The following is a 55,231-nucleotide window of genomic DNA, read 5'->3' on the forward strand; positions in this document are numbered from 1 at the left end:
CTCGCCGCCGTCCTCGCGCACGGCGTCACCCTCGCCACCGACCTGTGGGTCTCGCAGGCCGCCCCCGACACCATCCAGGACGCCCTGACCCGCCCCGCGGCCGGTGGCACCCTCACCGACCCGGTGCACGGCTACCTCGCGCCCGTCATCGCGTACATGACCGCGGTCGGGATGACCCGCAGACCCCACTGGCGCGTCGCCCTGTGGATGGTCCTGCTGCTCAACGCCTTCGCCATGCTGGTCAACGGCTACACCACCCCCTTCTCGATCATCCTCACGGTGCTGATCGGCTGGAGCGTCGCCTACGGCACCCTGTACGCCGTCGGCTCGCCCAACGTCCGCCCCACCGGGCAGCACCTCCTCGCCGGACTGCGCCGGGTCGGCTTCCAGCCGGTCAGCGCGATGCGCGCGGAGATGCCCGAGGGCCCCGAGCCCTCCGAGGCCAACGACCGGGGGCGCCGCTACCACGTGATCCTGGAGGACGGGCCGCCGCTGGACGTCACGATCGTCGACCGCGAGCAGCAGGCCCACGGCTTCTTCTACCGGGTCTGGCGCCGGCTCACCCTGCGCGGCATCACCACCGGGCGCAGCCTCCAGTCGCTGCGCCAGGCGCTGGAGCAGGAGGCGCTCCTCGCCTACGCGGCCATCGCGGCCGGGGCGAACGCGCCGAAGCTGATCGCCACCTCCGAGCTCGGTCCGGACGCGGTGATGCTCGTGTACGAGCACCTGGACGTCCGGGCCCTCGACGCGCTCGCCGACGAGGAGATCACCGACGAGCTGATCCACCACACGTGGGAGCAGGTACGGGCCCTGCAGTCGCGGCGGATCGCGCACCGGCGGCTGACCGGGGACGCCCTTGTGGTGGATCGTTCCGGCAATGTCATCCTCACCGACCTGCGCGGCGGCGAGATCGCCGCGGGCGACCTGGTCCTGCGCATGGACATCGCCCAGCTGCTGACCACGATCGGCCTGCGGGTCGGCGCCGAGCGCGCGGTGGCCTCGGCCGTGTCGGTGCTCGGCCCGGACGCGGTGGCGGACTGTCTGCCGCTGCTCCAGCCGATCGCGCTGAGCCGTTCCACCCGGGCGACGCTGCGCAAGCTGGCCCGGGAGCGGGCCGACCGGCAGCGGGAAGCCGTACTGGAGTCGTCGCGGGCGGCGAAGGCGGCGCGCGAGGCGGAGTCCGCGGCCTCCGCGACCCCGGTCTCCGCCTCGGCCGCCGCCGACCGCAAGGCCGAGAAGAAGGCCCTGGAGGATGCGCTGGACGGGGCCCGCGAGGAGGATCTGCTGACCCAGATCCGCCACCAGGTACTGCTGATCCGCCCGCAGGCGCCGGTGGAGCCGGCCCGGCTGGAGCGGATCCGGCCGCGGACGCTGGTCTCGTTCATCGCGGGCGCCTTCGGTTTGTACTTCCTGCTCACGCAGCTCGCCCACGTGGACTTCGCGACGATCATCGCCGAGGCGGAGTGGGGCTGGGTCGGGGCGGCGCTCGCCTTCTCGGCACTGACCTACTTCGCGGCGGCGATGAGCCTGCTGGGCTTCGTTCCGGAGCGGGTGTCGTTCCTGCGGACCGTGGTCGCGCAGGTGGCCGGGTCGTTCGTGAAGCTGGTGGCCCCGGCGGCCGTCGGCGGTGTCGCGCTGAACACGCGGTTCCTGCAGCGGGCGGGGGTCCGACCGGGGCTGGCGGTCGCGAGCGTGGGCGCCTCCCAATTGTTCGGGCTGGCCAGCCACATCGTGCTGCTGCTGTCCTTCGGCTATCTGACCGGGACCGAGAAGACCCCGGAGATGACCCCGTCCCGGGCGGTCATCGCGGGTCTGCTGACGGTGGCCGTACTGGTGCTGGTGGTGACGGCCGTCCCGTTCCTGCGGAAGTTCGTGGTGACCCGGGTACGGGCGCTGTTCGCGGGTGTGGTGCCGCGCATGCTGGACGTGCTCCAGCGGCCGAAGAAGCTGCTGACCGGCATCGGCGGGATGCTGCTGCTGACGGGCTGCTTCGTGATGTGCCTGGACGCGTCGATCCGCGCGTTCGGCGGCGGCGAGGCCATCAGCTACGCGAGCATCGCCGTGGTGTTCCTGGCGGGCAACGCGCTGGGCTCGGCGGCCCCGACGCCGGGCGGTATGGGCGCCGTGGAGACCACCTTGACCCTCGGTCTGATCGCGGCGGGGCTGGAGAAGGAGGTCGCCTTCTCGGCGGTCCTGCTGTTCCGCCTGATGACGTTCTGGCTGCCGGTCCTGCCGGGGTGGATCTCCTTCAACTTCCTGACCCGCAAGGAAGCCATCTGACCTCCGGCCCGGTCGGCGGATTCGGCTCCGGTCGGCGGATGCGGCACCGGGTCGCTCCCGTACCCGCTACGGCGCTTCGCGCCCGCGCCGGGCGCGGGAGGTCGTGGGCCGGGGAGGGGCCCGCCCCCCGTTCGGGTCAGCGCGCGGGCGGGCTCGCCACGGGGCGCACAGGATGGGAACATGCCGACACACGCCTGGCGGGTCACCGCCGCCGCCACGCTAGCCGCCGGGATGCTCGCCACGGCCGCCTGCTCCGGCGACGGCGACGGGAAGAAGACGAGCGCCGACGGCACCCCGGAGGTCAAGCCCCTGAAATGGGGTGACTGCGAGGCACCGACCGCCGCGCAGGGCGGTGGTCAGGCCCCGCCCAAGGACTGGCAGTGCGCCACCCTCGACGTCCCGCTCGACTACGCGAAGCCCGAGGGCGAGACGATCCCGATCGCCCTGATCCGGGCCAAGGCACGGGACCAGAAGAATCGGCTGGGCTCGTTGGTCTTCAACTTCGGCGGCCCCGGCGGCTCCGGGATCAGTACGCTGCCGGGCGCCGCGAAGGAGTACGAGGCCCTGCGCGCCCGGTACGACCTGGTCAGCTTCGACCCGCGCGGGGTGGGCGGCAGTGATCCGGTCCTGTGCGAGAACGACAAGCAGTTGGACCAGTACTTCAGCGAGGACTCCTCCCCCGAGACGCCGGAGGAGGAGAAGGCCTTCGTCGAGAACATCCGCAAGTACCAGGAGGCCTGCGAGAAGAACTCCGCCAAGCTGCTCCCCCACGTCGGAACCGAGAACGCCGCCCGCGACCTGGACCGCATCCGGCAGGCCCTCGGTGACGAGAAGCTGAACTACTTCGGCATCTCCTACGGCACCGAGTTGGGCGGGGTCTACGCCCACCTCTTCCCCAAGAACGTGGGCCGGGCCGTCTTCGACGCCGTCGTGGACCCGACCAAGACCGCCGAGGAGAGCGCCCTGGGCCAGGCCAAGGGCTTCCAGCTCGCGCTCGGCAACTTCGCCCAGGACTGCGTGGACCGGGGTGACGAGTGCCGGCTCCAGGGCAGCACGCCCAAGGAGATCGAGGCCAACATCATCAAGCTGCAGAAGGCGTTGGCCGCCAAGCCGATCCCCGGCATCGGGGACCGGATGCTCACCGAGACCCAGGCGACCAACGGCATCGCGCAGGCCCTGTACTCCCAGGAGTTGTGGCCGCTGCTGGAACAAGGCCTCGACGAGGCTGAGGGCGGTCAGGGGCAGCTGCTGATGGCTCTGTCGGACGCGCTCAACGGCCGTGACCAGCAGGGGCGTTACAGCAACATCGGCGCGGCCAACACCGCCATCAACTGCGTGGACGACAAGGAGCGTTACACCTTGGAGCAGACGAAGGCCAAGCTGGCGGAGTTCCGCGCCGCCTCGCCGGTCTTCGGGGACCTCCTCGGCTGGGCCATGATGTCGTGCACCGGCTGGCCGGTCGCCGGCACCTGGGAGACCCCCGACGTCTCGGCTCCGGGCTCCGAGCCGATCCTGGTGATCGGCAACACCGGCGACCCGGCCACCCCGTACGAGGGCGCGCACAAGATGGTGGAGCGGCTGGGGCCCGGCGTGGGCGTGGAGCTCACCTACAAGGGCGAGGGGCACGGCGCGTACAACAGCGGCGACCCGTGCGTGCAGAAGGCGGTCAACACCTATCTGCTGGACGGCGAGCCGCCGGCCGACGGCACCGTCTGCACCGCGGCCCCGGATCCGACGGCGCCGCCCGGGACACCGGAGCAGCCGACGCCCGCCTGATCCGGGCCGCGTGCGCGTCCGGGTCCGGGAACGCCGGAGGGGCCGTACCTCGATCACGAGGTACGGCCCCTCCGGTCACCACAGGTGGGCCCGGGGCGTCGTCCTAGTAGACCGGCTTCTCGGGTTCGATCTGGTGGACCCAGCCGATCACGCCGCCGCCGACGTGCACCGCGTCCGCGAAGCCCGCGGACTTCAGCACCGCGAGGACTTCCGCACTGCGGACACCCGTCTTGCAGTGCAGGACGATGCGCTTGTCCTGCGGCAGGTCCTGGAGGGCGGTGCCCATCAGGAACTCGCCCTTGGGGATCAGCTTCGCGCCGGGGATCGAGACGATCTCGTACTCGTTGACCTCACGGACGTCGATGATCTCGATGGGCTCGTCGGTGTCGATCCACTCCTTGAGCTGCTTGGGAGTGATCGTCGAACCGGCGGCCGCCTCCTGGGCCTCCTCCGACACGACGCCGCAGAAGGCCTCGTAGTCGATGAGCTCGGTGACGGTCGCGTTCGGACCGCAGACCGCGCAGTCGGGGTCCTTGCGGACCTTGACCTGGCGGTACTGCATCTCCAGGGCGTCGTAGATCATCAGGCGGCCGACCAGCGGCTCACCGACACCCGTGAGGACCTTGATGGCCTCGGTGACCTGGATGGACCCGATGGACGCGCAGAGCACGCCCAGCACGCCGCCCTCGGCGCAGCTCGGGACCATGCCCGGCGGCGGGGGCTCCGGGTAGAGGCAGCGGTAGCACGGGCCGTGCTCGGACCAGAAGACCGAGGCCTGGCCGTCGAAGCGGTAGATCGAGCCCCACACGTACGGCTTGTTCAGCAGCACGCAGGCGTCGTTCACCAGGTAGCGCGTGGCGAAGTTGTCCGTGCCGTCGACGATGAGGTCGTACTGACTGAAGATCTCCATCACGTTCTCGGCTTCGAGCCGCTCTTCGTGAAGGACCACGTTCACGTACGGGTTGATGCCCAGCACGCTGTCGCGGGCCGACTCGGCCTTGGAACGGCCGATGTCCGCCTGGCTGTGGATGATCTGGCGCTGCAGGTTCGACTCGTCGACCTCGTCGAACTCCACGATGCCCAACGTGCCGACACCGGCCGCGGCGAGGTACATGAGGGCGGGCGAACCGAGACCGCCGGCACCCACGGCCAGCACCTTGGCGTTCTTGAGGCGCTTCTGGCCGTCCATCCCGACGTCCGGGATGATCAGGTGCCGCGAATACCGGCGGACCTCGTCAACGGTGAGCTCAGCTGCTGGCTCGACCAGCGGTGGCAGCGACACGGGCACTCCGGAGGTGGGAGCATCCCCGCAGGTGCAGGGAGCGAACTGAATGGTTGTTCTCTCCGTAACACTGCCACGGCCGTCTTCATTCCAAGACACCTGTCCCGATGCGTGAGACGATTTCGTCCCAGTACGCGGGCATGGAGGCCCACGGGTCGCTGCCGCGCGCCCCGAGCCGGTCGGTGAACCAGATCGTGCCCGCCCCCTGCCAGCGGGCGATGCGCATCGCCTCCTCCAGATGCGCGCGCGGCACCCCGTGGACGAGATGGCAGAACCGCTCCGCCGGATGGTCCGCGGTCCACTCGGCCACCTGCGACCAGCGGTAGTCGGACCAGGCCCCGGAGAAGGTGACCAGTTGGTCCGCGGCCTCCGCGTAGCCCTCGTACGGGTGCGTGCCGTGCCCGAGCACGATCCGCAGGTCCTCGCCGAGGCCCCGCAGGGAGTCCACGACCCGGCACACCGAGGCGAGGTCCGCCTTGTCGGCGGGGGTCCCGGCGAGGTAGAAGCCGCCGACCCCGTACCAGTCGCGGAAGCGGTGGGCGTCGGAGACCAGCTCCCCGAAGGACCGCGATCCGTCTCGCATCGCGAGATGGCCGAGGATCATGCCGCCCGCGCGACGCAGCTTGGCGGCCGCCTCCGTGCAGTGCGGGTCGGGCCGCCCTCCCGGGCCGTCGGCCACGTTGAGCACGGCCCAGTGCAGCGGGGTGCCGGGGCGGGTCAACTCGGCCCACTCGACGGGGGCGAGCAACGGGTGCGCGTAACCGGGGATGCCGAGACCGAGGCGGCCGGCCTCGGTCGCGGCGGCGGTCATGGCCCCCGGCGGCGTCGTCAGATGCGGCACGCCGCCTCCATCCAGATGTCCGCGAGGGACTCCTCCAGGTTGATCCGGGGCCGCCAACCGAGCCGGTCCCGGGCGGTACGGACGTCCGCCTGCTGCCAGGCTCCGCAGCCGTCCGGGTACGGGTACGGCTGGGGCGCCGCGGCGGCCATCTGTTCGGCGGTGGCCTCGGAGCGCGGGGAGCCGATGGTGGCGAGTCCGGCCGGACGGCCGGGGTGCCCGTGCGCCTGCTGGGGCCCGCCGTGCGGGACGTCCAGCTCGTGCAGGGCTCCTCCGTACCCGGCGACCCGGGCGAGGACCGCGGCCGCGTCGCGCAGCCGGACCGCGCGGCCCGTGCCGATGTTGACCACGCCCTGCGCGGCGGACAGCGAGGCGGCGTGCACGGCCCGCGCCACGTCCCGTACGTCGACGAAGTCGCGCTGCACACCGAGCCCGCTGAGCTTCAGCTCGCCGTCGCCGGCCTGCATCGCGCGGCGCATGGCCTCGGCGAGCCGGCCGAGCGGGGATCCGGCGGGGGTGCCGGGGCCGACGGGCGAGAAGATCCGCAGGACGACGGCGTCCAGCCCGGAGCCCAGGACCAGCTCGGTGGCCGCCAGTTTGCTCACGCCGTACGGCCCACCCGGTCTCGGCACGGCGTCCTCGGCCGTGGACGATCCGGGCTGACTGGGCCCGTACTCGGCGGCGCAGCCGAGCTGCACCAGCCGGGCGCCGCAGCCGCTGCGGCGCAGCGACTCGCAGATCGTCGCGACGGCGACGGTGTTGTGCCGGGTGAGCTCCCGGGCCCCGCCCCGGGTGGCGCCGGCGCAGTTGATGACGACCCCCGGATGGACGGCGTCGAGGAAACGGGTGAGCGCGCCGGGGCTGCCGGTGGCGAGGTCGAACCGGACGTCGGCGTCGTCGCCGCGGCCGAGCGCGGTGAGCTGGACGGCGGGGTCGGCGAGCAGCCGGTCGGCGACGTAGCGGCCGAGGTATCCGTTGGCTCCGATCAGCAGCACCCTCATCGCGAGACCCCTTGGTCGGTTGGCTGGCCGGTCATGTCTGTTTCTCCTTGTGGACGGATGGTCGAACGGTTGGGGCGGGGTACGGGTAAAGCGCCTCGGCGTCGACTCCGAAGGTCTGGGGACGTCCGAGGACGTCAGGGCCGCGCATGCGCGGAGGCGCGGGCCAGGGCGAGTACGGCGTGTACGAGGAGTCCTGCCGCGGCGGCGAGGGCCGCCGCGGGGACGGGGACCAGGGCGAGGACCAACCCCGCGCAGGCAGGCGCGCGGTGGGCTCCGTGCCGCAGCAGGAGCCGGGTCAGGAACAACAGCGACGCGAGGGGAACCGCCACGGGAAGCGGCGTGCCCGCGAGCACGGCGGCCGCGGTGGCCGCCCCGGTGAACAGGACGACGGCCGCCAAGAGCAGCGGACGGGTCCGATCCGCGAAGTCCTCCAGTGCGCGGCTCCCGTCGAGCCGGGCCCGCGCCCCGGCGGCGAAGCCGACGGCGGCCAGATGCCCGGGGACGACGGCCAGCGCGAGGCCGACCGCGAGGGCGGTGCCGTGCCGGTAGGTGGCCCAGCCGGCGACGGCAGCGGCCAACAGGTGCGCCACGTAGGGGAACCGGCCCCCGGCGGCCCGCCCGGGCCACACCAGGGCGGCGGCGACGGCCGCCACGGCCGCGGCCCCGGCCCACGCCTGCCCGGCGGCGGCCGCGGCGCAGGCGAGGGCGCCGGGCAGCAGCGCGTAGCCGAAGCCGCGGAACGCGGCGGGGCCGGCCGGGACCAGGGTGGGCGCGGCGGCGGCGACCGCCTCGTGGGGGCTGCGCGCGTACAGCTCCTCGGCGAGCGAGAAGACGTCCCGGTGCCGGAACCGGGCCGCGGTGCGGTCGGTGATGCCGTGGGCCTCCAGCCCGGCGGCGATCTCCAACGGGTCCACGGCGCGCTCGCACAGCTCCCGGTGCCGATGCAGCAGGGCCTTGACGGGATCCCCACCGCCCCGCCGCCGTGACGGCCGCACGGCCGGTTCGGCGGCGTGCAGGGCCCCTTCGGGGACCATTCCAGCCTCGCCGGCGTTTGAGGCGCGGGGGTCCGGGGGCAGCGCCCCTGGCAACGGCGCCGCGCCGGACCGTACACCGGAGGTCGACATCACCTCTGCGGCGCCGCTGCCGGGGCTCCGCCCCGGACCCCGCGCCTCAAACGCCGGCGAGGCTGAGAATGCAGCCGCCGAAACTGATGTGGGCGGGGGGACTCGGGGGTCGGCGGGGGTCATACGGCGGCCTCCGGGGACGGCTCCGCGGGGGCCCAGGTCGGGCTGGTCCAGTGGCCCGGCACCCGGGCCTCCGGGGGGCTGGCGAAGGGGATCTCGCCGTCCGGCCGTACGGAGCCCTTGGCCAGCAGCCGCAGGTAGATCTCCTGGAAGGCGGCCACGTTCTGCTCGACGGTGAAGAGCTCCAGGGCCCGCGCCCGGGCGGCGGCGCCGAGCCGCTGCGCCCGCTCGGGGTCCCGCATCAGGGACAGGCAGGCTTCGGCGAGCGCCCGGGGGTTGCGCGGTGGGACGACGAGTCCGGTGCCCCCGATGACCTCGCAGACCGCGCCCACGTCGGTGGAGACGGTGGCGCGCCCGCAGAGCATCGCCTCGACGAGGGTGTTCGGGAAGCCCTCGATGACGGAGGACAGGACGACGACGCGCCCGGCGCCGTACGCCTCGGCCGTGGTGGGGGCGTCGGGTCCGCCGATCTCCTCGAAGGTGACCGGGTTCTCCCCGACGGTGACCGAGTCGGCGGCCTCGTCGGGGAAGAGCTGGGCGGCCAGGGCACTGCAGCCGGCGAGGTAGTCGGGGACCACGGCCGTGGCGAAGATCCGCAGCCGGGTGCCGGGCGCGGCCCGGCGGACCTCGGCGAAGGCGTGCAGCAGGGCGATGAGGTCCTTGGCGGGCTCTGCCCGGCCGACCCACACCAGGGTGTCGGGGTCCCCGCAGTCCGCGGCCTCGCCGACGGTGGCGAATCGGTCCGCCTCCATCCCGGGGTGGACGGTCCGCAGTCGTTCGCGGGTGGCCCCGCACCGCTCCTGCCAGCGCCGGGCGTGCGCGTTCCCGGGGGTCAGGAAGTCGGCGCGGGCGTAGATCTCGGTGGCCAGCCGCAGGTGGAGGGCGGCGAGCAGGGCCCGGACGGCGGGGCGGGTGCCCGGTTCGCCGTGGGTGTCGAGCTGGGTCAGGTAGTGGGCCCGGAGCTGGACCCCGTACTCGGTCACCAGCAGCGGCACTCCGAAGAAGCGTTTGGCCAGGAGTCCGGGGAGGGCCCCGACGCCGCCGGCGGTCGCGTGGCAGATGTCGGCCTCGCCGAGACCGCCCCCGGCCCGGGCGTTCTCCTCGTACCAGTCGAGGGACAACGGCCGGAGCACGACCTCCAGTTCGTCCACGAACTCCAGCAGGTCGGCGACCTGCGCGGTCTGTACGGTGCGGGCCGCGCCCGGCGCCCGGCAGGCGGACTCCAGGGCGCGGACCGCGGACTCGGAGCGCAGGGCCGCGTACATCCCGCCCTGTTCGCGGGCGAGTCCCGCGAGCCCGTACAGCCCGGCCGCGAAGGGCTGCGCCTCACCGGCGCAGATCCCCCGGACCAGTTCCTTGAAGCAGTCCACGAACCGTCGGCGCTCCCGGCGGGAGTAGGTCCGCCCGTCGTCGGCGGGGGCCCACAGGGGGGCCGTCCGGACGCGGGTGACGTGCTCGGGCAGGGGCACCCGGGCGCGTTCCTGCTCGGCGCTGCGGCTCAGTGCGTAGATCTCGAACTCGTGCTGCGGGAGACCGCGCACGAGCCGGTCGCACCACAGCCTCGCCTCTCCCGTCGCATACGGATAACCACCTTCCGTGAGCAGTCCGATCCGCACGAGTGGCACCCCCGATCTCCCGTTCAGGCGGTCGCCGTTCGGTCAGGCGACCCGCCGCGGGAGAACTCAAGCGGATATGCCGAAGGCGCGACGGACGGTTGTCCGTCGCGCCACCGGAAGGGGTGAAGAGTCGTAACTTTCCCGTACGGTTCACGTTCGAGCACGCTAGAAGTACAGCCTCCGGGCAGCCCGGGGCTCCGGCGTCCCGTTACGCGAAGACCTCCTGCCGCGTCCTGCGGCGACCGGCCGCCAGCGCGGGATCCAGGGCGGGTACGGCGGCCAGCAGCTGCCGGGTGTACGGGTGGGTCGGGCGGTCGTAGACCTCGTCCACCGGCCCCTCCTCGACGATCTCCCCGGCCCGCATGACGGCCACCCGGTCGCTGACCTGCCGGACCACTGCCAGGTCGTGCGCGATGAAGACGAGCGCGATGCCCAGCTCCCGTTGGAGCTCCGCCAGCAGGGCGGTGACCTGCGCCTGGGTGGTCACGTCGAGGGCGGAGACCGGCTCGTCGCAGACGATCAGTCGGGGCCTGGGCGCGAGCGCCCGCGCGATGCCCACCCGCTGGCGCTGGCCGCCGCTGAACTCGTGCGGGTAGCGGTCGTGGTGCCCGGGCTCCAGACCGACGCGCCGGAGCAGTTCCTCCACCCGGGCCCGGACGGCCGCCTCGTCCCGCTCCCCGGCCGCGCGCAGCGGGTCGGCGATGGATTCGCCGATCGAGCGGCGCGGGTTGAGGGAGGACACCGGGTCCTGGAAGACCATCTGCACGCCGTTCGCGATGCCGGTGACGGGGGCGCCGTCGCGGCGCACCTGCCCGGAGTCGGGCTCCAACAGTCCGACGAGCATCCGTCCGAGCGTGCTCTTGCCGGAGCCGCTCTCGCCGACGATCCCGAGGGTCTCGCCGGCGTGCACGGCGAGGGAGACGCCGGCGACGGCGGCGACCTTCCGCCGTCCCCGCCCGAACTCCCGCCGCAGGCCGAAGGCTTCGACGACAGGGGGCACTTCCTGCTTCCCGTCCGGCCCCGCCGGGGACGCGTCCGGCCCCGCCGGCGTGCGGGGCGCGGGGTCCGGGGCGGTGCCCGGGGAACGGCGCTGCGCCCGCTCACCCGCGCTCCGGCGCTCGTGGCGCGGCCCGTCCAGTCTCGGTACGGCGGCCAGCAGGGCCTGGGTGTAGGCCTCGGCCGGCGCGGCCAGGACGGAGGCCACCGGTCCCCGTTCCACCGTGGCTCCGTCCCTCATCACCAGCACCTCGTCCACGCTCTCCGCCGCCACCCCCACGTCGTGGGTGACCAGCAGCAACCCGAGCCCGCGCTCCTCGCGCAGCCCGTGCAGCAGGTCGAGGATCTGGGCCTGCACGGTGACGTCCAGCGCGGTGGTCGGCTCGTCGGCGATCAGCAGCCGCGGCTCGCACACGAGCGCCATCGCGATGAGGGCCCGTTGCCGCATGCCGCCGCTGAACTCGTGCGGGCGGGCGCGGGAGCGGCGTACCGCGTCCGGGATGCCCACCCGGTCGAGGACCTCGACGGCACGGGCCCGGGCGGCCCGCCGGGAGACGTCCGCGTGGACGCGGTGGACCTCGGCGATCTGGTCGCCGATGGCGTAGTACGGGTCCAGGGAGCTCAGCGGGTCCTGGAAGACCATGGCGGCGGTCCCGCCGCGCAGTCGGCGCAGTTCGGCCGTCGAGGCCGCGGCCACGTCCGTGCCGCCGACCCGGACGGTGCCGCCGAGGCGGGCGCCCGTGCCGCGGTGCAGGCCCAGCAGGGCGGCGGCCACGGTGGACTTGCCGCTGCCGGACTCGCCCACGACGCCGAGGGCCCGGCCGGCCTCCAGGGTGAAGGAGACCCCGTCCACCGCCCGTACGTGCTCCCCCGCCCCGCCGACGGGGAAGTCGACGACGAGGTCGGTGACCTCGACCAGTGCGTACGTCATGCGAGGGTCACCCTTCGGTCCGCGGCGGCGTACAGCAGGTCGGCGATCGCGCCCGCGAGGACCACGGCCGTGCCGATCGCGAGGACGACGCCGACCACGACGGGCAGGTCCACGACCCGTACCCCGTCGATGAGGGTCTTGCCGAGGCCGGGGATCCCGAACAGGGACTCCGTCAGCACGGCGCCGCCGATCATCGTGCCGAAGTCCACGGCGCTGAGCGCGATCACGGGGGCCACGGCGCCGCGCACCGCGTGCCGGGTGACGACGGCCCGCTCCCCCACCCCGTAGGCACGGAAGGTGCGGATGTGGTCCTCGGCGAGCGTCTCCAGAGTCGAACTGCGGGTGAGGCGGGCGTACTTGGCGCTCTCGAAGAAGCCGAGGGTCACCCAGGGCAGGAGCAGGTTCCAGGCCCATTGCTCGGGGTCCTCGGTGAGCGGCACGTACGTCGGGAACGGCAGCCACTGCAGGTAGGCGCACACCGTCATGAGCAGCAGCAGCCCGAGGATGAAGACGGGCGTGCCGGTCCCGGCGAGGGTCAGGACGGTCAGGGCCCGCTCGGTGATCCCGCCGCGGCGCAGCGCGGACAGCAGTCCGGTGCCGACGCCGACCACCAGCCAGATCACCAGCGCGCCCAGCGCCAGTGACAGGGTGGCGGGCAGCCGGTCCAGGATCAGTCCGGTGACCTGCTGGTCGTTCTGGTACGAGAATCCCAGGCAGGGCGCGTCGCAGTGCAGGACGAGGCCGGCGCCGCCGGAGTGGTCCCGGCCGGTGAGCAGCCCTTGGAGGAAGTGCAGGTACTGGGTGAGGGCGGACTCGTTCAGCCCGAGCTGTTCGCGGACCTGGGCGATCTGCGCCGGGTTGCAGCGCTCTCCGCAGGCCAGGCGCGCCGGGTCGCCGGGTGCCAGGTAGAAGAGGGAGTAGACGACGACGGACAGGGTGAGCAGCACGAGGAGTGCGCCGCCGGTCCGTTTGAGCACGAAGCGGGTCACGCCCTGCGCTCCTTTCTGGTGCCGACCCGCAGGCGGGAGCCTTCGCGCGGGTCGAGGGCCGTGCGGACGGCGTCGCCCAGCACGGTGGAGGCGAGCACGGTGACGAAGAGCAGTCCGGCGGGGAGCAGGACGTAGGTCGGGTCGGCGCGGAACCAGGTCTGGGCGCTGGAGAGCATCTGTCCCCAGGAGGGCGTGGGCGGCTTCACGCCGACGCCGAGGAAGGACAGCGAGGCCTCGGCCACGATGGCGGTGGGCACCTTGATCGCGGCGTAGGTGATGACGGGCGCGGCGAGTGAGGGCAGCAGTTCGCGGCGGGCGATGCCGAGCGTGCCGCGGCCCGAGAGGCGGGCGGCGTCGACGAAGTCGAGACCGCGCAGGGCGAGGGCCTGGGCGCGCACCATCCGGGCGGTGCCGCCCCAGTCGAGCAGGCCGATGATGAGGATCAGGAGCAGCGGCCGCGGGAAGTCGGGCGGGACGACCGCGGTGAGGGCGATACCGATCACCAGCATCGGCAGCGCGATCATCACGTCGGTGAACCGGCCGATGAGCCCGCCCGCGAACCGGCCGCCGAGGGCGGCGGCGAGTCCGACGCCCACGCCGACGAGGGTCTGTACGACGACGGCGCCCAGGGCGACGAGCAGGGAGATCCGCGCCCCGTACGCCAGCCGGGTGAGCAGGTCACGTCCGGTGCCCGGCTCGACGCCGAGCAGGTGGTCGGCGGAGATCCCGCCGAAGGAGCCGAGCGGTACCCCGCCGCGCGCGGAGTCCACGAGGTCGTCGTGGTACGCGTTCGGGTCCTGCCCGGTGAGGTGGGCGAGCAGGGGCGCGGCGAGGGCGAGGAGGACGAGCAGGGCCAGCACCCCGGCGGCGGTGAGGGCCGCGGGCCGGCGGCGCAGGCGCCGCAGGACCTGGCGCGCGGTGCCCGCGCCCGGGGCGGGAGCCCCGGGCGCGGGCACCGGCTGCCGCGCCGGCTGGTTCAGGGCGACGCTCACTTGACGGAGACCTGCGAGATGTCGAGGACGCCGGTCCAGTCGCTGATGACGACGTTCTTGACGTCCTTGCCGACGAGTCGCTTGTAGACGGGGTGGAAGAGCGGCACGTCCAGGGCCTGCTCACCGATCTTCTTGTCGAGCGCGCCCCAGCGCTTGCCGGCCGCCGCGAGGTCGGTCAGCTTGGCGATCTCGTCGATCTCGCTGTTCACGGCCGGGTCGTTCAACTGCGCGTGGTTGTAGTTGGAGCCGTTGGTCACGATCTGTCGGCCGTCGAAGATCGGCGCGAGGAAGGGGCCGCCGGACGGCCAGTCGGCGCCCCAGCGGGAGAGGAAGAAGCCGGGGGTGTTCTTGGCGTCCCAGCGCTTCTCGTTGAAGGCGTTGTTCTCCAGGCCTTCCAGCTTGACGGTGATACCGGCGGCGGCGAGGGCCTGCTGCACGGCGGTGGCGACCTCGGGGCTGGTCTGGCGGTTCTGCGCGGTGGAGTGGGTCAGGGTGACGGTGAGGCCGTCGGGGAAGCCCGCCTCGGCGAGCAGCTGCTTGGCCTTGGCCGGGTCGCCGGTCTTCCCTGCCGGGAAGTGGTCGTACGGGGTGAAGCCGAAGGCCTCGCGCTCGGGCAGGAAGGTGGTGGCCGGTTCGGCCAGCGCGGATCCGCCGGCGGCGTTGATCACGCTGGTGCGGTTGATCGCGTGGGAGATGGCCTGGCGCACCTTCGGGTTGTCGAAGGGGGCCACCTTCGGGTTGAAGGCCAGGTAGTTGATGTAGCCGAAGTGGCCGGTGCCGACGCGTGCGGCGAGCTCGTTCTTGTCGGCGGAGTCGCCGATCTGGGCGAGTTCGGCGGGTCCCAGGTTGGTGTCTGTGGTGACGGCGGCGGCGTCGGGGCCGGAGCTGGTGGACAGGCGCTGGTTGATGACGGCGGCGTCCAGCCCGGAGCGGACGTCGATCTTGTCCGGGTAGGCCTTGCGCTCCTCGTCGGTCTTCTCGTCCCAGTGCTCGTTGCGCTCCAGGGTGAGGTGCTCGCCGTCGTTGTCGTTCCTGACGACCTTGTACGGGCCGGAGGAGACGGGGTGCTCCTCGTACTTGACCCCGGTGTCCTTGGCCTTGGGGACGGGGGCGAACTGCGTCTGGGTGGCGACGAAGGGGAACTCGCCCTCGGGCTTGCGGAGTTTGAAGACGATCGTCTTCGGGTCGGGCACGAGGATCGAGTCGAGCCCCTTGCCGCCGTCCTTGTACGGGCCCTCGTAGCTCTCGCCGCCGACCAGCCAGTCCCGCAGGTAGGGGGCGCCGCCCGACAGCTCGGCGGCGAAGGACCGCTCGATGCCGTACTTGATGTCGGCGGAGGTGATCGGGGAGCCGTCCTCGTACTTCAGCCCGTCCTTGAGCGTGTACGTCCACTCGGTGGCGTCGGCGTTGGGCTTTCCGGTGTCGGTGGCCAGGTCGGGCACGACCTTGGTGCCGGCCGCGCCGTCCTCGCGGTTGCGGGTGGTCAGGGTGCGGAAGACCAGCGAGGGAACGTTTCCACCGCCCGAGGTGTAGAGCCGGGCCGGGTCGAAGTCGCTCTGCGGCTCGGAGTTGAGGACGGTCAGGGTGCCGCCCTTCTGCGGAGCGCCCCCGGCCGCGCCCGGCTTGTCGCCCGAACCGGCCTTGTCCGCACCGTCCTTGGGCCCGCAGGCCGCGGCGCCCCCGGCCAGGACGAGGCTGACGGTGACGGCGGCCACGCGGCGCGCTATGAGATGACGGGCAGGTCCGGCGGAAGACATGGGTGTGGAGACCTCTCGGCGTGAAGGAAGGGCGGAAGGGCCACGCGAGGGGCAGCGGTCGACGACGGTGCCGGATCGGACACCGAGACATGAGGAAGCCGCACCTGCGGGCGTACGTACACCCGGGCGCAGCGGTGGAAAGGCGGAAGGTCGCGGCGCTCGCGGGTCGGGGACACCTCCCGGGCCGCATGGCCCAGGGGGGTCAGCGACAGAGGATGTCGGCCACGCTGTGCGCGGTCACACCGAGGAGCGCCAGCTCGATGGCGGCGCTCGCAGTGGTGGTGTGGTGGTGCGACATGCGGAGAACGATTGCCGATGATCGGACGGATTGTCAACGCGGATCCCCGCCCGGCCGGCGGGCGGGGTCCCGGTGCGTCGGTCAACTCTCGGGGAAGACCCAGGGGTTGGCCTTGCACTGGATGCCGTTGATGTCGAGGGACTTGGTCTGCTGCTGCATGATCGGCGCGAGCGCGCCGGGGGTGCGGCAGTTCACATGGCCGTGTCCGAGCCGGTGTCCGACCTCGTGGTTGATGAGCATCTGCCGGTAGGCGAACATCTGGTCCGGCCCGTAGGTCGCGGAGCCCTGCGCCCAACGGAACGCGTTGATCATCACCCGGTCCGTGGAGGCGGAGTCGCAGGAGACGTTGTCGACGGTGGTGTCCAGGTCGGACTTGGCGCACCAGACCCCGGTGGTCCCGGGACTGGCCAGGGTGATCACGAAGTCCGCCTCGCCGCCCGGCACCCGCTCGAAGGTCTTCTCACCGTTGTGGGCCCAGCTGCGCGGGTCGTTGAGGGTGCGGTGGACGGCCTCGGCGAACAGCTGCGGGTCCAGGCCGAGACCCTGCTCGACGTCGACCCGGTAGCGCACGAGCTTGCCCTTGCCGGGGGCCTTGGCCACCCCGGGCACGGTGTCGAAGGCGCCGGGTCCGGCGAGTTTCGCGTCGATCGGCAGCTGCTGGGCCATCTTCTGTTCGTACGTCAGCTCCACCTCGGGCGCGGCGGACGGCGCCGCCGGCGCCACCGCCTGCGGCGGGGTCGAGCGGTCGTCCGAGCGGGAGGCGCCGGCGTCGGCGCGGCTGTTGCCGGCGGCCTGCGCGCCGGACTTCTCGCTGTCGCCGTCCGAGGTCACCTGGCCGGCGACGACGACGGCGAGGACGGTGGTGACGGCCACGGCGGCCAGGCCGGTGTACGTACGGACCTTCCGGCCGCGGCCGGAGCCGGCGGGCTCCTCGGCGTCGTCGTCGGCGGCGTCGGCGTCCTCGGGTGCGGCGGGAGCCACCGGATCGACGGGCTTGCGCGGTCCGGGCACCCGGGGCTGCGCGCCGGTGGAGGTGACGGGGTCCAGGTCGAATGCGGCCGGCGGCGTCAGGGTGACCTGCGGGAAGCCCACCGCGGGGGTCCCGAAGGCCGGGGTGTCGCTGTCGCGGTAGGCCGTGGGCGCGGGCCTGGATGCCGGCCTGGGCGCGGGCGCGGCGGCCTCGTGCGGGCGCCGTACTCCGCGCCAGTCGCCGTACACGGAGTCGGGGTGGGCCCCCCACACGTCGTCGGACTCGTACTGCTGGGGGTGGCCGCCGGTCCGCGCGTCGGCGTGGTACCGGTCCTGGGGCACGTATCCCTGGTGGGTGACGGTCGGCTCGGGCCAGTACCCGGCGGACGGTTCCTCGTAGGGCAGGGGCGCGGGCTCCGGCTGCGGCCGGGCGGGTGCCGGGGCGGCGGCCGGAGCCGGAGCTGGGGCAGGGCCCTTGCGACTATGTCGTCCCACGGTCCTCAGCCTCTGCCGTCTTCGTTATGTCGGTCACTCTCGCCCGTCCCGGTGTCGCTCAGCAGCTCCCGGAAGGCGGCGGCCACCACCTCGGGGTACTCCATCATCGCCACGTGTCCGGCCTCGGGCAGACACAGCAGCCGCGAACCGCGGTAGGCCGCGGCCGCCTTGTGCGCCATACGGTACGAGACCAGTTGGTCCCGGCCACCGTAGACCAGCAGCGAGGGCGCGAGAACCCGCTGCGCCTGTCGCCACAGTCCGTGCTGGCCACCGAGGGTGTAGGCGTCGACGATGCCGCGCGAGGAGCGGGTCATCGCCTCCCAGAAGTACGGGAGCGCCATCCGCCGCTCCATCTCCTCGACGGCGTTGCGGAATCCCTCCGGCGTCACCCGGGAGGGGTCCCCGTAACAGAGCTCCGTCACCCCGCGGGTGCGCTGCTCGGCACTGAGTCCCTGGGTCAGTCGGTTGAAGAGCGCGGCCACCCCGGGCACGGCGAGCAGCGCGGTCGGCACGGCCGACTTCTGCACGCGCAGTTCGGGCAGGGCGGGCGAGACGAGCGTCAGGGTGCTCACCAGGTCGGGCCGGACGGCCGCGACGCGGGTGGAGACGGCGCCGCCGAGGGAGTTCCCGAACAGGTGGACCGGGCCGCGCCCGGCGGCGTCGAGGTGCCGGATCACGGCGCGGGCGAAGGCGGTGACGGAGTAGTCCCGGTCGGCGGGTGGTGGGGACCAGCCGAAGCCCGGCAGGTCGAGGGCCTCACCGTCGACGGTGTCGGCCAGTCGCGCCATCAGATCCGACCAGTTCTGGGAGGAACCGCCGAGTCCGTGCACGAACAGAGCGGGCGGCAGCCCGGTGCGCCGGGGCGGCCGGACCCGGACGGCCAGTTCCAGGCCGGGCAGCGCGACGGTGCGCAGCTGCTCCCCTTCGGCCACTCGAACAGCTCCCACCTGGGAGGACAGCTCGGCGGTGGACCGCACGCCCGGCAGCTCGGTCGATGACATGCGGGCAATGTTACGAGACGATCACGCTCCTCCTCTTGTGTTCGCCGTCACAGACACGGGTCGGATCCGTCTAGCGGTGCCTCCGCGATCCTCCTAGGCTCGTAAGTGAGCACAAGGAAGCGAGGGGAGCGGCATGACTGTCGACCCTGCGGAGCCGGACACCTTCCGGGAGCAGTTTCCGGAATCCCTCGATCCTGAGGCGCCCGAGGCGGATGTGGCGGAGCAGCTGGCCGATCTCCGGCCGGACGAGGACGACCCGATCACCGTGCGCCCGGTGGACGGCGTCACGGACGGCGATGCCGTCGAGCAGGCACGGGTGGTGCCGCTGGACGAGGACGACTACCGCTGACCCGCGGTCGACCGGGCATCGATCAAACCGCTGATCAAACCGCTGACCAGCGCCTCCGGGCCGTCCGTACCGCGAGAAAACTCGGATGGAACCCACCAGATTCGGTTACCGAAAAGTACGATGGCGGCGCGGCGCAGAGCGCACTGTGTTCTTAGAGAAAGTGGGAGGCGGCGTGACAGCCATCGAGCAGACCGAGGCAGCGCGTCCGCGGGGCACGCGACTGCCGCGCCGAGCCCGGCGCAACCAGCTGCTGGGCGCGGCCCAGGAGGTTTTCGTCGCGCAGGGGTATCACGCGGCGGCCATGGACGACATCGCCGAGCGGGCCGGCGTGAGCAAGCCGGTGCTGTACCAGCACTTCCCCGGCAAGCTCGACCTGTACCTGGCCCTGCTGGACCAGCACTGCGAGGCACTGCTGCTGGCCGTGCGCACGGCCCTCGCGTCGACGACGGACAACAAGCTGCGCGTGGCGGCCACGATGGACGCCTACTTCGCGTACGTGGAGGAGGAGGGCGGCGCCTTCCGGCTGGTCTTCGAGTCCGACCTGACGAACGAGCCGGCGGTGCGCGAGCGCGTCGACCGGGTCTCGCTCCAGTGCGCCGAGGCCATCTCGGACGTCATCGCCGAGGACACCGGCCTGTCCAAGGACGAGTCGATGCTGCTGGCCGTGGGCCTGGGCGGGGTCTCGCAGGTCGTGGCCCGCTACTGGCTCTCCAGCGAGAGCCCGGTCGCCCGGGAGACGGCGGTCGGCCTGCTGACCTCCCTCGCCTGGCGCGGTATCGCCGGCTTCCCGCTGCACGGCACGGAGTCCTGAGGGACCCGGCCGACCGACGGCGCCCGCGACCTCGGCGGGCCTCATCGGCGTCTGTTCGCTGCGAGCGTGTCCGCTCTGCGCGGTCCGCGTCCCCTCTCCGGGCTAATGTGGACCGCGTACGGCGCGGCTGATCGCGCGAACGGATCGTCGGAGGGACAAAGCCGTGGAGGTCAAGATCGGCGTGCAGCACGCACCCCGGGAGATCGTGCTGGAGAGCGACCTGAGCGCCGAGGAGCTGGAGGCCGTCGTCGCCGCCGCGCTCTCCGGTCAGTCGCCGCTGCTGAGCCTCACCGACAACAAGGGCCGCAAGGTCCTCGTGCCGTCGGACCGCCTGTCGTATGTCGACCTGGGCGAGCCGAGCACGCGCAAGGTCGGTTTCGGCGCGCTCTGAGAACTGTTGGAAACGGCCCGGTGGTTGATCCCACCGGGCCGTTTCTGTCTCTTCCGCTTCGGGTAGGACCGCAGTGACCCGGTTTGCCCTGACGTATGGGAGAGACCTCATGCTGCTGCTGGAAGTGCTCGGCTCCGCATTCCTGGGCCTCGCCTTGTCCGCGACAGCCTCCAGGGTGCTCACGCGCCGGTTGCCTTCCACCAAAGTGGTGCTGGTCAGCGGGGTGCTGGGGGCACTGTTCGGGGCGTATCTGACCCACTTCGCCCTGGGACCCGGACACAACACCCTGACCGCGACGCTGATCGGCGCGGTGTTGGTGTCGGCCGTGGTCCTGTCCCTGTTGCTCCGTCCGGCCGCAGGGCCCCGCAGGCGGTCCCACAGGACTCCGTTTTCACTCCCGTCGCGGGGCTGACGACCCTGACCACTGACCCCTGAACCACGGACGTCGGCCCCGGCGCGGTGTGCGCGCCGGGGCCGACGTGTGGAGCGGTACGAGCGGTACGGAGCCTCGCGGCCTCGCGGCTGCCCGTGGACTCAGGCGGCGAGCCCGAGGGCCGCCATGCGCTTGGTGTGCGCCTTGGTGATGCGGGTGAACATCTCGCCGACGGCCGCCAGGTCGAAGCCGGCCGCCATTCCGTCGACGCCGCCGACCAGCATGGTCGAGAGGGCGTCGCGCTCGGCGACCACGCGCTGGGCCTGCGAGAGGGCCTCGCCCATGAGCCGGCGGGCCCAGAGCGCGAGCCGGCCGCCGCAGCGCGGGTCCGCCTCGATCGCCGCGCGGACCTTCTCGACGGCGAAGTTGCCGTGGCCGGTGTCGTCGAGCACGCCGAGCACGAGGGCGCGGGTGTCCGTGTCGAGGTGGGAGGCGACCTCGCGGTAGAAGTCGCTGGCGATGGAGTCGCCGACGTAGGCCTTGACCAGGCCCTCCAGCCAGTCCGAGGGCGCGGTCTGGCGGTGGAAGTCGTCGACGCCCTTCGCGAAGGGCTCCATGGCGGCGGTGGGCTCGACCTCGATCGCCGCGAGCCGGTCCCGCAGCCGCTCGAAGTGGTGGAACTCGGCGGAGGCCATCGCGGCGAGCTCGGCCTTGTCGTCCAGGGTGGGCGCGAGCTTCGCGTCCTCCGCGAGGCGCTCGAAGGCCGCGAGCTCTCCGTAGGCGAGCGCGCCGAGCAGGTCCACGACGGCGGCGCGGTACTGCGGCGAGGCAGAGGCGGCGGCCCAGTCCTGGGAGGCGATACCGACGGCGTCGGCGGGGGCGCTGTCGTCGGCGGGCGAGGCGTTTTCTACGGTCGACATGCTCCGCACAATAGCCCGCCGAATGGCCCTCCAAGTCACCACGCCGGATCCTTGCCTGTCCAGCTAAACGCGCCTACCCGGTGAATTCACCCGACACAGCTGCGCGATTCCGGGGTACAGTGGTAATGCGCCTGCCGAATACTCGGCGGGCCATCCGAATGAGGATGCCCGGTCGGTGGCCCGATCGGCTCCAACCGACCGCCCTCGGTGCGGTGCGTACGTTCATGCGTACCGCCTACCACGAGGGGCCCCCTCAGCGGCAGATGCGCTTGAGCGAAGGCTAGTGGTCCCGCGCAGCTTCGTACGTAGCAGTACTGCAAGCACGGCACGGTACGACCCCCCTCGCCGCCTCGCGCCGCGTCTCACAGAAGAGGCAGCACCCTGACTACGTTCCGAGACCTCGGGATCTTTCCCGAGACGGCCGAGGCCCTTGAGGCCGTCGGCATCGTGTCCCCCTTCCCGATCCAGGAGATGACCCTCCCCGTCGCCCTTTCCGGCACGGACGTCATCGGCCAGGCCAAGACCGGTACCGGCAAGACGCTCGGTTTCGGCCTTCCCCTGCTGGAGCGGGTCGTCGTCCCTGCCGACGTCGAAGCCGGCCGCGCCACCCCCGCGCAGCTGACCGACGCCCCGCAGGCCCTCGTGGTGGTTCCGACCCGCGAGCTGTGCACCCAGGTCACCAACGACCTCCTGACCGCGGGCAAGGTCCGCAACGTCCGCGTCCTCGCCATATACGGCGGTCGCGCGTACGAGCCTCAGGTCGAGGCGCTCAAGAAGGGCGTCGACGTGATCGTCGGCACCCCGGGCCGCCTGCTCGACCTGGCCGGGCAGAAGAAGCTCGACCTCTCGCGCGTCAAGGCCCTCGTCCTGGACGAGGCCGACGAGATGCTCGACCTGGGCTTCCTGCCCGACGTCGAGAAGATCATGGCGTACCTGCCCGCGAAGCGTCAGACGATGCTGTTCTCGGCGACCATGCCGGGTGCGGTCATCGGCCTGGCCCGCCGTTACATGACGCAGCCGACGCACATCCGCGCCGTCTCCGAGGACGGCGAGGGCGCGACCGTCGCCAACATCACGCAGCACGTCTTCCGTGCGCACAACATGGACAAGCCGGAGCTGGTCTCCCGCATCCTGCAGGCCGAGGGCCGTGGCCTGGCCATGATCTTCTGCCGTACCAAGCGCACGGCGGCCGACATCGCCGAGCAGCTGGAGAAGCGCGGTTTCGCGTCCGGCGCCGTCCACGGCGACCTGGGCCAGGGCGCGCGTGAGCAGGCGCTGCGCGCGTTCCGCAACGGCAAGGTCGACGTGCTGGTGTGCACCGACGTCGCCGCGCGCGGTATCGATGTCGAGGGTGTGACCCACGTCATCAACTACCAGACGCCGGAGGACGAGAAGACCTTCCTGCACCGCGTGGGCCGCACCGGCCGCGCGGGCAACAAGGGCACCGCCGTCACCCTGGTCGACTGGGACGACATCCCGCGCTGGCAGCTGATCAACAAGGCGCTGGAGCTGGACTTCCACGACCCGGTCGAGACGTACTCCACGTCGCCGCACCTGTTCGAGCAGCTGAACATCCCGGCCGGCACCAAGGGCGTCCTGCCGCGCGCCGAGCGCACGCGGGCCGGTCTGAAGGCCGAGCAGCTGGAGGACCTGGGCGAGACCGGCGGCCGCGGTGGCCGTGGCGGCCGCTCCGGTCCGGCGGCCGCCGCCGTGGCGACCGAGGAGCGTCCGGCCCGTACCCGTACGCCGCGCCAGCGCCGCCGTACGCGGGGCGGGGCGGAGCTCGCCGAGGGCGCCGAGGCCACCGCCGCGGTGACCCCGGTCCAGGCTCCCGAGGCCCCCGCGGCCCCGGCCGCCGACGAGCCGCGCCGTCCGCGTCGCCGCCGTACCCGGGTGGCCGCGGCGGCGACCCCGGCCCCCGTGGCCGCGCCGGTCGCCGAGGCCCCGGCGGCCCCGGTCGCCCCGGTGACCCCGGTCGCCGAGGAGGCTCCGGCCCGTCCGAAGCGCGCCCGTGTCCGCAAGGTCGTCCCGACCGAGCCGGAGCCGGACTTCCAGATGCCGCCGCTGGTCGAGCCCGTCCGGGCCCGGCGCGCCCCCCGCAAGGCCGCCCCGGCGGCCGTGGTGACCCCGGTCGTCGCCGAGGTTCCCGCCGAGGAGGCTCCGGTCAAGCCGAAGCGGACCCGGACCCGCAAGGTCGCGGAGGCCGCTCCGGTCGCCACCGAGACCGGCTCCGCCGTGACCGAGGAGGCTCCGGTCAAGCCGAAGCGCACCCGCACCCGCAAGGTCGCGGAGGCCGCTCCGGTCGCCACCGAGACCGGCACCGCCGTGACCGAGGAGGCTCCGGTCAAGCCGAAGCGCACCCGCACCCGCAAGGTCGCGGCCGCGCCGGAGGCCTGAGCCTCACGCAGCACCCCGCCGATGGCCCCGATCCCCTTCCGAGGGGGTCGGGGCCATCGGTGCGCCCGGGCCGTGCCAGCGCCCCTACGGGCCGGTAACCTCGGGCCATGAGCAAGCCGCCGCGCCTCACCCTGCCCGCCGCCGCCCGCGCGTACCTCCTCACCACCGAGCGCGGCGGTTTCGCCGTGCACGAGGCCGGTGAGCCCGTACGCGGCACCGCCCTGCTGGTCCCCGGCTTCACGGGCAGCAAGGAGGACTTCATCGGCCTGCTGGAGCCGCTGGCGGCCGCCGGGTACCGGGTCGTCGCCGTGGACGGCCGCGGCCAGCACGAGACCCCGGGCCCGCGCGAGGAGGCCCCGTACGCCCTGGAGGAGCTGGCGCGGGACGTCCTGGCGCAGGTACGCGCGCTGGGCGAGGACCGCGTGCACCTGGTCGGGCACTCGCTCGGCGGGCTGATCTCCCGCGCCGCCGTGCTGCGCGACCCCGCGCCGTTCGCCTCGCTCACCCTGATGAGCAGCGGGCCGGCCGCGATCTCCGAGGACCAGCAGGCCCGGACGAAGCTGCTGGTCGCCGCGCTGGAGGCGATGGGTGACGACATGCCCGGGATCTGGGCGGCGATGCGGGCCCACGATCCCGCGGACGCGGCGGCGGACTCCCCGGAGCTCGCGCACTTCCTGCGCGAGCGGTGGCTGGCCACCGTCCCCGAGCAGCTGATCGTCACCGGTCGGACGTTGATCTGCGAGCCGGACCGGGTGACGGAGCTGAGCCGCGTCGACCTGCCGAAGCTGGTCCTGTCCGGGGCCGTGGACCAGGCCTGGCCGGTGCCGCTGCTGGACGAGACGGCCCGGCGTCTGGGGGCGCGGCGGGTGATCGTGCCGGGGACGGACCACTCCCCGAACGCCGAGGACCCGGTCACGACGGCGCGCGAGCTGGCCGGGTTCTGGGACTCCTGCACCGGCTCATAGTTAGCCAGTCAAAAAATTTCGTTAGCGTAGGGAATGATTGCGGCCTACACTTCGTTGTACCAGTGCAAGAGAGACACTGACGAAGGGAGAAGCCCCATGCGCTTCGAGATTCTGCGCCTGGACGACGTCGACGGGTCCGCCGTGGACAGCACCGTCGTCGACGCGGCCTCCGTCAACCGGATCGTGCAGCAGGCCGCAGCCGTCGGCCAGCGCATCCTGATCCGACCGGCCGAGAGTGCGTCCTGCTGACGCACCGCACGAAGAACGTTCACGCCCCCGCACCGATCCCGGTGCGGGGGCGTTCGCATGAGCGGTCGTGTACGGCGAGGGCGCGGCGGCGCCTCAGGCGGCGCCGACCACCTGGAGCACGCCGTTGATGATCTGCTGGACGGCGATCGCCGAGAGCATCATGCCCGCGAGCCGGGTGACGAGGACGACGCCGCCGTCCTTGATGACCCGGATGATCACCAGCGAGTAGCGCATGGTGATCCACAGCACCACGTGCATGGCCACGATCGCGGCCCAGACCGAGACCTGCCCGGCGGCGCCGTCGGCCTTCTGGACGGCCAGGATCACGGACACGATCGCGCCGGGGCCGGCCAGCAGCGGCATACCGAGCGGGACCAGCGCCACGTTCACGTCCTTGGTCTGCTTCGGCTCGTCGTTCTTGCCGGTGAGCAGGTCCAACGCGATCAGCAGGAGCAGCAGACCACCGGCGATCATCAGCGCCGGGACGGAGACGTGCAGGTAGTCCAGGATCTGCTGGCCGCAGATACCGAAGATCGCGATGACGCCGAAGGCCACGCAGACGGCCTGCCAGGCCATGCGGCGCTGCACCTTGACGGGGCGGCCGGAGGTCAGCGCCAGGAAGATCGGCGTGATCCCCGGCGGGTCCATAATCACAAAAAGGGTGAGAAAAAGGGATCCGAAGACGGCGAAATCAAACACAGTGATGCCTTGCAGAAGAGAGGGGTGTCGCGAAGAAGAAGTGTGGGACGGGTGGAGCGGGCCGGATCCGGCCGATCAGCGCTCGCGTCCGCCGGCGCCCGGCACCGGGAAGGCGCCCGTCGCACGGCGCGTGATCTCGCCGTAGATCTCGGGGTCGGTCGTGAACTCCCCGAGGCGACAGGTCTTGCGGCTGCCGTGGTAGTCGCTGGACCCCGTGGTCAGCAGGCCGAGGTCGGCCGCCAGGCCGCGCATCCGCGCGCGGGTGTCGGCGTCGTGGTCCATGTGGTCCACCTCGATGCCGTCCAGGCCCGCGGACGCCATCTCGGCTATCGCGGACTCGGAGACGCACCGGCCTCGCTTGACGGCGGCGGGGTGCGCGAGGACGGTGACCCCGCCGGCCGCCTTCACCAGGCGCACGGCCTCGAACGGGTCGAGCTCGTGCTTCTCGGCGTACGCGCGGCCGCCGTCGGCGAGCCATTCGGGCGTGAAGGCGTCCGAGACGGTGGGTACGACGCCCAGTTCGACGAGGGCGGTGGCGATGTGCGGCCGCCCGACCGAGCCGTCACCGGCGATCCGGGCGACCTGCTCCCAGGTGACGTCGACGCCGAGGTCCCGGAGCTTGCCGATCATGGCCTGTGCGCGCGGGGTGCGGTCGTCGCGGACGAGTTCCCGCTCCCGGGCCAGCTCGGGCTCCTCGGGGTCGAAGAGGTACGCGAGCATGTGCACGCCGACCCCGTCGAGCCGGCAGGAGAGTTCGGCCCCGGTCACCAACGTCAGCCCGGCGGGCAGCGCCGCGAGGGCCTCGCCGTATCCGCGCACGGTGTCGTGGTCGGTCAACGCGACCACGTCCAGCCCGGCGCCGGCCGCGTTGCGCACCAGCTCGGCGGGGGTGTCCGTACCGTCGGAGGCCGTGGAGTGGGCGTGCAGGTCGATGCGCACAGCCTGGCTCCATGGTTCGAACGTACGGGGGACACCCCAGGATAACCGGGCCGCGGACCCCCTCAGGCAGGGCCCAGGATGCGCGGACTCAGCGCCCCGCACGGAACGAGCTCGACCTCGGCCCCCGCGTCACGCAGGTCGGTGAGGACGAGCTCGTCGTACATCAGCAGGCCGGACTGCTCCGGCCAGACGATCGCCCAGAGCCACAGGCCGCGCGCCTCTCCGGCGAAGACGGCCCGGTCCTCGGGGCCGCCCTTGACATGCCACAGCGGTGTCGGCCGGCCGGCGGCGACCACCTTGGCATGGGGCGGCGCCGATACGTCGATGGACGAGCCGGGGTCGACTCCGTCGATCCCCGCGTACCGCGCGCCGAGGCCCACGCCCAGCTCCTCCGCGATCAGCAGCAGCTCGCCGATCCCGCCCAGCGGGCCGGGGCCCGAACAGGCCACCGCCGTCGCCCGGCCACCGCTGCGGTCGTCACCCGCGGACGCGACCCCCGTGAACAGCCACCCCACCGGCAGCGGCCAGGGCATCCACACCGGTACCCGCGCCCGGTGCACCACCACGCTCAGGCCTTCGACGCTCGGCGGGATGACGGGTTGCAGGGGGTGGACAGCGCCGTGCACCGCGCACTGCCAGGAGTCGGAGAAGAGTCCGGGCGCCCTGACCCGGCCACCGCACTTCGGGCAACTTGGTTCACCCCTCATAAGAAGCCACGCTCCTCCCCGCCCGGCCCCCCGTCAAGGCACGCTCACCCGTCCGGGCCCTCAGTCCAGCGCGACGGCGCTACGCAAAGGGTCCCGCAGGTCCGTTCCGCGCGCGAGCCAGCGTTCCTGGAGCGCGGCCGCTCCGTGCACGCGCTTCCACGCGGCCTCGTTCGCCGTCATCGGCAACAAGGGGAGGAAGTGGACCGGATCCATGGGCTCGTCGAGCTCCAGGTCCTCGACCAGACCGCCCGGTTCCGCCACGAGGACGGAGCTGAAGGGCGCCCCGTCCCAGAGCGGTTCACCCACGTCCAGCGAGGCCCCGGGGGCCACGATCAATCCCTCGACCTGCGGGGAGGCGGCCAGCACCGCGAGCGGGCGCAGGAGTTTGTCGGTGGCCGCCAGTCCCGCCCGTACGGTCAGCACGAGCTCGGCGCGCGGGCCCCGTACGGGGTCGGCGACCACGGCGGTCGGATCGGTCATCGGGTGCGCGGACATCCCGAGGGTCGCGTACCGCACGAGGTCGCCCTCGGCGAAACGGAGTACCTCGATGCGGTCGGTGCCCAGGAAGGTGACGGCGGCGCGTGCGTCGGGTTCACCGAACGCCGTGCGCAGTCGGGCCTCCACGAGGGCCAGAATTTCTGCCATGAAGCGAGCATAGAACTCGTATCAGGCGGGTAAAGGGCGGGTCTTGACCATCCGTCGGCTGATAGTGTTGACAGCTGTTCGGGGCCGCACGCAGAAGCGGTGTTTCAGCGCCCCGGCAACAGGACGTCCCTCACGGGGGACCGGCCGGAGGAGGTGGGGCTGCGGTGGACCGAAGTCGATCGTGCAGTACCAATCGCTCTTCCACTTCTGTGACGGGCGTTTCCCGCCCCCTTTGATCTGCTCGATCCCCTGATCCGCCGATCAGTAGAAGAGCGACGGCAGAACGTTGTCCTCCCGTCCTGTTCCCTCCCCCTGCCTGGGCCTGCCCGCCCGCGGTGGAGGGTCTCCCACCCGTACGGTCCGCAGCCGTGCGCGAGAAGGAGCCTGCCATGTCGATGCTGCCCTACCTGCGTGCGGCCGTACGTCCGTCCCTGCGCAGGGCCACCCCCGTCCAGCCCGGCTACGACACCACCCGCGACCCGTCCGCGAGCAGCGCGGTGGTCGACTGCGCCGTGTACCGCGGCGGGCGGCGGGTGCTGGGTCCGACGTGTCTGACGCCCCGTGAGGCGATCCGCCGGGTCCGCGAGGACGGCGGGTTCGCCTGGATCGGCCTGCACGAGCCGACGGAGGCCGAGTTCGCGGGGATCGCCGCGACCTTCGGACTGCACCCGCTGGCCGTGGAGGACGCGGTGCACGCGCACCAGCGGCCGAAGCTGGAGCGCTACGACGACACCCTCTTCACCGTCTTCAAGACCATCCACTACGTCGACCACGCCGAACTGACCGCCACCAGCGAGGTGGTGGAGACCGGCGAGGTGATGTGCTTCACCGGCCCCGACTTCGTCATCACCGTCCGGCACGGCGGACAGGGCTCCCTCAAGGGGCTGCGCCACCGCCTCCAGGACGACCCGGAGCTGCTCGCCAAGGGCCCCTCGGCGGTCCTGCACTCCATCGCCGACCACGTCGTCGACGGCTACATCGCGGTCGCGGCGGCGGTGCAGGACGACATCGACGAGGTGGAGAGCGAGGTCTTCGCCGCCCCGACCAAGGGCAGTGCGCGCGGCGGCGACGCGGGCCGTATCTACCAGCTCAAGCGCGAGGTGCTGGAGTTCAAGCGGGCCGTCTCACCGCTGCTGCGTCCGATGGAGCTGCTGAGCGAGCGGCCGATGCGGCTGGTGGACCCGGACATCCAGAAGTACTTCCGTGACGTCGCCGACCACCTGGCGCGGGTGCACGAGCAGGTGGTGGGCTTCGACGAGCTGCTGAACTCGATCCTCCAGGCCAACCTCGCGCAGGCGACGGTCGCCCAGAACGAGGACATGCGCAAGATCACCTCCTGGGCGGCCATCATCGCCGTGCCGACGATGATCTGCGGCGTGTACGGGATGAACTTCGACCACATGCCGGAGCTCCACTGGCGCTACGGCTATCCGATGGTGATGGTGGCGATCGCCGCCTCCTGCTTCACCATCCACCGCGCGCTGCGCCGGCACGGATGGCTGTGACGACGACGCGTCCTGGACACCTGCCCGGCCGCGGGGAGTGACCCCCTACCCTGTCGGCATGACTCTCAGCACGCTCGACCTGGCCCTCGTCGAGGAGGCCACGAAGAAGTCCGGCCTGATCTGGGTGCGCGGCGACGGGGCCGACCGCGCCCTGTGGCACGCCTGGGTGGACGGCGCGGCCCATGTGCTGGGCGACGGGCCCGGCGAGCAGCCGTTCCCGGGGCTGGCGGACGGCGCGAGCGCCGAGGTGACCGTGCGGAGCAAGGACAAGGGCGGCCGGCTGGTGGCCTGGACGGCGACGGTACGGGAACTCCCGCCGCGGGGCGAGGAGTGGGCGGCGGCGGTGGCCGAGCTCAAGGGCAAGCGGCTGAACGCGCCCGACTCGGAGCAGATGACCGAGCGGTGGGCGCGGGAGTGCCGGCTGCTGCGGCTGGAGCCGGAGTCGGTCCGGGCGCAGCTCCCGGACGGCTCACTGGTCGCCGTCCCGCTGCCGTCCCCGGCGACGACGCGCCGGGCCGTCCCGGCGGGCCTGCCCAAGCTGCTGCTGAAGCGCAAGAAGGCCGCCCGGGGCTAGGGCCTGTCTTTCTGATCAGGGTTTGGTGGGGTTCGCGCCCTGGCCGGTGCCCTTGGAGGGGGTCGGGGCGGGGGAACCGCTCTGGTCCTTGGTCGTCGGCAGCTGGGAGCCGTAGTCGACCGTCTGGTCCTGCGCGGGCGCCTCCAGCGGGAACGTCTTGCCCCACTCGGCGAGTTCCACCCGGCCGGCGCCGCCCGCCCGCTCCATCATCAGCGGGTACGGGGTGCCCTCCAACGACACCGAGAGCTTGCCGCCCTTGCCCGCGTCCGCCGTGACCTGGACCGCGCGGGTGTGCCCGACCTTGGTGTAGGAGCCCTTGGCGAGCTTGCCCTCCAGTCCGAGCAGCCCGTCCAGCAGCACGTCCATGTCGGTGAAGCCGCGGAACTGCTTGTACGAGGGGTCGCCCTCGGGCACCTTCACGAACTTGTCGCCGAGCTTGCCGGCCGAGTCGGACTGGCCCCAGAACGCCGCGCTCGCCTTCAGGTACAGCTGCTCCCCCACGCGCAGCAGCTGGAAGGTGTCGTCGTTGGACTTCACCTCGCCGGAGCCGCCGTCCGACTTCAGCCGCATGTCGAGGGTGAAGGATTTGCCGCCGCTCACCAGCGTGCCGGACAGGTGCACCGAGTCGGCCTCGGTCGCGGCCGCCTTCGCCTTCGCCTCGATCTTGTCGGCGGAGAGCTTGCCGACACCGTTGGTGCCCTCGTCGGGGTCCTCTCCGCAGCCCGTACCGGTGACGGCGAGGCCCGCGCACAGCACACCGATGAACGCGGCCCGGCGCAGCCGCGCGGCAGGGAAGTAGGCGGTCACGGGCGGGTGCCTCTCGTCGGACATCTGCGAGCAGCAGGCAGCGTACCCGCCCGTACATCGCGGCCATCGACCGCGCCCCGGTGTTCGCGGGCCCCCGGGCGGACGGCCCCACCAGGACGCTTTCCCCGGGCACGGGCTAGCCTGAGGGGCGGCACGACTCTTGATCGACGCACTAGGAGGCGCTCGGATGGCTGCAGGCGCCCCGCGGATCTTCGTCTCGCATCTGTCGGGTGTGCCCGTCTTCGATCCCAACGGCGACCAGGTCGGCCGGGTCCGCGACCTCGTCGCGATGCTCCGGGTCGGCGGCCGCCCGCCGCGACTGCTGGGTCTGGTGGTCGAGGTCGTCAGCCGGCGGCGGATCTTCCTGCCCATGACCCGGGTCACCGGGGTGGAGTCCGGGCAGGTCATCACCACCGGTGTGATCAACATGCGGCGGTTCGAGCAGCGCCCGACCGAGCGCCTGGTCCTGGGTGAGCTGCTGGACCGGCGGGTGACGCTGGTCGCGAGCGGCGAGGAGGTCACCGTCCTGGACGTGGCCATCCAGCAGCTGCCGGCCCGCCGGGACTGGGAGATCGACCGGATCTTCGTACGGAAGGGCAAGTCGGGGGCACTGCGCCGGCGCGGCGAGGCCCTGACGGTGGAGTGGTCCGCGGTGACGGGCTTCTCGCTGGAGGAGCACGGGCAGGGCGCCGAGAACCTGGTCGCCACCTTCGAGCAGATGCGCCCGGCCGACGTGGCGAACGTCCTGCACCACCTGACGCCGAAGCGGCGCGCGGAGGTGGCCAACGCCCTCGACGACGACCGGCTCGCGGACGTGCTGGAGGAGCTGCCCGAGGACGAGCAGGTGGAGATCCTCGGCAAGCTGAAGGAGGAGCGCGCCGCCGACGTCCTGGAGGCGATGGACCCGGACGACGCGGCCGACCTGCTCTCCGAGCTGCCGGAGGACGACAAGGAACGGCTGCTGACGCTGATGCAGCCGGACGACGCGGCCGACGTGCGTCGTCTGCTGTCCTACGAGGAGAACACCGCCGGTGGTCTGATGACCACCGAGCCGATCGTGCTGCGGCCCGACGCGACGGTCGCCGACGCGCTGGCCCGCGTACGGCAGGCGGACCTGTCGCCGGCGCTGGCGGCCCAGGTGTACGTGTGCCGGCCGCCGGACGAGACGCCGACGGGCAAGTACCTGGGCACGGTGCACTTCCAGCGGCTGCTGCGCGACCCGCCGTTCACGCTCGTCAGCTCGATCGTGGACACGGACCTGCCGCCGCTGCGGCCGAACGCCTCGCTGCCCGCGGTCACCACGCACCTCGCCGCCTACAACATGGTGGCGGTGCCGGTCGTCGACGAGAGCGGCTCGCTGCTGGGCGCGGTGACCGTGGACGACGTGCTGGACCACCTGCTGCCGGACGACTGGCGGGAGACGGACTTCCATTCCGAGGAGGCCGTCGGTGGCCGCTGAACGAGGACGCTTCGACCGGGGGCGGGCCGAGCAGGCGCGCGAGCGGCGCCGCGAGCAGATCCGGGAGCGGCGCGAGCAGGCACGGACGCAGGCCCGCGAGCACGGTCTGGCGGCGGAGGCGGCGGAGCGTTCCGGCGAGCGCGCGGGGAGGTCCTCGGGCGCCGGGTCGAGCGCGCTGACGCGCTCGCGGGTGCGCCTGGACCTGCCGCGGGCGCCGCGACGGTCGCTGCTGCCCGAGTACGACCCGGAGGCCTTCGGACGGCTCTCGGAGCGGGTGGCGCGCTTCCTGGGCACCGGCCGGTTCATCGTCTGGATGACCCTGGTCATCATCGTCTGGGTGCTGTGGAACATCTTCGCGCCGGACGAGCTGAGGTTCGACCCGTACCCGTTCATCTTCCTGACGCTGATGCTGTCGCTCCAGGCCTCCTACGCGGCTCCGCTGATCCTGCTCGCGCAGAACCGGCAGGACGACCGCGACCGGGTCACCCACGAGCAGGACCGCAAGCAGAACGAGCGATCCATCGCCGACACCGAGTACCTGACCCGGGAGATCGCCGCCCTGCGGATGGGTCTGGGAGAGGTCGCCACCCGCGACTGGATCAGGTCCGAGTTCCAGGACCTGATCAAGGAGATGGACGAGCGCCGTCTATTCCCCGCCGAACGTGACGAAGGCGACCGCTGACGGGCTTTCCTGCGGCCCGCTACCGAGCCGTACCATCGGGGCATGGCTACCGACACAAGCTCCGCCGCCGTGCCTGAGCAGGACGCGATCCTGGACGCGCTGGCGACGGTGAACGACCCCGAGATCCACCGGCCGATCACCGAGCTCGGCATGGTCAAATCGGTGGAGATCGGCGCGGGCGGCGAGGTCGCCGTCACGGTCTACCTCACGGTGTCGGGCTGTCCCATGCGCGAGACCATCACCAAGAACGTCACCGAGGCCGTCGAGAAGGTCGCGGGCGTCACCTCCGTCGCCGTCACCCTCGACGTGATGAGCGACGAGCAGCGCAAGGACCTGGCGGCCACGCTGCGCGGCGGTACCGCCGAGCGCGAGGTGCCCTTCGCCAAGCCGGGCTCGCTGACCCGGGTGTACGCGGTCGCGTCCGGCAAGGGCGGCGTCGGCAAGTCCTCCGTGACGGTGAACCTGGCCGCGGCGATGGCGGCGGACGGCCTGAAGGTCGGCGTGGTCGACGCGGACATCTACGGCCACAGCGTGCCGCGCATGCTGGGCGTGGACGGGCGTCCCACCCAGGTCGAGAACATGATCATGCCGCCGTCGGCGCACGGCGTGAAGGTCATCTCCATCGGCATGTTCACCCCGGGCAACGCCCCGGTGGTGTGGCGCGGTCCCATGCTGCACCGCGCCCTCCAGCAGTTCCTGGCGGACGTGTTCTGGGGCGACCTGGACGTGCTGCTGCTGGACCTGCCGCCGGGTACGGGTGACATCGCGATCTCCGTGGCCCAGCTGGTGCCGAACGCGGAGATCCTCGTCGTCACCACCCCGCAGCAGGCCGCGGCCGAGGTCGCGGAGCGGGCCGGCTCCATCGCCGTGCAGACCCACCAGAAGATCGTCGGTGTGGTCGAGAACATGTCGGGTCTGCCCTGCCCGCACTGCGACGAGATGGTGGACGTCTTCGGCTCGGGCGGTGGCCAGAAGGTCGCCGACGGCCTGACCAAGACCGTCGGCGCGACCGTGCCGGTGCTGGGCTCGATCCCGATCGACGTACGGCTGCGGGAGGGCGGCGACGAGGGCAAGCCCGTCGTGCTCTCCGACCCGGACTCCCCGGCCGGTGCGGCCCTGCGCGCGATCGCGGGCAAGCTGGGCGGCCGTGCGCGAGGCCTGTCGGGCATGTCCCTGGGCATCACCCCGCGCAACAAGTTCTGATCGTCCGTACCACGGGGAAGGGCGCCGCTCGTCGAGCGGCGCCCTTGCGCGTACCGGCCCCCGATACCCGTGGGCCGTCGTCCGTCGTCCGCTACTGGTACGTGCCGAGGTCCGCGATCGCGGAGAAACCGAGCCCGTACGCGCTCATGCCGCGGCCGTACGCGCCCAGGTGGACACCGCTCCCGGTGGAGCCGGCCAGGACCCATCCGAACTCCGACTCGCGGTAGTGGAACGGGGTCGGCTCGCCGTCCACCGGCAGCGACAGCGTGGACCAGTCCTCGCCGTCCAGGTCGTCCGCCAGCTCCCACGCGGCCTCGGTCTGCTGGTCCAGCCAGTCGTCGCGCAGCGAGTGGTCCATCTGGCCGGGCCAGCTGTACGCCAGCAGTCCGGAGCCGGCAAGCCAGGCCGCCGAGGCGACCGAGGTGGCCTCCAGGACGCCGGTGCCGTCGCCACTGCGGCGCAGCGGGTTGCTCGCCACGGTGATGACCACCGCGAACCGTTCTTTCTCCCCGGTGGCGATCTCACCCCGGGCGGAGGGCTCGTCTCCGTGGCCGGTGGAGCCGTGCTCCACGGTGCCGTCGGCGGCGACCGCCACCTGCATGAGCCGGCGGGAGCCCGTGAAGGCCCCGTCCAGCCCGTACCAGGGGAAGTCGGCGGCCAGGAACCCCTCGGCCGTCCGGCGGGCCGCCGGCACGGGCGCGGCGGCCTCCTGTGGTTCCGTATGGCTGTCGGGGCCGGTATCCGGCTCCTGGGCGGGTGCTGCGCCGGGGGCGGGGGCCTCCGCGGTCTGCGCCCCTACCCGGCTGCTGCTCGTCGTCTCCATCTGGGCGGCCTCTCGTTCCGTGGGGTCCGGAACGGCCCTCCCCCTCGCTGTGCTGGGGGGACCCCCTCCCTCGGGCGCCTGCGATCCGGACAGATGGAGGATAGCCATCGGACCGCGGATCGCCGGGCAGGCCGCGCCTCAGGTGGCGTCGGCGTCGAAGCGCGAGCGCTCCTCCGGGGCGGGAGCGGCGGGCTTCTTCAGCAGGTCCGGGCCGGTCACGGCGGGCGTGGCGGCGGCGGCCGGCGAGGTCGGGGCGGCGCCGGCCTCCGAGCTCTTCACGGCGTCGGAGACGTCGTTCAGCTCCTTGCGGAGATCGAAGCTGGTGCGGATCTCCTTGAGGTCCTCGTTCTCGGTGAGCTGCTTGCGGATGAAGGTCTTCGGGTTCAGGTCCTCGAACTCGAAATCCTTGAACTCCGGGCCGAGTTCGGAGCGGATGTCGTGCTTCGCGCTGTCCGAGAACGCCCGGACCTTGCGGATGAAGCCCGTGACGTCCTGAATGACCTTGGGCAGCTTGTCCGGTCCGAAGACGAGGATGCCGAGCACCACGATCGTGACAAGTTCGAGTGCGCCTATGTCGTTGAACACCTTGCCGCTCCTCGGCTCTCTATCACTTCGGGCCCTGACACACGGTACCCGGCGTTGTCCACGGGCCCATACCTCCGTACCGGCTGCACGGCGGTTTCACCCTGTGGTCATCCGCCGCTCATGATCCGTTGGCCGATCCGAGGACCACTCTCAGTGTGCTTTCGCGACCCTGGCGGAGCACGGTGAGGGTCAGCGGGTCGCCCGGACGGTGGGCCCGGATCTTGATGATCAGCTCGTCGCCGCCGCGGACCCGTTGGCCGTCCACCTTGGTGATCACGTCCCCGGCCCGGATCCCGGCGACCGCGCCCGGTCCGCCGGCGACCACGGACGGCTTGCCGTCCTCGCCCTTGTCCCCGACCCGGGCCCCGTCGCCCGTGTAGTCCATGTCCAAGGTGACGCCGATGACCGGGTGCGTGGCCCGGCCGGTGCGGATCAGCTCCTCGGCGACGCGCTTGCCCTGGTTGACGGGGATGGCGAAGCCGAGCCCGATGGAGCCGCCCTGTCGGGTGGAGTCGTCCTTGTCGGCCCCGCGGATCGCGCTGTTGATGCCGACCACGTGGGCCTTCGCGTCGAGGAGCGGGCCGCCGGAGTTCCCCGGGTTGATGGGGGCGTCGGTCTGCAGGGCGTCGACGTAGCTGATGTCGCTGCCGTCGCCCTTGTCGCCGCCCGCGGTGACGGGCCGGCCGGTGGCGCTGATGATCCCGGCGGTGACGGTGTTCGACAGGTCGAAGGGCGCGCCGATGGCCACCACCGGGTCGCCGACCTTCACGTTCTCGGAGTTGCCCAGGCTCAGCGGCCGGAGCCCGCGCACCCCCTCGACCTTGACCACGGCCAGGTCGTAGCCGGAGTCGCGGCCGACCAGCGTGGCGGTGACGCTCTCGCCGGTGCTGAAGGTGACCGTTATCTGCTGGGAGTCGGCGACGACATGGCTGTTGGTCAGGATGTGCCCCTGCTGGTCGAGTACGAAGCCGGTCCCCGTACCGCTGCCCTTCGCGCCCCGCACGTGCAGGGTCACCACGCCGGGCAGTGCGGTGGCCGCGATCCCGGCCACGCTGTCCGGGGCCCGGCCCCGGTCGACGGCGGCGGCCTGGGGCAGCTCCAGCCGGGTGTTGCTCTGCCGCTCGGCGAGGACACCGAGGTAGCCGCCGATGCCGCCGGCGAGCAGGGCCGTACCGAGGCTGAGGGCCACCACCTGCCACAGCCGGATCCCGCGCGGTGTCCGGCCCCGGTCCACGACCTGCAGCGGCTCGGTGCCCCAGGGGTCGTACCGCACGGCGGGGACCACGGCCGGTGCGTCGGACGCCGGCTCCGAGAGGTCCGGGGCCTTGTCCGGGGTCGGGGCCGCGTCCTCGGCCGGGGTCGGGGCCGCGTCCTCGGCCGGGGTCGGGGCCGCGTCCTGTACGTGGTCCTCGCCCCCGGTTTCGGGCCGCGGTGCGGGAACACCTTCGCGGCGGCCGCCTTCGGCCGTGCCCTCGGGCCGGCTCCACCACTGTGGAGCCGGGTCGGTCTGCTGCCTGTCGGCCATGGGCGCTCCCCGCGTACCTATGCGCATGTGCCGAAGATTCAACCAGGTCCCGCGTCAGCGCAGCAGGGAGACCGGACGCGCCGGCGGCTGCGGGGTGGGCTGGAGCGGAGGCAGCGGGGTCGCCATGACCGACAGGAGGGTCGGGACGGCCTCCGGGGTGGGCAGGCGGTCGCGGGCCCCTTGATCGGCCGCGGGCAGGGCAGGCCCGGGCCGTGAGGCCGGGGCCGGGGAATCACCCCGCAGGTTCGGGTCCACCTCCAACGGCAGGGCGCCACCGAGCGCGAGCGCGGCCAGCGAGACGGCCCCGGCGGCGACGAAGGCGAACCGGCGGCGGGGACGGCCCACCTCGTGGATGCGGAAGCCGTCCTGCGGCCGTGGCCGGGCGGCGACCGGCAACCCGTAGGTGAACGCGTCGAAGGGATCGGCCCCCGGGCCGCCCGTGGGGTCGGCGGGACGGCCGGGTCCACCGGGACCCGTCGGCACCGACGGGTCGTCGAGGCCGGCGCCCGGCAGACCCTGCAACCGTGCCAGCAGCCCCGCGGACAGCGGCGGCGGCGCGCTCTCCACGAACATGGTCTTCAGACGGCGCTGCGCGTCGGCCTCGGCCTTGCATCTGGCACAGGTCGCCAGATGGGCCAGGACCCGATCGCGCGCGTCGTGTTTCAGCTCCCCGTCCACGAGGGCGGCAAGCCGGTCTCCCAGGTGTTGTTCGGCAGGTGACGGACTGACCTCGCTCACTCGGCTCCGCCCTCTCCCCCGGCGCCGGGGGCGCCCATCGCCACTCCCGCCAACGCGCGCTGCTCGGCGCGGGCCTGCGGGGACCGGTGCTTGAGCGCCTTGCGCAGGTGCGAACGGCCTCGGTGGATACGACTGCGGACGGTGCCGAGCTTCACGCCGAGGGTGGCGGCGATCTCCTCGTACGACAGGCCCTCGATGTCGCACAGCACCACGGCCGCGCGGAACTCGGGGGCGAGGGTGTCCAGCGCCTGCTGCACATCCGCGTCGAAGTGGGTGTCGTGCAAAACCTGCTGGGGGGACGGCTCACGGCTCGGCAGCCGGTCGGCGGCGTCGTCGCCGAGCGCGTCGAAGCGGATCCGCTGCTTACGGCGGACCATGTCCAGGAACAGGTTCGTGGTGATGCGGTGCAGCCAGCCCTCGAAGGTCCCGGGCGTGTACGTGGACAGCGAGCGGAAGACGCGGACGAAGACTTCCTGCGTCAGGTCCTCGGCGTCGTGCTGGTTGCCCGTCAGACGGTAGGCAAGGCGGTAGACGCGCGCGCTGTGCGTGCTGACGATCTCCTCCCATGAAGGAGGTGTCCACGCCTGGGAGCCCGCATCGGCGGCAAAGCTCGCGGTGGTTGCGGTGTCTGCGGTGTGGAAGCGGTCAGCAATGTCGGTCACGGATTTCGGCTCACCGGCCGACCAGAAGAGGCGTCTGAACACGCCCCCACGATCCACAGGCGCAGCCGCACCTCCCCTATCGGCTCTGGTGGTGTCCAGCGGAGTCCCTACCATAGCCACCCCCTCTGTCAGCTCCGGATAAGCGTTTTTGCAGTATCTTTACGCGAGACTTAGGCCCAGGAGCGGTCCCGGCCGTCGATCTGCCCGGCGGCGTCCCTTCTGATCCCGCTTCCACCCTGCACAACGCCCGGTCCCATCTGCGGGTTCCCGACGTCAACGGATACAGTCACCGTTGCGCCAACTATGGGGACAGGAGAGGGTCATTACCGGCAACCGGCAGACGAGCTGGGCGTTCGCCGACGCGTTTGTCGCCGAGGACGACGCTCTGCGATGGGCCCGCGACCGGTCCAGGGAAGCGGGCCTGAGGTCCGTCTCCCCCGGTACCGGGGCCGCGCTGCGCCTGCTGGCCGCCACCGCGGACGCGAAAGCGGTCGCCGAGATCGGCACCGGAACCGGCGTCTCCGGCATCCATCTGCTGCACGGAATGCGCCCCGACGGGGTCCTGACCACTGTGGATCCCGAAGCGGACCGGCAGGCCTTCGCCCGCCAGGCCTTCCGCGCCGCCGGCTTCGCGGGCAACCGCGCCCGCTTCATCCCCGGCCGCGCCCTCGACGTACTCCCGCGACTCGCCGACGGCGGATACGACCTCGTCTTCTGCGACGGGGACCCCTCCGAGTCCCTCGACTACCTCGCCGAATCGTTGCGGCTGCTGCGCCCCGGCGGACTGGTGTGCTTCGAGGGGGTGTTCTCCGACGGCCGTACGGTCGACTCCGCGGCCCAGCCGGTGGAGGTGCTGCGCGTGCGCGAGCTGCTGCGCAGCGTCCGCGAGAGCCCCGCGCTGGAGGCCGCGCTGCTCCCGGTGGGTGACGGTCTGCTCTGCGCGGTGCGCCGCTGAACCTCGTAGAGGCCGCGGATCAGGTCAGGAGCGCGTAGGTGAGGGCCGCCGTGCCACCCGGCGCGACCCCGGCGACGACGGAGGCCGGGCTCAGGGACATCGGGACGACACGCCGGCGCCGTACCCGGATGTGCCGGTCGGGCGGCGCGCCCCGGCGGACCCCCAGGGCGATGATCCCGATCGGGACCACGCCGCAGGACAGGGCGGCGAGCAGGCCCCGGCCGAGGCCGTTCCACGAGGTCCGGGGAGGACGACACAACACTGCCCCGGCCGCGGATCGCGGTCGGGGCAGTGCAGAGAATGCGGAAAACGCAGAAGGTGGAAGTGCTGTCGGTGTCCCCGTGGGGTCAGCCGACGACCTTCTTCAGGGCGTCACCCAGGGCGTCCGCCTCATCAGGGGTCAGCTCGACGACAAGCCGACCGCCGCCCTCGAGCGGTACGCGCATGACGATGCCCCGCCCCTCCTTGGTGACCTCGAGCGGGCCGTCGCCCGTCCGCGGCTTCATGGCCGCCATGCTCGTTCCCCTTCCTGAAACCAGCTCATCGTCAGCCGACGGCCCCGTTCAGGCGCCTAATACCCGGCATCGAACACATTGCTTCCCAGCCATTATCCCGCATGTCAGGACCCGATGACCAACATCACCCGGGAACGCTTGGGCAACGCGCTCGGCCAAAACCACTCATTTCGGGGATCCGCCTGCGATACTTCGCCGCCGCACCAGGGAAGCGGCATCGGCTTTCTTTGACGCACATCACATGTGCCCGCCCCGTCCGGTCCGCCATGCTGACCTTTGTACCGGACAGTACCGACCGGTAGCCAAGCCCGCGACGAAGGGGGACCCCCTGCCATGGCCGACAGCGTGCTCTACGAAGTGACCGACGGACTCGCCACCATCACGATCAACCGCCCGGACGCGATGAACGCGATGAACACCGAGGCCAAGGTCGCCCTGCGCGACGCGGTCCAGGCGGCGGCCGCCGACACCGCCGTACGGGCCGTGCTGCTCACCGCGGCCGGGAACCGGGCCTTCTGCGTGGGCCAGGACCTCAAGGAGCACATCGGGAACCTCGCCTCGGACCGCGAGACCGGCACCTCGCTGACCATGACGACGGTGGCCGACCACTACAACCCCATCGTGCGGGCGCTCACCGAGATGCCCAAGCCCGTGGTGGCCGGGGTGAACGGCGTCGCGGCCGGGGCGGGCTTCGGCTTCGCGCTTGCGGCGGACTTCCGGGTCGTCGCCGACACCGCCTCCTTCAACACCTCGTTCGCCGGGGTGGCGCTGACCGCCGACTCCGGGGTCTCGTGGACCCTCCCCCGTCTGATCGGCGCCTCCCGCGCCTCGGACCTGCTGCTGTTCCCGCGTTCGATCAAGGCCCAGGAGGCGTACGAGCTCGGCATCGTCAACCGCCTCGTGCCCGCGGACTCCCTGCACGCGGAGGCGGAGGCCGTGGCCCGCACCCTGGCCGCCGGCCCGACGGTCGCGTACGCCGCGCTGAAGGAGTCCCTGGCCTACGGGGCCTCCCACACGCTCTCCGAGGCCCTGACCCACGAGGACACCCTCCAGACCCGTGCGGGGGCCTCCGAGGACCACTCCATCGCCGTCCAGGCCTTCCTCGCGAAGCAGCCCCCGAAGTACCTGGGTCGCTGACCGGGATCCCGCGATCCGGCCCGGCTCAGGCCGGGTCGCGGGAGACGCAGTCGGCCAGGTGGTCGTTGACCAGCCCGCAGGCCTGCATCAGGGCGTAGGCCGTCGTGGGGCCGACGAAGCGGATGCCGGCCTTCTTCAGGGCCTTGGCGAGGGCCGTGGACTGCGGCGTGACCGCCGGCACCTCGGTGACCGTCAGCGGGGCAGGCCCCGGCTCCTCGGGGGCGTGGGACCAGATCAGGGTGTCCAGCTCGCCCGGCTCCCACCCGGCGAGGACCTTCGCGTTGGCCAGGGTCGCCTCGATCTTGGCCCGGTTGCGGATGATCCCCTCGTCGGCCAGGAGCCGCTGCGCGTCCCGGTCGTCGAACTCCGCGACCGCCGCGATCGAGAAGTCGGAGAAGGCCTTACGGAACCCCTCGCGGCGGCGCAGGATCGTGATCCAGGACAGCCCCGACTGGAACGCCTCCAGGCACAGCCGCTCGTAGAGGGCGTCGTCCCCGTGCACCGCACGGCCCCACTCGGTGTCGTGGTAGGCGACGTAGTCCGGGGTGGACAGCCCCCACGGGCAGCGCAGCAGCCCGTCCGCGCCCGCCACCGAGCCGCTCACCGCTCACCGCCCTTGCTGAGGTCGACGTGACCGGGGGCGTCCGAGGGGGCGGCGTCCGAGGGCGCGGCGGGCGCCGCCGCGGCCGTCAGCTGCGCGATCCGGGCGTCGCGCTCGGCCAGTTCGGCCGCGAGCCGCTCCAGCACGTCGTCCACCTCGGCCATCCGGTACCCGCGCGGGGCGACCGGCAGGCGCAGCGCGTCGATGTCGGCCCGTACGACGGGCCGGGTCTCCGGCAGCCCGTCCGCGACACGGTCCGGCTCCGCTTCCGGCAGGACGGCCTCCGAGCCGCCGCCGATCACCGCCAGGGTGACCGCTGCCACGACCACGACCAGCGCGATCATCAAGAAGAAGAACACGATCAACTCCCCTGAGAGACTCCGGCCACCAGGTTAAGGTCGCTGGCGAGGCGCAGGGGCCGCCGAAGGAGGAAAGAGCAGGATGCTGCGACTGGGCAGGCGCGAGTTCGACACCCACGAGCCGGTGATCATGGCCATCGTGAACCGGACGCCGGACTCCTTCTACGACCAGGGCGCGACGTTCCGCGACGAGCCGGCGCTGGACCGGGTCGAGCACGCGATCGCCGAGGGCGCCGCGATCATCGACATCGGCGGGGTCAAGGCGGGCCCGGGCGAGCACGTGGACGCGGCCGAGGAGGCACGGCGCACGGTCGACTTCGTGGCCGAGGTCCGGCGCCGCCACCCGGATGTGGTGATCAGCGTGGACACCTGGCGGCACGAGGTCGGCGAGGCGGTGTGCGAGGCCGGGGCCGACGTCCTCAACGACGCCTGGGGCGGGGTGGACCCCAAGCTGGCGGAGGTCGCCGCGCGGTACGGGGCGGGCCTGGTCTGCACCCACGCGGGCGGCGTGGAACCGCGGACCCGGCCGCACCGGATCGCGTACGACGACATCATGGAGGACGTCCTGCGCGTCACGCTCGGCCTCGCCGAACGCGCCGCGGCGCTCGGCGTCCGCCGGGACGCGATCATGATCGACCCCGGGCACGACTTCGGGAAGAACACCCGACACTCGCTGGAGGCGACGCGCCGACTGGGCGAGATGACGGCGACGGGCTGGCCGGTGCTGGTTTCCCTGTCCAACAAGGACTTCGTCGGCGAGACCCTCGACAAGCCGGTCAAGGAACGCCTGTTGGGCACCCTGGCCACGACGGCCGTCTCGGCCTGGCTGGGCGCGCAGGTCTACCGCGTCCACGAGGTCGCGGAGACCCGGCAGATCCTGGACATGGTGCGTTCGATCCAGGGCCACCGCCCCCCGGCGGTCGCCCGCCGCGGCCTGGCCTGAGGGCCTCGCCGGGCCCGGGGCGCTGCGCCCCGGGCCCGGACGGTCACTTGCCGACTTCCTTCGTCACCAGCGCGATCGCCTCGTCCACGTCGTCGGTGACGTGGAACAGGTAGAGGTCCTTCTCCGAGGCCTTGCCCTGGGCGATCACGGTGTTCCGCAGCCAGTCGACCAGGCCGCTCCAGTACTCCGTGCCGAAGAGCACGATCGGGAAGCGGGTGATCTTCTGGGTCTGGACCAGGGTCAGCGCCTCGAACAGCTCGTCCAGCGTGCCCAGGCCGCCCGGCAGGACGACGAAGCCCTGGCTGTACTTCACGAACATCGTCTTGCGGACGAAGAAGTACCGGAAGTTCAGGCCGAGATCGACGTGCTGGTTGAGCCCCTGTTCGAAGGGGAGCTCGATGCCGAGGCCGACCGAGACGCCGTTCGCCTCGCGGGCGCCCTTGTTGGCCGCCTCCATGGCCCCCGGACCGCCACCGGTGATCACCGCGAAGCCGGCGTCGACCAGCGCGCCGCCGATCCGCACGCCCGCTTCGTACTCGGGCGAGCCCTCCGGCGTACGGGCCGACCCGAACACGCTGATCGCGGGCGGCAGCTCGGCCAGCGTGCCGAAGCCCTCGATGAACTCCGACTGGATGCGCAGGACCCGCCAGGGATCGGTGTGCACCCACTCGGAGGGCCCCGCCGAATCCAGCAGGCGCTGGTCCGTCGTGCTGCCCGCCTGCACCTGGCTCCGCCTCCTCAGCACCGGCCCGAGCTGCTGCTCCTCGGGCCGACGACGAGCGGAACCCTCGGGACTGCCGTGGTTGCCCATGCTGTGCTCCCTCCTGCTGATCGTTGGATCAGGGTAGGCGCACAAAGGTGACGAGAAGCGGAATTCAGGAGGTCAGCCAGGCGCGGAGTCGCTCCTCGCAGTGCAGGATCGCCTTCGTCCCGACGCGTTCGTCGACCTTGTGCGCCAGCAGGGCGTCGCCCGGGCCGTAGTTGACCGCCGGGACCCCGAGGGCGCTGAAGCGGGAGACGTCCGTCCAGCCGAACTTGGGCATGGCGCGGCCGCCGACCGCCTCCATGAAGGCCTGGGCGGCCGGGTGGGAGAGACCGGGGAGGGCGCCGGGCGAGGAGTCGTCGACGACGAACTCGGCGATGTCGCAGTCCGCGAACACCTCCCGTACGTGGGCCAGCGCGTCGGCCTCGGTGCGGTCCGGGGCGTAGCGGAAGTTGACGGTCACGGTGCACGCGTCGGGGATGACGTTGTTGGCGACGCCGCCCTCGACGCGGACCGCGTTGAGGCCCTCGTGGTACTCCAGGCCGTCGATGACCGGCTTGCGGGGCTCGTAGGCCGCGAGGCGGGCGAGGATCGGGCCCGCCGCGTGGATGGCGTTGGAGCCCATCCAGCTGCGCGCGGAGTGGGCGCGTTCGCCGGTGGTGCGGAGCAGGACGCGCAGGGTGCCCTGGCAGCCGCCCTCGACCTCGGCGTTCGAGGGTTCCAGCAGGACCGCGAAGTCGCCCGTCAGCCAGTCGGGGTGGGCCTCGGCCACCTTGCCGAGGCCGTTGAGGTCGGCGGCGACCTCCTCCTGGTCGTAGAAGACGAAGGTGAGGTCCCGGTTCGGCTCGGGCACGGTCGCGGCGATGCGCAGCTGCACGGCGACACCGGACTTCATGTCGGTGGTGCCGCAGCCCCACAGCACGTCGTTCTCGTCGAGACGGGAGGGGACGTTGTCGGCGATCGGCACGGTGTCGAGGTGGCCGGCGAGGACGACGCGCTCGGCGCGGCCCAGGTGGGTACGGGCGACGACGTTGTTGCCGAAGCGTTCCACGGTGAGGTGCGCGAGGCCGCGCAACGCGTGTTCCACGAGGTCGGCGAGTACCTTCTCGTCGCCGCTCACGGACGGAATGTCGACGAGCCGGGCGGTCAGCTCGGCGGCGTCCAGGGTGAGGTCCAGCTCGGATTCGGACATGGAGCTGACCCTAATGCCCCGAGCTGCGCCGAAGCCTCCTCCGTCCGGCCGGTGGACGCGTCATATGCCTCAAGTACGGTGGGCCGCGTGTCCGAGACCCGTGATCCCCGTCCTCGTCGCCGCCGGCTGCTCCGGGCGGTCGTCGGCCTGCTCGTTCTCCTCGCGGTGATCGGGTACTTCGCCGTGCAGCGCGATTCGAACGGTGGCGGCGGTGCCCCGTTCTGCGTGGCCGGCGCGGATCCGATCGGGGAGGACGAAACGTCCGCGACGTACGAGATGTCCCCGGAGCAGGCGGCGAACGCGGCGACGATAGCCGCCGTCGGCGTGGCCAAGGGCCTGCCGGACCGGGCGGTGACCATCGCGCTCGCGACCGCCATGCAGGAGTCCGCGCTGCGCAATCTCGACCACGGTGACCGTGACTCCCTGGGGCTCTTCCAGCAGCGGCCGTCGATGGGCTGGGGCACGCCGGCGCAGATCACGGACCCGGTGTACTCGGCCGGGATCTTCTACGACCACCTCGTCGACGTACCCGGCTACTCGCGGCTGCCGCTGACGGTGGCCGCGCAGAAGGTGCAGCGCAGCGGGTTCCCGCAGGCGTACGCGAAGCACGAGCCCGACGCGACCGTGCTGACGGCCGCGTTCGCCGGCGGCGGCACGCTCAACTGCGGCGGTCCCGCGCCCGCCGGGCCGGGCGACCCGGAGCGGGTCAAGGCGGATCTGATCCGGATCTTCGGCGAGAACGGGACGCACACCATGTCGCCGCAGGGGGGCCAGGCCGGCCGGAACACCGGCGGCGGGCAGGTCGCCCCGGAGCCCGAGGTGACGTTGGTGGAGAAGAAGAACGGTGGCGAGGAGGCGATCCGCCGCAGCCGGGCGATGGCCCACTGGGCGGTGGCCCACTCGAAGGCGATGGGCATCTCCCGGGTGTCCTACGGCCGGCACGGCTGGGTCGCGGGCACGAACCGGGGCCGGTGGCAGGACAAGGGCGGCGCGGGGGGCAAGGACGCCGCGCACTACGCGGGGCCGGGCGAGGTACGGATCTTCATGGCCCGCTGATCGCCGGCGGGCCGGGGCACGCGCCGGGGGCGCCCGGGCTGACGTACGAGTGATCACTCCTGCGGGGGGATCCGTGTAGCGGGCCACGGATCCCGGAATCGCACGGAAGCCCTGGTCGGCGACCGTCCGATGCGCTTTTCGCGGAAGCCGATTAAACGATGCGTTACCGATCCTTTACCCACCGGCACCGCAACTCCACCCGCCCCGGGAGCGGTTAGTCATGGCGTACTCAGCCGCTACCGCTTAGGAGCAACATGTCTCTCCCCCTGACCCGTCGGATCGCCCGTGCCGCGCTGCTCCTCGCAGCCGGGGCAGCGCCCGTGGTCGGTGCGGCCGGTGCGGCCAGCGCCGCCGGTCTGGAGTCCGTGCCGCAGCTGGGCGGGCTCAACGCCCCCGACACCGCGACCACGGCGGCCGCGGCCACGGACGTCGTCGGCACCGCCGGCAGCGCCACCAAGGACCTGCCGGCGCCCGCCGCCGACGTGGCCGGTACCGCGCAGGGCCTGCTCGGCGGGCTCCCCACCACGCAGGAACTGCCGGTGTCCTCGCTGCCGACGTCCTCGCTGCCCACCTCCGGTGTCCTGCCGGGCGGGCTGCCCGGTGGCCTGCCGCTGGGCGGCTGACGCCGTAGGAACCACCGAGGGGGCCGGGAGTTCGCACTCCCGGCCCCCTCGGTCATGTCCGGCGCACCCGTCAGCCGAGGCGCTTGACCGCCGCCTCGACCCGCTCGTCGGTGGCGGTGAAGGCGACGCGCACGAACCGCGCGCCCGCCTCGCCGTAGAAGTCGCCGGGCGCGACCAGGATGCCCAGGCCCGCGAGGTGGGCGACGGTGTCCCAGCAGGGCTCGTCACGGGTCACCCACAGGTACAGGCTCGCCTCGCTGTGCTCGACCCGGAAGCCGTGCCCCTCCAGGGCGGTGCGCAGCGCCGCGCGGCGGGCCGCGTAGCGCTCGCGCTGCTCCTCGACGTGGGTGTCGTCGCCGAGGGCCGCAACCGTGGCCGCCTGCACCGGGGCGGGGGTCATCATGCCGCCGTGCTTGCGGATCTCCAGCAGCTCGCCGAGCACGTCCGCGTCACCGGCGACGAAGGCCGCCCGGTAGCCCGCCAGGTTGGAGCGCTTGGAGAGCGAGTGGACGGCGACGATGCCCTCGTAGGAGCCGCCGCAGACGTCGTCGTGGAGGACGGAGACGGGCTCGGCCTCCCAGCCCAGCTCCAGGTAGCACTCGTCGCTGAAGAGCAGGATCCCGTGCTCGCGCGCCCAGGCCACGATCCGGACGAGTTCGTCCTTGGCGAGGACCTTGCCGGTGGGGTTGGACGGGGAGTTGAGCCACAGGAGCTTCACGCCGGCCGGGTCGAGCTCGGTCGGGTCGTCGTACACGACGGCCTCGGCGCCGCACAGGCGCGCGCCGACCTCGTAGGTGGGGTAGGCGAGCCGGGGGTAGGCGACCTTGTCCCCGGCGCCCAGACCCAGCTGGGTCGGCAGCCAGGCCACCAGCTCCTTGGAGCCGACGACCGGCAGGACGTTGCGGTGTTCGGCGGTGCTCGCGCCGAGGCGGCCGCGCACCCAGCCGGTGATCGCGTCGCGCAGGGCCACGGTGCCCCACACGGTCGGGTAGCCCGGGGAGTCGGCGGCCTCGATCAGCGCGCGCCGGATCAGCTCCGGGACCGGGTCCACGGGCGTGCCGACGGACAGGTCGACGATGCCGTCCGCGTGGGCCGCCGCCGTCTTCTTGTACGGCTCCAGCTTGTCCCAGGGGAAGGCGGGAAGACGGTCGGATACTGCGGCCACGATGGTCTCTGCTCTCTCTGAGTACTGGCTGGTAGCGGGTCCGTAAACACCTCGGTCCCGTGCGGCGACGAGGCCGTACGGGACCGGGGGGCGCGTCTGCCTGGAAAGGTCAGTGCTCGCCGTTGATGCCGGCGGGCAGCGCCGCGACGAAGGGGTGGTCGCGCTCGATCAGGCCCAGCTTGGAAGCACCACCGGGCGAACCGAGCTCGTCGAAGAACTCGACGTTCGCCTTGTAGTAGTCCTTCCACTCCTCCGGGGTGTCGTCCTCGTAGAAGATGGCCTCGACCGGGCAGACCGGCTCACACGCGCCACAGTCGACGCATTCGTCCGGGTGGATGTACAAGGACCGCTGGCCCTCGTAGATGCAGTCGACGGGGCACTCTTCGATGCATGCCTTGTCCTTGACGTCGACACAAGGCTCCGCGATGACGTAGGTCACGCTCTCGTTCCTCCTCGGTAGGGCTTTCCATATCGCGCGGGAGCGCGGCGTCGTCGATGCCCGCACCTAGTATCTCCGTTCCCGGGCACGATCCGAACAGGAGGGGCGGACAGAGCTGTGGAAATCACTGCCGGTGGACTGCTGGAGGTCCGTATCACCCCGGCTGACGTGGGTAAACGAGTCTCTGTACGACGGGTGGAGGCCGTGGTGAGCGGATCACCCGAGTTCACGGACACGGTCGGGGTTCTCACATCCTGGGACCAGGGTGTGCTGCTGATCACAAAGAAGGACGGGCAATCCGTCCGCATCTCGGAATCCTCGCTGGTCGCGGGCAAGATCGTGCCCGCGGCGCCGGCCCGGCGGCGGGGTCCCGCGGCCTCCTTCGAGGAGCTCTCGCGGGTCGCCGCGCGGGCCTGGCAGCCGCTGGAGAGCGAGCCCCTGGGTGACTGGACGCTGCGGGCGGCCGCCGGATTCACCCGGCGGGCCAATTCCGTGCTGCCGCTCGGCGACCCCGGTATACCGCTGGACGATGCACTCGCGCGAGTGACCTCCTGGTACGCGGAGCGGTCGCTGCCGGCCTACGTACAGGTCGCGACGGGGGCCGCCGGCACCCAGGAGATGCTCGGCGCGGAGCTGGAACGGCGCGGCTGGGTGAACGAGGTGTCGGCGGAGGTACGGATCGGGGCGCTGGCCCCGGTGGGCGACGTGGACGCGCCCGCGGCCGAGGCCGTACGCCTGACCCGGGTCCCGGACGAGGAGTGGCTCGGGCGCTACGGGAAGGTGAGCGACCCGGACCTGGCCCGGCGGATGCTCGTGGAAGGGCCGTCGGTGTGGTTCGCGGCGCTGCCCGGGGGACGGGCGATCGGGCGCTGCGTGGTCGACGGGCGGTGGGCCGGCTTCGCGGCGGTGACGGTGGATCCCGCGCACCGGCGGGAGGGCCTGGCGACGGCGGTGATGGCCGCGCTGGCCCGGCGGGCGCTGGAGGAGGGCGCGTCGGCGGCGTGGCTGCAGGTCGAGACGGACAATCCCGGCGCGCTGGCCCTGTACGACGGGCTGGGCTTCGCCCGCCACCACACGTACCACCACTACCGGGCGGCCTCGTGAGTACGGCGGCCTGGCGGGAGCAGTTCGCGGCCGAGGCCCGGGCGGAGCGGCCCGACCTGGCGCTGCTGTGCCTGCTGCTGGCCACCGAGGGGGATCCGGCGCTGGACGAACGCGCCATGGACGCGGCCCAGATCGAGCTGGACCGGCTGGCCGGGATGCTGCCGTACGGGCTGCGCGGCGGGCGGGCGTGGGCGAACGCGGTGACGGAACTGCTGGGTGGGCGCCTCGGGTTCCACGGCACCCCCGCGGACTACGACCGGCTGTCGTCCTCGCTGCTGCACGAGGTACTGAGGCGGCGGCGCGGGCTGCCGATCCTGCTGTCGGTGGTGTGGCTGGAGGTCGCCCGGCGGGCCGGGGCGCCGGTGTACGGGCTGGGGCTGCCGGGGCACTTCGTCGTGGGCTTCGGGGACCCGGAGGAGGGCGTGGTGGTGGACCCGTTCGCGGGCGGCGCGTCCCTCGGCACCGGGCCGGCGGAGCTGGCCTCGGGACCGCGCGAGCCGGCCCGGACGCCGGAGATCGTGCAGCGGATCCTGGCCAACATCCGGGCCTGGGCCTCGACCCGCCCGGAGCAGTCGGGGGTGGCCCTGTGGGCGGTGGAGCTGTCGCTGCTGCTGCCGTCGCATCCGGCGGCGCTGCGGTACGAGCGGGCGCGGCTGCTGGTGGAGCGGGGCTCCTTCCAGGAAGGGGCGGCGGAGCTGGACGCGTACGCCGGGGTGGTGTCCGCGGTGGACGCCGACGCGGCGGCCCGCATCCGAGCGGAAGCCCTCTCGGCCCGAGCCCTCCTGAACTGACCGCCCCCGCCCCGGCCTCCCGGCCGAACGACCTCGCCGCGCGCGGGGACGACCTCGCCGAGCGCCGTGGTGGAGGGCCGCCGACCGGCGGAGATACGGGCTCGGCGCCGGTTTCCGCTCCGATGTTCCTACCAGTCCTACGCCCGGATCAGCGGGGCAGGATGCGCAGTACTGCCTCGCGTTCGCCGCTGAGCCGCAGGCCCTGCTGTACTGCGGCGTTCAGATCGAGCTCGCCGAGCAGGGTCGCGGCCAGCAGGTGCGGCGGTCCGGTCAGTGACGCGGTGGGGTGGTCGACCCGGCCGGCGTGGGTGTGCACCGAGCCGTCCTTGACCTCGATGACCAGGTCTTCGTTGCCGTCGGCGTGCAGTTGCAGGGCGATCGCCGGCTGGTCGGGGCGGTGGTCGGTCAGTGCCCGGGCGGGCATGTCCAGCCAGTGGGTGCGGAAGGTGTCGCTGCCGCCCGGCTCGCGCAACAGGGGAATTCCCCATCGGCTCAGCTCCCGCAGCACCGGCTCCAGCTCGCGGCCACGCTCGGTGAGGGAGAACAGGGTGGTGGCCACCGGTGGCGGGGCGGCCTCGCGGTGGATCAGGCCGGCTTCCTCCAGGTCGCGGAGCCGGTCGACCAGCAGGTTGCTGGCGATCCCGGGCAGCCCGTTGCGCAGGTCGGTGTGCCGGCACGGACCCAGGGCGAGCAGTTCACGGACGATCAGCAGGGTCCATCGGTCGCCGACGGCGTCCAGTGTTTTCGCGATGCCGCAGTACTGCCCATAGGTGCGCATGCCACCACCCTACATCCTGGTGTTGAGATTCAAAAGTCTCTTGTTGACTTTCTCAACAACGCCGGTCTAGCGTCGCTGCCCATGACCCCCACCCTTTCCGTCCGTCGGCTGGCCTGGGCCGGCGTCGAGATCCGTCTCGGCGACACCCGCCTGCTGATCGACCCGCTCGAGAACGTCGCTCCGCTGGCGCCCGTGATGGGGCCGCCGCACCGGCCGGTCGACCCGGTCGACACCCCGCCCGGCACCCACGCCCTCATCACCCACCTGCACCCCGACCACTACGACCACGACCTGATCGCCCGGATCGCGGCCACCGGCACGATCGGCTGCCACACCCCGAGCGCGGCGGCGCTGCACGAGGTGGGCATCACCCCCGTCGCCCAGGACCTGGGCCGATCACGCCGCATCGGAGAGATGACCGTCACCCCGGTGACCTCGCTGGACTGGCGCGGCAACGACTGTGACCAGGTCGCCTGGGTCGTCGAAGGCGCCGGCCGGCGGGTCATCCACTGCGGCGACACCCAGTGGCACGGCAGCTGGTGGCAGATCGCCCGCGACCACGGCCCGTTCGACGTCGCGTTCGTCCCGGTCAACGGCGTCATCGCCCACTTCGAGGGCTACGCGGCCAACGTCCCGGCGACCATGACCCCCGAGCAGGGCGTCGAGGCCGCCGTCGCACTCGGCGCCGGCACCGTCTGCGCCATGCACTACGGCCTGTTCCACAACCCGCCGTTCTACACCGAACAACCCGACATCGAGCGGCGCTTCCAGCACGCCGTCGACGAGCGCGGCATCACCGCGGCCATCGTCGCCGACGGCCGACCCGTCCTGTGACCATCGGAAACAAGGAGCAACACATGAAGATCGTCCTGTTCGGTGCCGGCGGCAACATCGGCCGGCCCGCCACCGAGGAACTACTGCGTCGCGGCCACACCGTCACCGCGGTCACCCGAGCCGGCCACGTCGACGGACTGGAGCACAAGGCCCTGACCGTGACCACCGGTGACGTCACCGACGCCGCCGCGGTCGCCCGCCTCGCCGCCTCCCACGACGCCGTACTGTCGGCCGTCGGCCCCCGGATCGGCCAGGAGGACGACCGCGCCACGATCGTCGGTGCCGCCCGTGCGCTGATCGACGGACTCCGCCGAGCCGGCGTCACCCGCCTGGTCACCATCGGCGGTGCCGGTAGCCTGCGCACGCCGACCGGCGCCCGGGTCATGGACGACCCGGCCTTCCCCGCGCTGTGGAAGGCCAACGCCGAGGCCCAGTCCGAAGCGCTCGACCTCTACCGCGGCGTGCACGACCTCGACTGGACGTACGTGTCGCCCGCCGCGGTCATCGCAGCGGGCGAGCGGACCGGGGCCTACCGCAGCGGCGGGGACACCCTGCTCACCGACGACGACGGCAACAGCCGCATCTCGTACGCCGACTACGCGATCGCCTTGGCCGACACGATCGAGAGCGGCACCGCGATCCGCCGCCGCATCACCGTGGCGTACTGAGCCATGAGCAACGACGCCGCCGGCCGGCACACCCGATTCGTCGTCCTGCTCGCAGCGCTCGTGGCCCTGGGCCCCCTGTCCATCGACGGCTACCTGCCCGGACTGCCGGACCTCGCCGGCGACCTGCGCGCCGGCGCCGCGGCCACCCAGCTCACCATCACCGCCTGCCTGGCCGGGCTGGCCGTCGGGCAGCTGATCGCCGGGCCGCTGAGCGACACCTACGGCCGGCGGCGTCCGTTGCTGGCGGGCCTCGCCCTCTACACGATCGCCAGCGCGCTCTGCGCGGTGGCACCCGACGTCCGGACCCTCGTCGGCCTACGCCTGCTCCAGGGCATCGGCGGGGCGTTCGGCATCGTCATCGCCAACGCCATGGTCCGCGACCGCACCTCCGGACCCCGCACCGCACGTCTCTTCTCCGCACTGACCTTGATCACCGGTCTGGCACCGGTGTTCGCGCCGGTCCTCGGCGGCCAGCTCCTGCGCGTCACGGCCTGGCCGGGAATCTTCGTGAGCCTGGCCGTACTCGGCGCCGTGATGCTGGCGGCCTCCGCCGCAGGACTGCCGGAGACCCGGTCCTCCGCGTCACGCCGGCCGCTGCCGGCTGTCTTCGGGCAGCTGCTCGGCGACCGGGTCTTCATCGGGTACGTCCTGGCCAACGGCCTGGTCTTCGCGGCGATGTTCGCCTACATCTCCGGCTCGCCGTTCGTCCTGCAGGAAATCCACGGCCTGTCACCGCAGCAGTACAGCGCCGTGTTCGCCGTCAACGCCGCCGGACTCATCGCGGCCGCCCAGATCAGCGGCCGGCTGGTGGCCCGGGCCGGCGCCCGCGTGCTGCTGCTCGCCGGTCTTCTGGGCGCGACAGCCGGTGGCACCACGGTCCTGGGCGCGGTGCTGACACGGGCACCCCTGCCCGTGCTCCTGATCGGCCTGTTCGTCCTGGTCTCCAGCGTCGGCCTGGTCATGCCGAACGCCGCGGCCCAGGCCCTGGCCGACCACGGCGGACACGCCGGGTCGGCCGCCGCTCTGCTCGGCTTCAGCCAGTTCATCTTCGGCGGGGCACTTGCTCCGCTGGCCGGCGCGGGTGGCGCCACCGATGCCTTGCCGATGGGAATCATCGTCGCCGTGCTGCCGGCACTCGCTCTGCTCGCACTCGGCGTCCTCACCCGGTCGATGCCCGGTGAGCGCACTCGCGGGCCGGCTCGCCAAGGACCTTCCGGGCACCGGCGACCGCGCCGGCACATCGATCGCAGACGAGCCGGCATCCGGTGAATCGGGCCGGCGTCCGGCGAACAGGGTGATTCCGCGACCGGCGTGACAGACGTACGACGACGGTCGGGTGCGGCGACGCGTGGAACGCGTTCCCGCCCGTCCGGAGCACCCGCTCGCATCCCTGCGGCTGCCCGCCTTCGTGGGAGGGCCGCTCTTTCGACCTGCTCGCGTCGCGGCCCGTACGGAACTGGGTGGACGACCCGTACGTGACCCTCGACATCCACCCCCTTCCCCCCGACCAGAGCTGACGGGAGCCACTGATGCGCCACTTCCGCGAGTCGATGCAGAACACCATGAACCTGTGCCAGTACAACGTGCGGGCCTTCACCCACCCCGAGATCGACGCCCTTGAGGAGTACGACGACCAGGTCCCCCTTCCCGCACACTTCGACCTGGAGACCCTGCTCGCCAACACCGACGACCCCGCCGGCGCCTTCCGCCGACGGGCCGAGGAACTGACCCGCTGGCACGACGCCCTCACCCGGCTCCTCACCGACCCCCGGCTCAAGAACACCGGCGACGACGACCAGGAGCCCTGCAGTCCCGCCGCCCGCCGCTTCCTCAAGGTCGCCGCAGGCGACTACCACCGACACCGGCACGGGTACGGGTACGCCGTCACCGTCTGGGCTCTCGGACTCCAGGCCCCGACCGGCTACCCGCCGGAGACCCGGCATCCACGCCTTCAGTGTCGCCACGGACGTGCCGGTCTACTTCTGCGATCCCGGCAGCCCCTGGCAGCGAAGCGTGAACGAGAACACCAACGGCCTCCTGCGGCAGTACTTCCCTAAGGGCAGCAGCCTGTCCGGCCACACCCGGGACCACCTCGACGCAGTCGCTGCCGAACTCAACAGCCGCCCACGCAAGACGGTCGGCTGGGAAACCCCAGCCGAGCGCCTGTCCAACCTGCTCGCCACCACACGTCGGTGATCACGTGTCGCAACGACCCTGGGATTTGCCTATGAGCTGGGCCTTCGCCGTGGAGCGGGTGATGGGGATCGAGCCCGCGCTCTGAGCTTGGGAATCACCAGCCGTCACGGAAGGGGTCGACGCTGACCAGCGCAAACGGCCTCTGGCGATTAATCGCGAGGCGTCGCGCTTGACTGCTCTTGACCGCTGGGATCCGCCCTGGCGCGGATGTGGCACGGGCTTCCATCCGCTCTGACGGGTCGCGTCACGACCCCGCACCCGACAACACAGTCACCCGAATGGCCCAACATAACGTGCCACCCACATGGGTGAAGATCAAGCTGGCTAGTGCCCCAACCGAGGCAATCTGTGAAAGGCGAACCAAATGCGCATTCGACGAATCCTCGCCGCAGTCTTCGCCACGGCAGCCCTCGCCGGAATCGGCCTCACAGGCGCCGCCACCGCCGCCGGCGTCACCCCGGCCAGCGTCACCCCGGGTGAGTGCACGGACAACGGCGGAACGATCGATCGGTCGACGCCCGTGCTCCCGACCTGCAGGGGCGGTATGTACGACGGGCAGACGGTCGACTGATCCCCACTAGGGCCCGTTGCGACGCAAGACGCTCGGCTGGGAAACCCCAGCCGAGCGCCTGTCTAAAC

59 protein-coding genes and 1 pseudogene (2 of these 60 cut by a window edge) are annotated in these 55,231 nt (G+C 72.2%); 27 read left to right on the forward strand and 33 right to left on the reverse strand.

Going from position 1 to position 55,231, the window contains the following annotated elements; all coding sequences use genetic code 11:
* Positions 1-2,280, forward strand: partial view of a lysylphosphatidylglycerol synthase transmembrane domain-containing protein gene (locus tag ACWG52_RS13420; RefSeq protein ID WP_389805978.1) — the 3' portion only. 594 nt of this gene lie to the left of the window's left edge; only the last 2,280 of its 2,874 coding nucleotides appear in the window; the start codon falls outside the window, past its left edge; the stop codon is at positions 2,278-2,280.
* Between the two features lie 180 nt (positions 2,281-2,460).
* Positions 2,461-4,056, forward strand: a complete 1,596-nt coding sequence (locus tag ACWG52_RS13425) for an alpha/beta hydrolase (RefSeq protein WP_390137863.1) — start codon at positions 2,461-2,463, stop codon at positions 4,054-4,056.
* 103 nt (positions 4,057-4,159) lie between these two features.
* On the opposite strand, the gene moeZ is transcribed toward ACWG52_RS13425, so the two are convergent.
* The 12 genes from moeZ to ACWG52_RS13485 form a co-directional block, all read right to left on the reverse strand.
* On the reverse strand, positions 4,160-5,338 hold the full coding sequence (gene moeZ / locus ACWG52_RS13430; protein WP_150259112.1) for an adenylyltransferase/sulfurtransferase MoeZ: 1,179 nt from the start codon (positions 5,336-5,338) through the stop codon (positions 4,160-4,162).
* A gap of 85 nt (positions 5,339-5,423) precedes the next feature.
* Positions 5,424-6,179: a spherulation-specific family 4 protein gene (locus tag ACWG52_RS13435; protein WP_389805982.1), complete on the reverse strand. Its 756-nt coding sequence runs from the start codon at positions 6,177-6,179 to the stop codon at positions 5,424-5,426.
* Positions 6,167-7,177 (reverse strand): NAD-dependent epimerase/dehydratase, encoded by a 1,011-nt coding sequence (locus tag ACWG52_RS13440; protein ID WP_033218566.1) that lies wholly within the window; start codon positions 7,175-7,177, stop codon positions 6,167-6,169. The genes ACWG52_RS13435 and ACWG52_RS13440 overlap by 13 nt, the downstream gene beginning before the upstream one ends.
* Before the next feature lie 134 nt (positions 7,178-7,311).
* A complete protein-coding gene (locus ACWG52_RS13445; protein WP_389805984.1) occupies positions 7,312-8,211 on the reverse strand; it encodes a hypothetical protein in 900 nt (299 codons plus the stop codon).
* A 209-nt stretch (positions 8,212-8,420) separates the two neighbouring features.
* Complete coding sequence (locus ACWG52_RS13450) at positions 8,421-10,037, reverse strand: DUF3492 domain-containing protein (protein WP_390166213.1); 1,617 nt, start codon at positions 10,035-10,037, stop codon at positions 8,421-8,423.
* Between the two features lie 208 nt (positions 10,038-10,245).
* The gene (locus ACWG52_RS13455) at positions 10,246-11,964 is read right to left on the reverse strand and encodes a dipeptide ABC transporter ATP-binding protein (RefSeq protein WP_390166211.1); all 1,719 of its coding nucleotides are present in this window, start codon (positions 11,962-11,964) and stop codon (positions 10,246-10,248) included.
* A complete protein-coding gene (locus ACWG52_RS13460) occupies positions 11,961-12,953 on the reverse strand; it encodes an ABC transporter permease (RefSeq protein WP_389805990.1) in 993 nt (330 codons plus the stop codon). Before ACWG52_RS13460 ends, ACWG52_RS13455 begins: the two co-directional genes overlap by 4 nt.
* Positions 12,950-13,945: an ABC transporter permease gene (locus ACWG52_RS13465; RefSeq protein WP_389805992.1), complete on the reverse strand. Its 996-nt coding sequence runs from the start codon at positions 13,943-13,945 to the stop codon at positions 12,950-12,952. The genes ACWG52_RS13460 and ACWG52_RS13465 overlap by 4 nt, the downstream gene beginning before the upstream one ends.
* Positions 13,942-15,702 carry an ABC transporter substrate-binding protein gene (locus ACWG52_RS13470; protein ID WP_389805994.1) on the reverse strand — a complete coding sequence of 587 codons (1,761 nt, stop codon included), beginning with the start codon at positions 15,700-15,702 and terminating at the stop codon, positions 13,942-13,944. Before ACWG52_RS13470 ends, ACWG52_RS13465 begins: the two co-directional genes overlap by 4 nt.
* A 202-nt stretch (positions 15,703-15,904) precedes the next feature.
* Positions 15,905-16,000, reverse strand: a complete 96-nt coding sequence (locus ACWG52_RS13475) for an Ms4533A family Cys-rich leader peptide (protein WP_326748893.1) — start codon at positions 15,998-16,000, stop codon at positions 15,905-15,907.
* 81 nt (positions 16,001-16,081) lie between these two features.
* The gene (locus tag ACWG52_RS13480) at positions 16,082-17,464 is read right to left on the reverse strand and encodes a DUF3152 domain-containing protein (protein ID WP_389805996.1); all 1,383 of its coding nucleotides are present in this window, start codon (positions 17,462-17,464) and stop codon (positions 16,082-16,084) included.
* Positions 17,465-17,469: 5 nt separating this feature from the next.
* Positions 17,470-18,465 (reverse strand): alpha/beta fold hydrolase, encoded by a 996-nt coding sequence (locus tag ACWG52_RS13485; protein ID WP_389805998.1) that lies wholly within the window; start codon positions 18,463-18,465, stop codon positions 17,470-17,472.
* A gap of 133 nt (positions 18,466-18,598) precedes the next feature.
* On the opposite strand from ACWG52_RS13485, the gene ACWG52_RS13490 reads away from it, so the two are divergent.
* The 4 genes from ACWG52_RS13490 to ACWG52_RS13505 all read left to right on the forward strand — a co-directional run bounded on the left by ACWG52_RS13490 (position 18,599) and on the right by ACWG52_RS13505 (position 20,428).
* A complete protein-coding gene (locus tag ACWG52_RS13490) occupies positions 18,599-18,814 on the forward strand; it encodes a hypothetical protein (RefSeq protein WP_389806000.1) in 216 nt (71 codons plus the stop codon).
* 172 nt (positions 18,815-18,986) lie between these two features.
* Positions 18,987-19,625 carry a TetR/AcrR family transcriptional regulator gene (locus ACWG52_RS13495; RefSeq protein WP_030011335.1) on the forward strand — a complete coding sequence of 213 codons (639 nt, stop codon included), beginning with the start codon at positions 18,987-18,989 and terminating at the stop codon, positions 19,623-19,625.
* Positions 19,626-19,788: 163 nt separating this feature from the next.
* Positions 19,789-20,016, forward strand: a complete 228-nt coding sequence (locus ACWG52_RS13500) for a DUF3107 domain-containing protein (RefSeq protein WP_030711771.1) — start codon at positions 19,789-19,791, stop codon at positions 20,014-20,016.
* Between the two features lie 109 nt (positions 20,017-20,125).
* The gene (locus ACWG52_RS13505) at positions 20,126-20,428 is read left to right on the forward strand and encodes a hypothetical protein (protein ID WP_371588404.1); all 303 of its coding nucleotides are present in this window, start codon (positions 20,126-20,128) and stop codon (positions 20,426-20,428) included.
* A 122-nt stretch (positions 20,429-20,550) separates the two neighbouring features.
* On the opposite strand, the gene ACWG52_RS13510 is transcribed toward ACWG52_RS13505, so the two are convergent.
* Positions 20,551-21,309, reverse strand: coding sequence for a ferritin-like fold-containing protein (locus ACWG52_RS13510; protein WP_030711776.1), 759 nt, complete (start codon positions 21,307-21,309; stop codon positions 20,551-20,553).
* Positions 21,310-21,780: 471 nt separating this feature from the next.
* Here ACWG52_RS13510 and ACWG52_RS13515 point away from each other — a divergent pair, with 471 nt between their 5' ends.
* From ACWG52_RS13515 to ACWG52_RS13525, 3 genes are all read left to right on the forward strand, one after another.
* Positions 21,781-23,706, forward strand: a complete 1,926-nt coding sequence (locus ACWG52_RS13515; RefSeq protein WP_389806003.1) for a DEAD/DEAH box helicase — start codon at positions 21,781-21,783, stop codon at positions 23,704-23,706.
* A gap of 107 nt (positions 23,707-23,813) precedes the next feature.
* Positions 23,814-24,671, forward strand: a complete 858-nt coding sequence (locus ACWG52_RS13520; protein WP_453128796.1) for an alpha/beta fold hydrolase — start codon at positions 23,814-23,816, stop codon at positions 24,669-24,671.
* A 96-nt stretch (positions 24,672-24,767) separates the two neighbouring features.
* The gene (locus tag ACWG52_RS13525) at positions 24,768-24,920 is read left to right on the forward strand and encodes a hypothetical protein (RefSeq protein WP_167745535.1); all 153 of its coding nucleotides are present in this window, start codon (positions 24,768-24,770) and stop codon (positions 24,918-24,920) included.
* Between the two features lie 93 nt (positions 24,921-25,013).
* On the opposite strand, the gene ACWG52_RS13530 is transcribed toward ACWG52_RS13525, so the two are convergent.
* The 4 genes from ACWG52_RS13530 to ACWG52_RS13545 form a co-directional block, all read right to left on the reverse strand.
* A complete protein-coding gene (locus ACWG52_RS13530) occupies positions 25,014-25,619 on the reverse strand; it encodes a MarC family protein (protein WP_033218553.1) in 606 nt (201 codons plus the stop codon).
* 75 nt (positions 25,620-25,694) lie between these two features.
* Entirely contained in the window at positions 25,695-26,558 is an 864-nt protein-coding gene (locus ACWG52_RS13535; RefSeq protein WP_389806007.1) for a PHP domain-containing protein, read from the reverse strand.
* A gap of 62 nt (positions 26,559-26,620) precedes the next feature.
* Entirely contained in the window at positions 26,621-27,265 is a 645-nt protein-coding gene (locus ACWG52_RS13540) for a DUF6758 family protein (protein WP_389806009.1), read from the reverse strand.
* Between the two features lie 60 nt (positions 27,266-27,325).
* Positions 27,326-27,910, reverse strand: coding sequence for a suppressor of fused domain protein (locus ACWG52_RS13545; protein WP_030711795.1), 585 nt, complete (start codon positions 27,908-27,910; stop codon positions 27,326-27,328).
* A gap of 389 nt (positions 27,911-28,299) precedes the next feature.
* On the opposite strand from ACWG52_RS13545, the gene ACWG52_RS13550 reads away from it, so the two are divergent.
* The gene (locus ACWG52_RS13550; RefSeq protein WP_266380319.1) at positions 28,300-29,415 is read left to right on the forward strand and encodes a magnesium and cobalt transport protein CorA; all 1,116 of its coding nucleotides are present in this window, start codon (positions 28,300-28,302) and stop codon (positions 29,413-29,415) included.
* A gap of 58 nt (positions 29,416-29,473) precedes the next feature.
* A complete protein-coding gene (locus ACWG52_RS13555; RefSeq protein WP_161288225.1) occupies positions 29,474-29,989 on the forward strand; it encodes a hypothetical protein in 516 nt (171 codons plus the stop codon).
* Between the two features lie 15 nt (positions 29,990-30,004).
* On the opposite strand, the gene ACWG52_RS13560 is transcribed toward ACWG52_RS13555, so the two are convergent.
* The gene (locus ACWG52_RS13560) at positions 30,005-30,820 is read right to left on the reverse strand and encodes a hypothetical protein (RefSeq protein ID WP_386237033.1); all 816 of its coding nucleotides are present in this window, start codon (positions 30,818-30,820) and stop codon (positions 30,005-30,007) included.
* A gap of 163 nt (positions 30,821-30,983) precedes the next feature.
* Between ACWG52_RS13560 and ACWG52_RS13565 the strand changes: the two genes are divergently transcribed.
* The 3 genes from ACWG52_RS13565 (at position 30,984) to ACWG52_RS13575 (ending at position 34,140) form a co-directional block, all read left to right on the forward strand.
* Complete coding sequence (locus ACWG52_RS13565; protein ID WP_030764689.1) at positions 30,984-32,255, forward strand: magnesium transporter MgtE N-terminal domain-containing protein; 1,272 nt, start codon at positions 30,984-30,986, stop codon at positions 32,253-32,255.
* Positions 32,256-32,361: 106 nt separating this feature from the next.
* Positions 32,362-32,937, forward strand: a complete 576-nt coding sequence (locus tag ACWG52_RS13570) for a DUF1003 domain-containing protein (protein ID WP_375944579.1) — start codon at positions 32,362-32,364, stop codon at positions 32,935-32,937.
* 42 nt (positions 32,938-32,979) lie between these two features.
* Positions 32,980-34,140, forward strand: coding sequence for an Mrp/NBP35 family ATP-binding protein (locus ACWG52_RS13575; RefSeq protein ID WP_051763096.1), 1,161 nt, complete (start codon positions 32,980-32,982; stop codon positions 34,138-34,140).
* A 91-nt stretch (positions 34,141-34,231) separates the two neighbouring features.
* Here the strand turns inward: ACWG52_RS13575 and ACWG52_RS13580 are convergent, their stop codons facing one another.
* The 5 genes from ACWG52_RS13580 to sigE form a co-directional block, all read right to left on the reverse strand.
* Positions 34,232-34,963 (reverse strand): hypothetical protein, encoded by a 732-nt coding sequence (locus tag ACWG52_RS13580; RefSeq protein ID WP_389806013.1) that lies wholly within the window; start codon positions 34,961-34,963, stop codon positions 34,232-34,234.
* Between the two features lie 138 nt (positions 34,964-35,101).
* On the reverse strand, positions 35,102-35,548 hold the full coding sequence (locus ACWG52_RS13585; RefSeq protein WP_033218540.1) for a sec-independent translocase: 447 nt from the start codon (positions 35,546-35,548) through the stop codon (positions 35,102-35,104).
* 118 nt (positions 35,549-35,666) lie between these two features.
* Positions 35,667-37,073: a trypsin-like peptidase domain-containing protein gene (locus tag ACWG52_RS13590; RefSeq protein WP_453128803.1), complete on the reverse strand. Its 1,407-nt coding sequence runs from the start codon at positions 37,071-37,073 to the stop codon at positions 35,667-35,669.
* 54 nt (positions 37,074-37,127) lie between these two features.
* Positions 37,128-37,811 (reverse strand): zf-HC2 domain-containing protein, encoded by a 684-nt coding sequence (locus tag ACWG52_RS13595; protein WP_389806017.1) that lies wholly within the window; start codon positions 37,809-37,811, stop codon positions 37,128-37,130.
* On the reverse strand, positions 37,808-38,587 hold the full coding sequence (gene sigE / locus ACWG52_RS13600) for an RNA polymerase sigma factor SigE (protein WP_078909176.1): 780 nt from the start codon (positions 38,585-38,587) through the stop codon (positions 37,808-37,810). The genes ACWG52_RS13595 and sigE overlap by 4 nt, the downstream gene beginning before the upstream one ends.
* A gap of 178 nt (positions 38,588-38,765) precedes the next feature.
* Here sigE and ACWG52_RS13605 point away from each other — a divergent pair, with 178 nt between their 5' ends.
* Positions 38,766-39,428 carry an O-methyltransferase gene (locus tag ACWG52_RS13605; protein WP_030385883.1) on the forward strand — a complete coding sequence of 221 codons (663 nt, stop codon included), beginning with the start codon at positions 38,766-38,768 and terminating at the stop codon, positions 39,426-39,428.
* A 19-nt stretch (positions 39,429-39,447) separates the two neighbouring features.
* Here the strand turns inward: ACWG52_RS13605 and ACWG52_RS13610 are convergent, their stop codons facing one another.
* Positions 39,448-39,687, reverse strand: a complete 240-nt coding sequence (locus ACWG52_RS13610; protein WP_453128805.1) for a hypothetical protein — start codon at positions 39,685-39,687, stop codon at positions 39,448-39,450.
* Between the two features lie 88 nt (positions 39,688-39,775).
* The gene (locus ACWG52_RS13615; RefSeq protein WP_003966491.1) at positions 39,776-39,943 is read right to left on the reverse strand and encodes a DUF3117 domain-containing protein; all 168 of its coding nucleotides are present in this window, start codon (positions 39,941-39,943) and stop codon (positions 39,776-39,778) included.
* 333 nt (positions 39,944-40,276) lie between these two features.
* Here ACWG52_RS13615 and chcB point away from each other — a divergent pair, with 333 nt between their 5' ends.
* A complete protein-coding gene (gene chcB / locus ACWG52_RS13620; RefSeq protein ID WP_390137847.1) occupies positions 40,277-41,080 on the forward strand; it encodes a 2-cyclohexenylcarbonyl CoA isomerase in 804 nt (267 codons plus the stop codon).
* A gap of 25 nt (positions 41,081-41,105) precedes the next feature.
* On the opposite strand, the gene ACWG52_RS13625 is transcribed toward chcB, so the two are convergent.
* Positions 41,106-41,684 carry a DNA-3-methyladenine glycosylase I gene (locus ACWG52_RS13625; RefSeq protein ID WP_161288232.1) on the reverse strand — a complete coding sequence of 193 codons (579 nt, stop codon included), beginning with the start codon at positions 41,682-41,684 and terminating at the stop codon, positions 41,106-41,108.
* Positions 41,681-42,046 carry a DivIVA domain-containing protein gene (locus ACWG52_RS13630; RefSeq protein WP_453128807.1) on the reverse strand — a complete coding sequence of 122 codons (366 nt, stop codon included), beginning with the start codon at positions 42,044-42,046 and terminating at the stop codon, positions 41,681-41,683. The genes ACWG52_RS13625 and ACWG52_RS13630 overlap by 4 nt, the downstream gene beginning before the upstream one ends.
* Positions 42,047-42,122: 76 nt before the next feature.
* Here ACWG52_RS13630 and folP point away from each other — a divergent pair, with 76 nt between their 5' ends.
* Positions 42,123-42,983 (forward strand): dihydropteroate synthase, encoded by an 861-nt coding sequence (gene folP / locus ACWG52_RS13635; protein WP_033218526.1) that lies wholly within the window; start codon positions 42,123-42,125, stop codon positions 42,981-42,983.
* A gap of 43 nt (positions 42,984-43,026) precedes the next feature.
* Here the strand turns inward: folP and ACWG52_RS13640 are convergent, their stop codons facing one another.
* On the reverse strand, positions 43,027-43,794 hold the full coding sequence (locus tag ACWG52_RS13640) for an LOG family protein (RefSeq protein WP_033218524.1): 768 nt from the start codon (positions 43,792-43,794) through the stop codon (positions 43,027-43,029).
* Between the two features lie 64 nt (positions 43,795-43,858).
* Positions 43,859-44,938 carry a succinyl-diaminopimelate desuccinylase gene (gene dapE / locus ACWG52_RS13645; RefSeq protein ID WP_389806024.1) on the reverse strand — a complete coding sequence of 360 codons (1,080 nt, stop codon included), beginning with the start codon at positions 44,936-44,938 and terminating at the stop codon, positions 43,859-43,861.
* A gap of 87 nt (positions 44,939-45,025) precedes the next feature.
* Between dapE and ACWG52_RS13650 the strand changes: the two genes are divergently transcribed.
* The gene (locus ACWG52_RS13650; protein ID WP_389806026.1) at positions 45,026-45,994 is read left to right on the forward strand and encodes a hypothetical protein; all 969 of its coding nucleotides are present in this window, start codon (positions 45,026-45,028) and stop codon (positions 45,992-45,994) included.
* Between the two features lie 254 nt (positions 45,995-46,248).
* Positions 46,249-46,617 (forward strand): ATP-binding protein, encoded by a 369-nt coding sequence (locus tag ACWG52_RS13655; protein WP_389806027.1) that lies wholly within the window; start codon positions 46,249-46,251, stop codon positions 46,615-46,617.
* 70 nt (positions 46,618-46,687) lie between these two features.
* Here the strand turns inward: ACWG52_RS13655 and dapC are convergent, their stop codons facing one another.
* Entirely contained in the window at positions 46,688-47,782 is a 1,095-nt protein-coding gene (dapC, locus tag ACWG52_RS13660; RefSeq protein ID WP_389806029.1) for a succinyldiaminopimelate transaminase, read from the reverse strand.
* A 109-nt stretch (positions 47,783-47,891) separates the two neighbouring features.
* Positions 47,892-48,221 (reverse strand): ferredoxin, encoded by a 330-nt coding sequence (fdxA, locus tag ACWG52_RS13665; RefSeq protein ID WP_030011906.1) that lies wholly within the window; start codon positions 48,219-48,221, stop codon positions 47,892-47,894.
* A gap of 117 nt (positions 48,222-48,338) precedes the next feature.
* On the opposite strand from fdxA, the gene ACWG52_RS13670 reads away from it, so the two are divergent.
* Together ACWG52_RS13670 and ACWG52_RS13675 are read left to right on the forward strand one after the other, a co-directional pair.
* Complete coding sequence (locus ACWG52_RS13670) at positions 48,339-49,325, forward strand: GNAT family N-acetyltransferase (RefSeq protein WP_389806031.1); 987 nt, start codon at positions 48,339-48,341, stop codon at positions 49,323-49,325.
* Positions 49,322-50,116 carry a transglutaminase family protein gene (locus ACWG52_RS13675; protein ID WP_389806033.1) on the forward strand — a complete coding sequence of 265 codons (795 nt, stop codon included), beginning with the start codon at positions 49,322-49,324 and terminating at the stop codon, positions 50,114-50,116. Before ACWG52_RS13670 ends, ACWG52_RS13675 begins: the two co-directional genes overlap by 4 nt.
* Positions 50,117-50,264: 148 nt before the next feature.
* Here the strand turns inward: ACWG52_RS13675 and ACWG52_RS13680 are convergent, their stop codons facing one another.
* Complete coding sequence (locus ACWG52_RS13680) at positions 50,265-50,894, reverse strand: winged helix-turn-helix transcriptional regulator (RefSeq protein WP_389806034.1); 630 nt, start codon at positions 50,892-50,894, stop codon at positions 50,265-50,267.
* An 81-nt stretch (positions 50,895-50,975) separates the two neighbouring features.
* Between ACWG52_RS13680 and ACWG52_RS13685 the strand changes: the two genes are divergently transcribed.
* The 6 genes and pseudogenes from ACWG52_RS13685 to ACWG52_RS13710 all read left to right on the forward strand — a co-directional run bounded on the left by ACWG52_RS13685 (position 50,976) and on the right by ACWG52_RS13710 (position 55,163).
* Entirely contained in the window at positions 50,976-51,728 is a 753-nt protein-coding gene (locus ACWG52_RS13685; RefSeq protein ID WP_453128810.1) for an MBL fold metallo-hydrolase, read from the forward strand.
* A gap of 23 nt (positions 51,729-51,751) precedes the next feature.
* Positions 51,752-52,396: an NAD(P)-dependent oxidoreductase gene (locus ACWG52_RS13690; protein WP_389806036.1), complete on the forward strand. Its 645-nt coding sequence runs from the start codon at positions 51,752-51,754 to the stop codon at positions 52,394-52,396.
* Between the two features lie 3 nt (positions 52,397-52,399).
* Positions 52,400-53,665: a multidrug effflux MFS transporter gene (locus tag ACWG52_RS13695; protein ID WP_389806038.1), complete on the forward strand. Its 1,266-nt coding sequence runs from the start codon at positions 52,400-52,402 to the stop codon at positions 53,663-53,665.
* Between the two features lie 260 nt (positions 53,666-53,925).
* Positions 53,926-54,453: a hypothetical protein gene (locus ACWG52_RS13700; RefSeq protein WP_389806040.1), complete on the forward strand. Its 528-nt coding sequence runs from the start codon at positions 53,926-53,928 to the stop codon at positions 54,451-54,453.
* Positions 54,347-54,592 (forward strand): annotated as a pseudogene (locus ACWG52_RS13705) (IS30 family transposase); the annotation flags it as partial. The gene ACWG52_RS13700 and the pseudogene ACWG52_RS13705, both read left to right, overlap by 107 nt.
* A 364-nt stretch (positions 54,593-54,956) precedes the next feature.
* Positions 54,957-55,163 (forward strand): hypothetical protein, encoded by a 207-nt coding sequence (locus ACWG52_RS13710; protein WP_389806042.1) that lies wholly within the window; start codon positions 54,957-54,959, stop codon positions 55,161-55,163.
* 62 nt (positions 55,164-55,225) lie between these two features.
* Here the strand turns inward: ACWG52_RS13710 and ACWG52_RS13715 are convergent, their stop codons facing one another.
* Positions 55,226-55,231, reverse strand: the 3' end of a protein-coding gene (locus tag ACWG52_RS13715) for a hypothetical protein (RefSeq protein ID WP_453128812.1). It continues 831 nt past the right edge of the window; only the last 6 of its 837 coding nucleotides appear in the window; the start codon falls outside the window, past its right edge; its stop codon occupies positions 55,226-55,228.

This window comes from Streptomyces sp. CLCI03, from assembly GCF_053615355.1.

Bases quoted from the DNA above. Each gene is read 5' to 3' on its own strand.
- ACWG52_RS13710 (WP_389806042.1), top strand. From the start codon at position 54,957: ATGCGCATTCGACGAATCCTCGCCGCAGTCTTCGCCACGGCAGCCCTC.
- ACWG52_RS13550 (WP_266380319.1), top strand. From the start codon at position 28,300: ATGTCGATGCTGCCCTACCTGCGTGCGGCCGTACGTCCGTCCCTGCGC.
- ACWG52_RS13680 (WP_389806034.1), bottom strand. From the start codon at position 50,894: ATGCGCACCTATGGGCAGTACTGCGGCATCGCGAAAACACTGGACGCC.
- ACWG52_RS13475 (WP_326748893.1), bottom strand. From the start codon at position 16,000: ATGTCGCACCACCACACCACCACTGCGAGCGCCGCCATCGAGCTGGCG.
- ACWG52_RS13510 (WP_030711776.1), bottom strand. From the start codon at position 21,309: ATGTCGACCGTAGAAAACGCCTCGCCCGCCGACGACAGCGCCCCCGCC.
- ACWG52_RS13640 (WP_033218524.1), bottom strand. From the start codon at position 43,794: ATGGGCAACCACGGCAGTCCCGAGGGTTCCGCTCGTCGTCGGCCCGAG.
- ACWG52_RS13505 (WP_371588404.1), top strand. From the start codon at position 20,126: ATGCTGCTGCTGGAAGTGCTCGGCTCCGCATTCCTGGGCCTCGCCTTG.
- ACWG52_RS13565 (WP_030764689.1), top strand. From the start codon at position 30,984: ATGGCTGCAGGCGCCCCGCGGATCTTCGTCTCGCATCTGTCGGGTGTG.
- ACWG52_RS13700 (WP_389806040.1), top strand. From the start codon at position 53,926: ATGCGCCACTTCCGCGAGTCGATGCAGAACACCATGAACCTGTGCCAG.
- ACWG52_RS13445 (WP_389805984.1), bottom strand. From the start codon at position 8,211: ATGGTCCCCGAAGGGGCCCTGCACGCCGCCGAACCGGCCGTGCGGCCG.
- ACWG52_RS13685 (WP_453128810.1), top strand. From the start codon at position 50,976: ATGACCCCCACCCTTTCCGTCCGTCGGCTGGCCTGGGCCGGCGTCGAG.
- ACWG52_RS13540 (WP_389806009.1), bottom strand. From the start codon at position 27,265: ATGAGGGGTGAACCAAGTTGCCCGAAGTGCGGTGGCCGGGTCAGGGCG.
- ACWG52_RS13560 (WP_386237033.1), bottom strand. From the start codon at position 30,820: ATGTCCGACGAGAGGCACCCGCCCGTGACCGCCTACTTCCCTGCCGCG.
- ACWG52_RS13545 (WP_030711795.1), bottom strand. From the start codon at position 27,910: ATGGCAGAAATTCTGGCCCTCGTGGAGGCCCGACTGCGCACGGCGTTC.
- folP (WP_033218526.1), top strand. From the start codon at position 42,123: ATGCTGCGACTGGGCAGGCGCGAGTTCGACACCCACGAGCCGGTGATC.
- ACWG52_RS13485 (WP_389805998.1), bottom strand. From the start codon at position 18,465: ATGTCATCGACCGAGCTGCCGGGCGTGCGGTCCACCGCCGAGCTGTCC.
- ACWG52_RS13525 (WP_167745535.1), top strand. From the start codon at position 24,768: ATGCGCTTCGAGATTCTGCGCCTGGACGACGTCGACGGGTCCGCCGTG.
- ACWG52_RS13655 (WP_389806027.1), top strand. From the start codon at position 46,249: ATGTCTCTCCCCCTGACCCGTCGGATCGCCCGTGCCGCGCTGCTCCTC.
- ACWG52_RS13425 (WP_390137863.1), top strand. From the start codon at position 2,461: ATGCCGACACACGCCTGGCGGGTCACCGCCGCCGCCACGCTAGCCGCC.
- ACWG52_RS13555 (WP_161288225.1), top strand. From the start codon at position 29,474: ATGACTCTCAGCACGCTCGACCTGGCCCTCGTCGAGGAGGCCACGAAG.
- ACWG52_RS13515 (WP_389806003.1), top strand. From the start codon at position 21,781: ATGACCCTCCCCGTCGCCCTTTCCGGCACGGACGTCATCGGCCAGGCC.
- ACWG52_RS13470 (WP_389805994.1), bottom strand. From the start codon at position 15,702: ATGTCTTCCGCCGGACCTGCCCGTCATCTCATAGCGCGCCGCGTGGCC.
- sigE (WP_078909176.1), bottom strand. From the start codon at position 38,587: ATGGTAGGGACTCCGCTGGACACCACCAGAGCCGATAGGGGAGGTGCG.
- ACWG52_RS13695 (WP_389806038.1), top strand. From the start codon at position 52,400: ATGAGCAACGACGCCGCCGGCCGGCACACCCGATTCGTCGTCCTGCTC.
- ACWG52_RS13615 (WP_003966491.1), bottom strand. From the start codon at position 39,943: ATGGCGGCCATGAAGCCGCGGACGGGCGACGGCCCGCTCGAGGTCACC.
- ACWG52_RS13580 (WP_389806013.1), bottom strand. From the start codon at position 34,963: ATGGAGACGACGAGCAGCAGCCGGGTAGGGGCGCAGACCGCGGAGGCC.
- ACWG52_RS13455 (WP_390166211.1), bottom strand. From the start codon at position 11,964: ATGACGTACGCACTGGTCGAGGTCACCGACCTCGTCGTCGACTTCCCC.
- ACWG52_RS13440 (WP_033218566.1), bottom strand. From the start codon at position 7,177: ATGAGGGTGCTGCTGATCGGAGCCAACGGATACCTCGGCCGCTACGTC.
- ACWG52_RS13520 (WP_453128796.1), top strand. From the start codon at position 23,814: ATGAGCAAGCCGCCGCGCCTCACCCTGCCCGCCGCCGCCCGCGCGTAC.
- ACWG52_RS13590 (WP_453128803.1), bottom strand. From the start codon at position 37,073: ATGGCCGACAGGCAGCAGACCGACCCGGCTCCACAGTGGTGGAGCCGG.
- chcB (WP_390137847.1), top strand. From the start codon at position 40,277: ATGGCCGACAGCGTGCTCTACGAAGTGACCGACGGACTCGCCACCATC.
- ACWG52_RS13490 (WP_389806000.1), top strand. From the start codon at position 18,599: ATGACTGTCGACCCTGCGGAGCCGGACACCTTCCGGGAGCAGTTTCCG.
- ACWG52_RS13690 (WP_389806036.1), top strand. From the start codon at position 51,752: ATGAAGATCGTCCTGTTCGGTGCCGGCGGCAACATCGGCCGGCCCGCC.
- ACWG52_RS13575 (WP_051763096.1), top strand. From the start codon at position 32,980: ATGGCTACCGACACAAGCTCCGCCGCCGTGCCTGAGCAGGACGCGATC.
- dapE (WP_389806024.1), bottom strand. From the start codon at position 44,938: ATGTCCGAATCCGAGCTGGACCTCACCCTGGACGCCGCCGAGCTGACC.